Origin of the sequence: Micromonospora andamanensis (genome assembly GCF_016863495.1) — a bacterium.
Classification (GTDB): Bacteria; Actinomycetota; Actinomycetes; order Mycobacteriales; family Micromonosporaceae; genus Micromonospora; species Micromonospora andamanensis.
On the sequence record NZ_BOOZ01000052.1, the window covers coordinates 1 to 41,082 of the forward strand.

Consider the following 41,082-nt stretch of genomic DNA (forward strand, 5'->3'; position numbering starts at 1 on the left):
CCCCAAGCGGCGTGGCGTGGCAACTACTTCATGATCAACCGGTTGGGGGCAAGTGCGACACGCCGAGTGGGCGATAGCGGCGGTGTCGGATGGCGGCAGCGGCGATGATGGCGTTGTGGGGGAGGCGCGGGACGAGAAGGGTGTGGCACCGAGCAGGCGGCGGTCCGCTGGCGGGGCGGGTAAGGCGGCCAGCTCGGTGAAGGCCGCCAGCTCAGCGAAAGCTGCCGGAGCGGTGGATGCGGCTGGCGGTGCGGTGCGAACCGAGGACCCGCCGCGGCCACCCGGGTCAGGTACGGGCAGCGGTGCCACCCGCTCGGCCGGGGCGGGTGCCGTCGGCGTCGGGTCGGACGGTGGCGCGTGGCGGGGGCTGGACGCGGTGGGGTCGCTGGCGGCGCTGCGCGGCCTGCTGTCCCGGCCGCTGGCCTCCTACCACCTGCTGCTGGCCAGTGCCGGGCTGCTGCTGCTGATCGGGCTGACAATGGTCTTCTCGGCCACCAGCGTGCGGGACTACGCCCAGGGCGGCAACGCCTCGGCGTCGCTGACCAAGCAGGCGATCTTCGCGGTGATCGGCATCGTGGCGTTCTGGGCCTGCCAGCGCCTGCCGGCCAGCACCTACCGGACCCTGGGCCGGCCGACCCTGGCGGTCGCGGTGGGCCTGCTGATCGTGCTGAACCTGCTGGTGGCGTACGGGCGGCTGACCGACGGCGACGCGAAGATCGGCCCGCTGGAGGCCAAGCTGCTCTGGCTGTACGTCGGTGAGATCAGCCTGCAACCCTCGGAGCTGGCGAAGTTCGCGCTGGTGCTGTGGGGCGCGCACGTGCTCGCCCGCAAGGGCGCGACGCTGGGGTGGTGGCGGGAATTGGCCACGCCGCTGTTCCCGGTGGTGGGGCTGCTGTTCGTCCTGGTCGGCTACAACGACCTGGGCAGCATGCTCTGCCTGCTGGCCCTGGTGGTGGGGTTGCTCTGGGCGGCCGGGGTGCGGCTGCGGGTCTTCGCCGCACTCAGCACGATCGGGCTGCTCGGCATCGGCCTGCTGGTGGCGGTGGCCTCCCTCGGCGCCGGTTCGGGTGTGCGGGGTGAGGACAACTACCGGCTGGCCCGGCTCACCGTCTTCTTCAACCCGCCGCCGTTGGACGCCTGCAAGGAGCAGCTCTGCTACCAGATGGTCCAGGCCCGGTACGCCATCGCCAACGGCGGCTGGTTCGGCACCGGGCTGGGCCAGGGCCGGACCAAGTGGGCCTGGCTGCCGGCCGCCGAGAACGACTTCATCTTCGCGGTGATTGCCGAGGAACTGGGGGTGGTCGGCTGCGCCGTGATCGTCACTCTCTTCGCCGTGCTCGGCTACACCGGCCTGCGCATCGCCCGCCGGGTCGACGACCCGTTCCGTCGGCTGGCCGCCGCCGGCGCCACCGCCTGGCTGGTCGGGCAGGCGTTCATCAACATCGGCGGGGTGATCGGGCTGCTGCCGCTGACCGGCGTACCTCTGCCCTTCATTTCCGACGGCGGCAGCGCCCTGGTGGTCACCCTCGCGGCGGTCGGCATGCTCGCCTCGTTCGCCCGCGCGGAACCCGATGCGGCCCGGGCCCTGCATGCCCGTCCGCCGGCCCGGTGGGTCCGACTAGTGTGGGCACCGTTGCCGCCGCTTCCTGGCCGGCGACGCCGCGCGGCGTCGCCGTCGACGGCCCGGGGCCCCGTGCCTCAGGCACGCAAGCGGCGCACGGACGACCAGGCCACACCGCGTGGCACCCGGGCTACCCGGGGTCGCGGCGGGACGGCGAGCGAGAGGAGACGTTGATGGGTCCGCTGCGTTCGGTGGTGCTCGCAGGAGGTGGCACCGGGGGGCACATCTACCCGTTGCTCGCCTTCGCCGACTGCCTGCGCCGGCATGACCCTGGCGTCCGGATAACCTGCCTCGGCACACCCAAGGGCCTGGAGAACGAGCTGATTCCGCCGGCCGGGTACGACCTGCGGAACATCCCCGCCTACCAGCTGCCCCGCTCGATAAACATGAACCTGGTCCGTACCCCGGGCCGGATGTGGACCGCCGCCCGCGCCGCGGGCAAGGTCATCGACGAGGTACGCGCCGACGTGGTGGTCGGCTTCGGTGGGTACGTCTCGGTGCCGGCCTACCTGGCCGCCTGGCGACGGGAACTGCCCATCGTGATCCACGAGGTGAACGTGCCGCCGGGGGTGGCCAACCGGCTGGGGATGAAGTTCACGAAGCATGTGGCGGTGGGCTTCCCGCACCAGCCGGCGCAGGCCGAGTCGCTGCGCGACGCCCGGGTGGTGGGCGTACCGCTGCGGCGCAGCATCGCCGGACTGGACCGGGCCGCGATGCGTAACGCCGCACGGGCCCACTTCGGGCTCCGCCCCGACCTGCCGGTGCTCTTCGTCGCCGGTGGGTCGCAGGGTGCCCGGTCGATCAACCTCGCGGTCGCCGGTGCGGCGAAGGAGTTGGCCCGCAACGGCATCCAGGTGCTGCACGTGATAGGCGCCCGCAACGAGCCGGTGTCGGTCCCGACCGACCTGCCGGTGCCGTACGTGACGCTGCCGTACCTGTCCGACATGGACGCCGGGTACGCGGCGGCTGACCTGATGCTGGGCCGCGGCGGGGCGATGACCTGCGCCGAGGTCGCCGCGATCGGGCTGCCGACCATCTACGTGCCCTATCCGCACAGCAACCAGGAACAGAAGCGCAACGCGCTGCCGGTGGTCGAGGCCGGCGGTGGGCTGCTCGTCGACGACGCCGAGGTCACCCCGGACTGGCTCGAACGCACGGTCATCCCGCTGATCCGTGACCCGCAGCGGCTGCACGCGATGGGTACCGCCGCGGCGGCCTACGGCCGGCGCGACGGCGACGAGGCGCTGCTCAACTTCGTCTACGAGGCGGTTAGCCGGTGAGCGCGAGGAGTGAGCCGGTTCTGCGAGCCCCGCAGTCGCGAACGAAAGGTTGGTCCCGATGACCACGTTCAGCCCGGCGGGGACGCTGACGGCCGAGGATCTCGGCCACATCCACCTGATCGGCGTGGGCGGCGTCGGCATGAGCGGGCTGGCCCGGCTCTTCCTCACCCGGGGCCTGCCGGTCTCCGGCAGCGAACTGCGTGAGTGGCCGTCGCTGGCCGGCCTGCGGGCGCTCGGCGGGACCATCCACATGACCCACGAGACGGCGAACCTCGACGGGGTCGACACAGTCGTGTACTCCTCGGCGATCCCCGCGGACCATCTGGAGATGGTGGAGGCGCGCCGGCGCGGGCTGCGGGTGCTGCACCGCTCGGAGGCCCTGGCGGCGGCGATGACCGGTCGCCGGACCGTGGCCGTCGCCGGTACCCACGGCAAGACCACCACCACCTCGATGGTCACCATGGTGCTTCAGCAGGCCGGGGCTGATCCGTCCTTCGTGATCGGCGGGGAGATCTCCGAGGGGGGCTCCGGGGCGCACCACGGCACCGGCGAGTACTTCGTGGTCGAGGCCGACGAGAGTGACCGCTCCTTCCTCATCTACCGTCCGTTCGTCTCGATCGTCACGAACGTCGAGGCGGACCACCTGAACACCTACGGCGACCTGGCCAACCTGGAGGCCACCTTCGCCGAGTTCGCCAGGCTCACCGACCCGGACGGCTTCGTCATCACCTGCGCCGACGACGCGGGTGGCCGGCGGCTGGCGGCGACGCTGCGCACCGAGGGGCGTCGGGTGTACACCTACGGGGAGGCCGAGGACGCCGACCTGCGGCTTACCGACATGGCCTCCTCGGCGCGGGGGGTGCGCTACCTCGCCCACGTCGACGGTCGTTCGCTCGGCGAGTTCCGGCTGCCGGTGCCGGGCCGCCACATGGGACTGAACAGCGCCTCGGCGGTGCTGGCCGCGTACCTGCTGGAGTTGCCGCTGCCGGCGGCGGAGGCCGCGCTCGCGGCCTTCCCCGGGGTGCGCCGACGCTTCGAGCGCAAGGGTGTCGTGGACGGGGTGCTCGTCTACGACGAGTACGCCTACCACCCGACGTCGATGACGCTGGCCCTGCGGACGTTGCGCGAGGTGGCAGGTGACGGCCGGCTGATCGTCGTCTTCCAGCCCTACCGGCTCTACCGGACCCGGGAGTTGCAGGCGGAGATCGCCGAGGCGTTGGCGATCGCCGACGAGTTGGTGCTGCTGGAGGTCTTCGGGCCGGGCGAGCAGCGGGCACCGGGCGAGGGCTCGACGGCGCTCGTCGAGGCGGTGTCGTTGCCGGCGGAGCGGAAGGTCTTTGTCGACGCGTGGGAGGCCGCGCCGGTCGAGGTGGCCCGTCGGGCCCGCCCCGGCGACGTGGTGGTGACGATGGGGGCCCCGCCGATCTCGCTGATGGGCGACGAGCTGCTGGCCGTGTTGGCGGCGCGTACGGCCGGTGGGCAGGAGCTGACCGGCACCGTTGCCGGCGGGTCGACGAGCATCGGGGGCAGTGTGCCCGGCGCCGTCGGGGTGGACGGCGCGGCGCCCGTCGCGGAATGAGTCCCGGTCCGGCCCGTGGGCGTGGCACCGGTGTGGACGGTGGCGCGGGGCGTCGCCCTGTCCGCAGGTGGCAGCTGGTACGCGCCGGCAGCGACGCGGTGCCCGCGTCCACCCGGCGGTTCATGGCCCGGGCCCGGCGTCGTCGGATGCGGGCGGCGCTGCCCTGGGCGGTGGCCGCTGGTCTGCTCGCGGTGGCCGGGCTGGTGGCGTGGACGCTGTTGGGCACCGGCCTGTTCGGGGTGCGTGAGGTGCGGGTGGAGGGCGCCGAGCTGGTGACGGCGGTGCAGGTGCGGGACGCGGCGGGGGTGCCGGACGGTGCCCCGCTGGCCCGGGTCGACCTGACGACGCTGGCCGGGCGGATCGGTGCCCTGCCGCCGGTGGAGCGGGTCACCGTGACCCGGGACTGGCCGGACGCGTTGGTGGTGCGGTTGACCGAGCGCACGGGTGTGGCGGTGGTGCCGCGCGGGGAGCAGTTCGCGGTGGTCGACGCCGCCGGGGTGGTGTTCCGGACGGTGCCGCAGCGTCCGGACGGGCTGCCGCTGGTACGGCTGGCCACGCCCGGTCCGGAGGATCCGGAGACCCAGGCCGGCCTGGAGGTGCTCGGCGCACTCACCCCGGAGCTGCTCGACCAACTGGTCGAGGTCAGTGTCGAGGGGTTGGCGCGGATCAGCCTGAAGTTGCGTGACGACCGTACGGTGTTCTGGGGCGACGCGACCCGGGGCGCGGACAAGGCGCGGGTGGCCACCGCGCTGCTCGACCAGGACGCGGCTCGGATCGACGTGAGCGCGCCGGACGTGGTCACCTTCCGGTGAGCGGCCGGTCAGTGGTGAGCCGTCTCGCTACACCGGCGACACGCCGGAGCGGTCCTTGGCTCATCGCTCGGCTGCGCTTACGTTGCCCGGAAGAGGATCAGTGGTTGACATAACTCTAACCCTCTAGTAGAGGGTGAGGGTTTACCTCTCGACCTCGGTGGTGGTAGCTGCGTCGACCGTCGGTCCGGCCAGGCTGTAGCCGGTCGGGGAGTAGCCGATCTCGAAGGAAAGGACCGGAGATGACACCTCCGCACAACTACCTGGCGGTCATCAAGGTCGTCGGCATCGGGGGTGGCGGCGTCAACGCCGTCAACCGGATGATCGAGGTTGGGCTCAAGGGCGTCGAGTTCATCGCGATCAACACGGACGCGCAGGCGCTGCTGATGAGCGACGCCGACGTCAAGCTCGACGTCGGTCGCGAGCTCACCCGTGGCCTGGGCGCCGGCGCCAATCCGGACGTCGGCAAGAATGCCGCCGAGGACCACCGCGACGAGATCGAGGAGGTACTCAAGGGGGCCGACATGGTCTTCGTGACCTGCGGTGAGGGTGGCGGCACCGGCACCGGTGGCGCGCCGGTGGTGGCGAACATCGCTCGGAAGCTCGGCGCGCTGACCATCGGTGTGGTCACCCGGCCGTTCTCCTTCGAGGGCAAGCGTCGCCAGGTGCAGGCCGAGGCCGGCATCGACGAGTTGCGCAACCAGTGCGACACCCTGATCGTCATTCCCAACGACCGGCTGCTGGCGCTCGGTGATCGCAACATCAGCATGATGGACGCCTTCCGGACCGCCGACCAGGTGCTCCTCTCCGGTGTCCAGGGCATCACCGACCTGATCACCACGCCGGGTCTGATCAACCTGGACTTCGCCGACGTCAAGAGCGTGATGAGCGGCGCGGGCAGCGCGCTGATGGGCATCGGCAGCGCCCGGGGCGAGAACCGTGCGGTCGAGGCCGCCGAGGCCGCCATCTCCAGCCCGCTGCTCGAGCAGAGCATGGACGGTGCCCGAGGCGTGCTGCTCTCCATCGCCGGTGGTTCCGATCTCGGCCTGTTCGAGATCAACGACGCGGCCCAACTGGTCACCGACGCCGCCCACCCGGACGCGAACATCATCTTCGGCGCGGTGATCGACGACGCGCTCGGCGACGAGGTGCGGGTCACCGTGATCGCGGCGGGCTTCGACGGCGGCACTCCGGCGTACAAGGCGGCCGAGCCGACCCGGAAGACAAATCAGAACCAGCCGGCTCAGCCGAGCACGCCGGTCGTGCCGTCGCCGGCTGCTCCGGCCACGCCGCAGTCGCCGCGCCGGGTGCTCTTCGACGACGTGGACGTGCCGGACTTCCTGAAGAACGGGTCCTGAACGCCGCCGATGACCGACAGTCACACCACTGCGGAAGCCGACCGGCGCGCGGAGATCGCCGCCGGGCTGGCCCGCGTACGCTCCCGTATCGCCGACGCCTGCGCCGCCGCGGGCCGGGACCGGGCCGAGGTGACCATGATCGCGGTCACCAAGACCTACCCGGCGGCGGACGTGGTGACGTTGGTCGCCCTCGGGGTGACAGACGTCGGGGAGAACCGCGACCAGGAGGCGGCGGCCAAGGCGGCGCAGGTAGCTGCCGCCGGAGTCACCCCGCGCTGGCACTTCGTCGGCCGCTTGCAGCGCAACAAGGTCAGGTCGGTGCTGCGGTACGCGGACGTGGTCCAGTCCGTCGACAGCGTCAGGTTGGCGTCCGCCTTGGACGCGGGTGTCACGTCCATTGGCCGGGACCGGCCGTTGGACGTGTTGGTGCAGGTCAGCATCGACGGTGACACGGCGCGGGGCGGTGCCGTGCCGGACTCGGCCGATCCGGATGTGGGTCTCGGCCCGGTCACCGATGCGGTCGCCGCCGCCGCTGGGCTGCGACTGGCCGGTCTGATGGCGGTGGCGCCGCTGGGCTGGGAGCCGGAGCGCGCGTTCGCCCGGCTGGCCACTGTCGCGGCGCTGGTGCGGGCGGACCATCCACAGGCCACGGAGCTGTCCGCCGGGATGAGCGGTGACCTGGAGGCGGCAATCGGTCACGGCGCGACACATGTCCGCGTCGGCAGTGCGTTGCTCGGAATGCGTCCCACGCTGCGGTAGCCTGGCCGCGAGGGAAGCAAATTACATAAGTGTTGTTTGTGGGAACGGCCTTCCCGGCGACCGGGGGGCGTGACGTGCAACGCGAATTGCGCGTCATGGGATTGCCGTTCCGGTCCGGTGGGCAGGGATGGTCCACTCGCGACAGGCGACACGGCGGGGGCGTGTGCCGCACGGCGGACGGGAAGGGCGCGGGGATGGGTGCACTGCGCAAGGCGGGGGTCTGGCTCGGACTTGTCGAAGAGGACGACGAGCGGGCCTACGACGACGGTGGCTACGACAAGGGTGGCTACCGGGAGTCGCGTTACCGGCAGAGCCGGTACGCCGAGGAGTTCGCCGACGAGGAGGACGAGGCGGAGGAGCCGCCGGCGCCCCGGCCACGGCTGGGCGAGCGTGGCCGCCTGAGTGAGCGTCCGGGCCGGCTGGGCGAGGCCGAGCGGCTGGAGTCCGAGCGCGCCGAGCGTCCGGACCGGGCCGAGCGGTCCAGCGTCCGGTCGATCACCCGGTCCACCGGCGACTCGTCAGGCGCGCTGACGTACCACACCCGGGACAACCTCGCCCTGGCGCCGCAGGCGCAGCCACGCGAGCGCCAGTTGGTGCCGGAGGAGGAGCAGCGTTACCAGATCACCACGCTGCACCCGACCACCTACCGGGAGGCGCGCACGATCGGCGAGCACTTCCGCGACGGGGTGCCGGTGATCATCAACCTCACCGAGATGGATGAGGCGGATGCCCGCCGTCTGGTGGACTTCGCCGCCGGGTTGGCCTTCGGGCTGCGCGGTACGATCGAGCGCGTGACCAACCGGGTGTTCCTGCTCTCACCGGCCAATGTCCAGGTCACCGCGGAGGACAAGGCCAAGATCGCTGAGGGCGGGTTCTTCAGCCTGAGTTGACCCGCCCGACCTGAGGGACGTCGCCTGCCGTGTTGTCGATCTTGTTACAGGTTCTCTACCTGGCCACGTACATCTTCCTGATCGTTCTTTTGGCCCGTTTCGTGCTGAGCGCGGTGTTGCAGTACGGCCGGCGCTGGCAGCCCGGTCGGGGAGCGTCAGCCGGACTGGAATCCGTGTGGAGCGTCACTGATCCCCCGCTCCGGGCGTTGAGGCGTGTGATCCCTCCGCTGCGAATTGGTACCGTGAGCATCGACCTGGCCTCCCTTGTGCTCCTGGTTATCCTGTTCGTGCTGATGAGGTTTGTGTTAGAGCCGGCGATCATCAGGACCGCCTGATGACCGACGCGCTATCGCGGCCGCAACTGACCCGAGGAGTTTCGATGCCGCTGACCCCGGCCGACGTCCACAACGTCGCCTTCAAGAAGCCGCCGATCGGCAAGCGGGGCTACGACGAGGAGGAGGTCGACGCCTTCCTGGACGAGGTCGAGCGCGAACTCGCCCGTCTGATCGAGGAGAACAACGAGCTGCGCGCCCAGGTGGAGCGCGGTGGGCGGGGCGGTGCCCCGGCCGGCCCCGGCGGCGACGCCCGCCTGGCGGCCGAGCTGAACGACGTCAAGGCCCAGCTCGACCGGGTGCAGCGCGACAAGGCCGCCGCCGAGCAGGCCGCCCGCGCCATGCAGGCCGAGCTGGAGCAGGTCCGCTCCGTCGGCGTCGGTGGCGCCGTGGCCGGCCCGGACGGCGAGCAGCAGGCGCTGCGGGTGCTCATGATGGCCCAGCGCACCGCCGACGACCACGTCTCCGACGCTCGTCGCGAGGCCGACCAGTTGCTCTCCGAGGCCCGTTCCAAGGCCGAGGAGGTCACCCGCGAGGCCCGCGCCAAGGCCGACGCGCTGGAGCGCGACGCCCGGCAGCGGCACCAGGAGGCCATGGGCGGCCTGGACGCCAAGCGCACCGCGTTGCAGAAGCACATCGAGGAGCTCAAGCAGTTCGAGCGGGAGTACCGCACCCGGCTCAAGGCGTACCTGGAGAGCCAGCTGCGTGACCTCGACGGCCGTGGCCAGGGCCTGGAGGCCGAGATGACCCGGGGCGAGGGTGCCCGGGCCGCCGGCAACGGGCTCGCTGCTGCGGGTCTCGCGGGGTCCTACGGCGGGGGCCGCTCCGGCGCGCTTGAGGCCGGTCGCTGAACCGGGTCGGTGACTGCCGCCAGCGCGGCGATCACCCGCCCTGCCTGATCGGTACGACACGGCGAGGGTGAGCAATGATAGTCATCAGTCTCGCGCTCATCCTCGTCGCGGTGGTGCTGCTGGTCTTCGGCCTGGCCGGTGGCTCCAGCCCGCTGCTCGTCGTCTCGATCGGGGCCAGCCTGCTGGCCGCCGTGGCGCTTGTCGCCGGTGCCCGCCAGGCGGCCGGCCGCGCTTCGGCTCCCAGCGGCACCCAGGCGGGTCGCGACGGCGACCGGCGTGAGCCGGGCATTCCGACTCAGCAGACTTCGGCGGACGTGGACACCGGCGGTTCCGGGTGGCGGCAACCACCCGGTTCGCCGGTGTCCGAGCCGCGTGAGCGGCCCGGCTTCGCCGACGGGTACGACGACGAGCCCGGGGCCGAGGAGATCACCGCCGAGCAGGCGGCCCGGGTGGCCCGTCTGACGGACGAGGTGCGGGTCGTCGACGGTCGGCCGCGCTACCACCTCGGCGAGTGTCCGCATCTGGTCGGCCGGGAGCATGAGCCGCTGCCCGTGTCGGAGGCGGTCGAACTCGGCTTCACCCCCTGCGCGCACTGCACCCCGGACACGGTGCTGTTGTCTGAATCCGGACGCCGCTGAGTCGGTTCGATGGACGATGCGCTCACCGTCGCCGTGCGGGTGAAACCGGGTGCCTCCCGGGCGCGCGTGGGTGGCCGGTTCGACGGCCCGCACGGGCCCGCTCTGGTCATCGCGGTGCATCCGCCGGCGGCTGACGGTAGGGCCACCGAGGCTGCGCGGCGCGCGTTGGCCGCCGCGCTGGGCGTCCGGCCGGCCGCCGTGTCGCTGCGTACCGGCGCGGCGAGCCGGGACAAGCTCTTCCTGGTCACCCCGTCCGGGCCGGATCTGGCCGGCAGGCTGAGCCGGCTACGGGACGGCGCGGAACGGGCCGGCTGAGTGGCGATGATCTGCTAGCGTTCCCTTTGCCCCGAAATGGCAGTAACCGGGGTGGAGCGGGCGTTTCGGTGCGGCACGTTGTCGGACGCCTTTACGTTCCGTATCCTTGCCAACCTCCGGAGTGCGCGGCCCCGTCGCCGCGCGCCCGTTTTGTACCTGGGGCGGCCGATGCTGGCGGCCCCTGTCGAGGTGTCGCGGACTTACCGCGGCTCCGTGGCCGAGGGAGCGACGATGGCCAAGCCAGCCGAGACCAGGACCGCCGGCCGCAAGCCTGCGGTGAAGTCCACCCGCAGTGCCGCGGAGACCGAGAAGATCCGAGCCGCGCTGGCGGCGCGGCACGAGGAACTGCGAGCCGAGTACGATCAGACGCTGAGCGAGATCACCGAGCTGCAGCGCGACCGCCTCACCGACTCGGCCGGGGACGACCAGGCCGACACCGGCACCAAGACGTTCGAGCGGGAGCAGGAGATCTCCCTCGCCAACAGCATCCTGGAACGGATCACGCAGGTCGAGCGCGCCCTGGAGCGTCTCGACGAGGGTGGCTACGGCTGGTGCGAGCGGTGCGGCAACCCCATCCCGGTGGAGCGGCTGGCCGCCTTCCCGTCCGCCACCCTCTGCGTGACCTGCAAGCAGCTGGAGGAGCGGCGCTGACGGCACGCTCCCCGGCGTCCGTGCGCGGCGGTGCGACGGCACCGCCGCGATTGTCGATGGGGAGCAGATGAGCGCAGCACCGCCCGCTGGATCCGGCACCACCGGGTCGGACACCGCCACGAGATCGCGGCGCCGGTCCGTCACGATCCTCCTCTCGCTTGCGGTGTTCGCGCTGGCCGTCGACCTGTTGACCAAGCACCTGTCGCTCCAGGAACTGAGCGACCGCGAGCCGGTACGGCTGCTGGGTGGGGCTCTCTACCTGTCGCTGACCCGCAACAGCGGGGCCGCGTGGAGTCTCGGCAAGGACTACACTTTCATCTTTCCGATCATCGCGATCGGGGTGCTGGGCTGGATCGCCTGGATGGCGCGGACCCTGCGCTCGGTTCCGTGGGCGATCTCGCTGGGCCTGGTGGTGGGCGGCGTGGTCGGCAACCTGATCGACCGGATCTTCCGGGCCCCGGGCTGGTTCGTCGGTCACGTGGTCGACATGTTCAGCGTCTTCGACCCGTACGGTCGGGTCTTCCCGATCTTCAACGTCGCCGACAGCGCCCTGGTCTGCGGCGTGCTGCTCGCCGTCGGGTTGGAGTTCACCGGCCGCCAACGCGACGGCACCCGGGCGCTGGCCGAGGACCGGCGCAGTGACGCTGGTCGGGACGACGCGGCGGCGGGCGGTGACCCCGCCGACCGGCGGACGGTCGACGCAGGCGGACAGAGCCCCACCGACAGCGACGGCGGACAGCGGGAGCGGGCATGACGGCCACCTTCGCCGCCGGCGGCGACCAACGCAGCCTGCCGGTACCCGATGGACTCGACGGGATGCGGCTGGACCAGGCCGTGGCCCGACTGTTCGGCCTCTCCCGTACCACCGCCGCCGCGCTCGTCGACGCCGGAGAGGCGCTTGTGGACGGTGCGGTACGACCCAACTCGCACAAGGTGCGGGCGGGTTCCTGGCTGGAGGTGACGTTGCCCGCGCCGGCCGCGGCACCTGTGGTGGTGCCCCAGGCGGTGCCCGGCCTGCGCGTGGTGTACGCCGACGACGACATCGTGGTGATCGACAAGCCGGTCGGCGTGGCCGCGCATCCGAGCCCGGGGTGGACCGGTCCGACGGTGATCGGTGGGCTCGCCGCGATCGGGCACACGATCGCCACCAGCGGCGCGGCCGAGCGTCAGGGCGTCGTGCACCGGCTCGACGTCGGCACCACGGGCGTCATGGTGGTGGCCAAGAGCGAGCAGGCGTACAGCGTGCTGAAGCGGGCCTTCAAGTACCGGGAGGTGGAGAAGCGTTACCACGCGGTGGTGCAGGGGCACCTGGACCCGTTGCGCGGCACCATCGACGCCCCGATCGATCGGCACCCGCACCACGACTACCGCTGGGCGGTGGTCTCCGGCGGCAAGCCGAGCATCACCCACTACGACACCATCGAGGCGTTCCCGTCCGCGAGCCTTGTCGACGTACGGCTGGAGACCGGCCGGACCCACCAGATCCGGGTGCACTTCTCGACGCTGCGGCATCCGTGCGTGGGTGACCTCACGTACGGCGCCGATCCGACACTCGCCGCCCGGCTCAAACTGGACCGGCAGTGGTTGCACGCCAGAGAGTTGAGCTTCGAGCACCCCCGTACGGGGGACGAGGTCCGCTTCGTCAGCGACTACCCTGACGATCTGGGACGCGCGCTGGACATCCTCCGCGACTGACGCGCCCCGCCCGTTCCGACCGACCGACGAGGGGACCGCCCGTGCGCGCCGGCGATCTGCTGCGGAAGTTGGACCAGCGACTGCTGCCCCGCCTCGCGGCCACGGTGACCCGGCTGGGCCACGGTCCGAGCCGTACTCCGCTGCTCGGCTGGGTGGCGATGCTGTCGTGCGCCACGGTGCTGGCCACGGCGGTGCTCGCCACAGGTGGCCCTCCCGTGCCGGACCGCACGGTCGGTGAGGTGACCCGGGTGGGCGTGGTCGAGGGCGACTCCATCCCCCGTTACGAAGCGGCAGCCGCCGCCGACCTGGCCGCGTTGGCCGGCCGGCCGCTCGGCGACGGCACGTACGCTCTGGTCTCGCTCAACGAGTACCTCACCCCGGCCCGGCTCGCCGCGGTGGTCGGTGACGTGGGGGTCGCTGTCGTGTTCGGCCGGGTGCCGCTGCCGGAGCGGCAGACCGAGATCGTCCGCATTCCGGCCCAGCGGGTGCCGGAGGACGTGACGGCCGGGATGGTCAAGCTCGCCGAGCGTAAGGAGCGGGAGGCCGCCGACTACCGCGCCCGGGCCACCGCGTTGGGCGGCGGTGGGCCACCGGAACGCGAGCTGCGCGAGCTGTACCTCAGCGGCGCCCAGGTGGCGGCGGCGGAGGCAGCCGCGTACCGGTCCGAGTGCGCCTGTCTGTACGCGCTAGTGGTACGCGCCGAACCGACGAAGCTACGCGGCGTGGCGGCCCGGTCCGGGGTGCGGGTGGTGGATCCGGCTCCGGAGGTCCGGCGGTTGGAGCGGACGGTGTTCACCCCACCGCTGCCCGAGCAGCGGGACGTGGTCCGTCCGCCGGTGGACCGGACGGCCACCCCGGCGCCAACCGTGAGCCCCACCGCCGCCGCCACCGCCGGCCCGCCCACGCCGGCACCGACAGTGGCGGACCGCTCGCCAGTGCCGGAGGTGACGGATTCGTCACCGTCACCGGCACCGCCGTCGCCCGCCCTCTCGACGTCGACCTGGACGCCGTCCACCTCGGCGGACATGGTCGAGGATGATGATCCAGAGCCGACACCGTGACGGTTGTCGACACATCCGGTTGCCGCCCGGTGTGGCCTCAATAGGCTTTCGTTCGTAGCCTGTCAGACGGAGACCGTAGCGCTGGGGAGGCGATCCGTGGAGGGCAGCGAGACCGGTTGGGGACGACCCGCCGAACCGGCACGGCGGTGGCGGGCGCTGCTCGACCGAGCCCGCCTCGGCGGTCGCAACGCGGAGCCGCCCGCCACCGAGCGGCGGGCCGAGGAGCCGCCACCAGGGCCACCGTCGCCCGAGCCGTTGCCGCGACGGGGGCCCGGCACCGGCTACGCGGGGCGGGTACCAGCCGTCGGGCAGCCGGCGGACCGGTCGTACGGCGAGGAGCCCGTCTACCGCGCCGAACCGGCCTACCGGGCCGAACCCGCGTACCGGGCCGAACCCGCGTACCGAGTCGACCCGGCACGTCCCGCCCAGCCGTACCCGGGACAGCCGGGGCAGCCGCCGTACCCGGCGGTACCGGAACCGCGCCGGCCGGAGCCGGTCGAGTCGCGGTACACCCTGTTGGACAACGGCTACCGGCACGCCGCGCCACCGCTTGAGTCCCGGTACGCCCTGCTGGACAACGGTGGCTATCAGCCACCCGCCGCGGCGGTCGCGCCGCCGGCCGTGGCCCCACCGGCTCCGGCGTCGCCGGCACCGTTGCCGGCGGTGGTGCCTCCGGGGCCGCCACCGGCTGTGGTACCGCCGGCCGTGGCTGGCCGCCCCGGGCGCATCGAGTGGCGGGCGCAGAGCGCCGGCAGCGATCTCGAACGGGCCGCCGCCGTGCTCCGTCGCGATCTGGGTACCCCCCGGGTGATCGCGTTCGCCAACCCCAAGGGCGGCGTGCACAAGACGACGGCCACCGTGCTGGCCGCGGCCACCGTCGGCAGCGTACGCGGCCGGGGTGTGCTGGCCTGGGACGACAACGAGTTGCGCGGCACGCTCGGGCTGCGCGCCGGCAGCGCCCGGCACGCCCGCACGATCCGGCACCTGGTGGCCGATCTCGTTCAGATCGAGATCCGGGAGGGCGCCGAACTGTTGGAGATCCTGGACGACTACCTGCGGCACGCCTCCGACGGGTCGTACGACGTGCTCGCCGGTGAGGAGAGCCCTCGGTTCGCCCAACGACTGGACCAGTTCACCGTCAAACGGGTGCTGGAGCTGCTGCGCCGTACCCACGACGTGATCTGCGTGGACACCGGCAACAACGTGGAGAGCCCGAACTGGCGCACCGTCATGCAGGCCGCCGATCAACTGGTGGTCACCACGGTGCCGCGCGAGGACGCCGCGTTCAGCGCGGACTGGATGCTCGACCTGCTGCACGAGGAGGGCATGGGTGAGCTGGCCGACAACGCCGTCACCCTGATCTCCTGCCCCACCCCCGGACGGTTGCCGTTGCAGAGCGACCTGGAGAAGCACTTCGCCACCCGGACCCGGGCGGTGACAGTGGTGCCGTACGACCCGGCCCTGGAGACCGGATCGTCGATCGAGTACCACCAGCTCCAGGGCGACACGCGGCAGGCCTGGCTGCGGGCTGCCTCGACGATGCTGGAGCCGTTCGGCCGCTGACCGTATCCGGGCGGCCCGCGGCCACCTGGTGCCGCGACACGGTGTACGGCCGATGCGGGGAGCTGCGAGGATCATCAGGTGAGTCCGACCACCCCCGCCGCCGAGCCGCCCGCACGGCCCCCGGCGGCCCTCCCGACCGATCCGACGACAGAGGCCACCGAGCCCGCCGCGTCATCCACCGAGCCCGCCGGGCCGACCACCGATCCCGCCGCGCCCGCCGCGCCTACTGACCCCACCGTGGCGTCCGCCGGGTCCGCCGAGCCGACCACCGATCCCGCCTGGCCGATCACCGGGCGGCCGGAAGGGCGTGGCCGAACAGCAGCGTTCGGGGTGGCGACGGTGCTGGTGATGGGCCTGCTGGGGGCGCCGCTGGGGTGGCTCTGGGCGGCGGTCGCGCCGGCCACACCGGTCGTCAAGAGCGCCGACGGCGCGGTCTACGGCCAGGCGCAGCCGGAGCAGCCGATCGCCGCGGACGGGTGGTTCAGCCTGCTCGGGCTGGCGTTCGGGGTGCTCGGCGCGCTCGCCGTGTGGTTCCTGCTGCGTCGCCACCGGGGACCGGTCGGGCTGGTCGTCGCGGCGGCCGGTGGGCTCGCCGCGGCGCTTGTCGCCTGGCAGGTGGGGCGTCGGGTCGGCCTGGCCGGCTACCAGCGGCTGCTGGAGACCGCCCCGGACGGCACGCGCTTCAGCAAGCCGGCCGACCTGCGGGCCGGCGGGATCGAGCTGTTCCTCGGCGTGCTGCCGGTGCCCTACGGCAACGTGCTGCTGCCGGCGTTCGCCGCCGCGGTGATGTACACCCTGCTCGCCGGCTGGTCGCGGTGGCCGTCGCTGCGGCCGGAGCCGGAGCCGGACCTGGCCTGGCTCGCCGCGCAGCCGCCAGCGGCTCCGGAGCCGGTGGGACCGGAGCCGGACGGGGCCTGGCGCGGGCCGCAGCCGCCGCCCATCCCGGGACCGGCGGAAGAGGTCAGTTCGGGGCCGGCGGGGGTGTCGCCAGCTCCGCCAGCGGCACCGGAACCGCCCGCACCTGGCGCAGCAGAGCCGCCTCGCGGTTGAGCAGGTGCAGCTCGGCGCGGAGTCGGGCCGCTGTGCTGTCGATGGCGAGCAGTCGCTGACGGTCGGCCACCGTCAACGCCGCGGTCGCGGCGACCAGATGGGACAGCACCGTCGGGTCCTCGGGCAACTGCTCGGTCAGCTGACCGGCCTCGGCCCGGATCAGGCCCAGGTACTGCCGGAAGACGGCGATCACCCGGGCGGCCAGCAGGTCGGCGGTCTCGTCCGGGCCGTCCGGCTCGGGCAGCCACTGCACCTCGGCGGTCAGGTACGGCGCGGAGTCACTGTCGACATCACCCAGCCGGAACCGTCGCCGCCCCACTGTGACGATGTCGTAGCCCCCGTCCTCCAACTCGGTGACCTGCCGCAGCTCGGCCGTGCAGCCGACCTCGTGCAAGGTGACAGCCGCCGCACCTGACACGTTGGCACCGGCGGCGACCTCCCAGCCGCTGCGGATGGCCACCACCCCGAACTCGCGGGGTGCGCCCTCGGGCAGCGCCATCAGATGCCGGACCAGCGCGCGGTACCGCTCCTCGAAGATGTGCAGCGGCAGTACCAGCCCCGGGAAGAGCACCGTGGCGAGCGGGAACACCGGTAGCCGTGCGGTCACGTGATCAAGCGTAGCCCGATCGGCGGGCGCGGGCGTGTCCCGGCTCACCGTCCCGGACAACGGGCGGCGACGGTCGGCCCGGCGGACGGCCGCCTAGACTCGCAGGCGTGTTGAACCGGATCGACCTGCGCGGTGGCGCGCGTGACCCGCGCCACCTGCTGCCTCGCGCCCAGCTCGACGTCTCGGTGGCGGTCGAGCGCATCCGCCCGATCGTCGCGGCGGTGCGCGAGCATGGATATCCGGCGGTCCGCGAGGCCAGTGAGCGGTTCGACGGGGTCGCCCCGGAGACGCTGCGGGTGCCCGCGGCGGCCATCGCGGCGGCGGAGGGCACGCTGGACGGCCAGGTCCGGGCGGCGTTGCTGGAGTCGATCGCCCGGGCCCGGCGGGTGCACGCCGATCAACGACGGGTCGACCACACCACCCAGGTGGTGCCGGGCGGCACTGTCACCGAGCGGTGGATCCCGGTCGACCGGGTCGGTCTCTACGTGCCCGGTGGGCTGGCGATGTACCCGTCGACAGTGGTGATGAACGTGGTGCCCGCCCAGGCGGCAGGCGTCCGGTCGCTGGTGGTGGCCAGCCCGCCGCAGAAGGACAACGGCGGCCTGCCCGACGCCCGGGTGCTCGCCGCCTGCGCGTTGCTCGGTGTCGACGAGGTGTACGCCGTCGGCGGTGCCCAGGCGGTGGCGATGCTGGCGTACGGCTGCGCCGTCGACGCCGCCGGCAGCGCGCACTGCGCCCCGGTCGACATGATCACCGGCCCGGGCAACATCTGGGTCACCGCCGCTAAGCGGCTGCTGCGCGGGGTGGTCGGCATCGACGCGGAGGCCGGCCCGACCGAGATCGCGATCCTGGCCGACGACACCGCCGACCCGGTGCACGTCGCCGCCGACCTGATCAGCCAGGCCGAGCACGACCCCCTCGCGGCCAGCGTGCTTGTCACCCCGTCGGTCGCGCTGGCCGACGCGGTGGACCGGGAACTGGCCCGACTGGTGCCGGCTACCAAGCACGCCGAGCGGGTCGGCACCGCGTTGGGCGGCGAGCAGAGTGGTGTGGTCCTTGTCGACGACCTGGCGGCGGGGCTGCGGGTGGTCGACGCGTACGCGGCGGAGCACCTGGAGATCCAGACCGTCGACGCCCGTCAGTGGGCGATGCGGGTACGCAACGCCGGTGCGGTATTCGTGGGCGCGTACTCGCCGGTGTCGCTCGGCGACTACTGCGCCGGCTCCAACCACGTGCTGCCCACCGGGGGGTGCGCCCGGCACTCGTCCGGGCTGTCGGTGCAGTCGTTCCTGCGCGGCGTGCACGTGGTGGAGTACACCGAGCAGGCGCTGCGGGAGGTCGCCGGCCACGTGGTGACGCTGGCGAACGTGGAGGACCTGCCGGCGCACGGCCAGGCGGTCACCGCCCGGTTCGGGGCCACCCCATGATCGGGTTGGCCGACCTGCCGATCCGTGACGAGCTGCGGGGGCTGTCGCCGTACGGCGCGCCGCAGCTGGACGTGCCGGTGCGGTTGAACACGAACGAGAACTCCCACCCGCTGCCGGAGGCGGTGGCCGAGGCGATCGGCAAGGCCCTCGCCGCGGAGCTGCGCGACCTCAACCGCTACCCCGACCGGGACGCGGTGGCGTTGCGGGCCGACCTGGCCGGGTATCTCGGCCACGGGCTCACCGTCGACGGGGTGTGGGCGGCCAACGGCTCCAACGAGGTCCAGCAGCAGCTGCTCCAGGCATTCGCCGGGCCGGGACGCAGCGCGCTCGGGTTCACCCCGGCGTACTCGATGCACCCGCTGCTGGCGCTCGGCACCGGCACCCGGTGGGAGCCGGCCCGCCGGGGGGCCGACTTCGCGCTGACCGCCGACGAGGCGGTCGCGCAGGTTCGCGAGCACCGGCCGGACGTGGTCTTCCTCTGCTCGCCGAACAATCCCACAGGCACCGCGCTCGACCCCGCGGTGATCGCCGCGGTGCTCGACGTGGCGCCCGGCATGGTGGTGGTCGACGAGGCGTACGCGGAGTTCGCCCGGCCGGGCACGGTCAGCGCCCTGGCGGTGCTGCCCGGGCACCCACGGCTGGTGGTGACCCGGACGATGAGCAAGGCGTTCGGGTTCGCCGGTGGCCGGCTGGGCTACCTCGCCGCCGATCCGGCGGTGGTGGCGGCGGTGCAGCTGGTCCGGCTGCCGTACCACCTCTCCGCGCTCACCCAGGCCGCCGCGCGGGCCGCGCTGGCGCATCGCGACGCCCTGCTCGGCACGGTCGCCGAGGTCGCCGAACAGCGCGACCGCATCGTCACCGAGCTGCGCCGCCGTGGCCTACGGGTCGCCGACAGCGACGCGAATTTCGTGTTGTACGAGGTGGGTGGCGACCAGGCGGTCGCCTGGCGGGCGCTGCTGGCGCACGGCGTGCTGGTACGCGACGTGGGCCTGCCCGGCTGGCTTCGGGTCACCGCGGGCACCCGCGCCGAGACCGACGCCTTCCTCGCCGCCCTGGACAGCACTCGACGCGAGGCTTCCATCGCCCCGCAGCCGCGACCGACGAAAGGCACATCATGAGCCGGACCGCCCGGGTGGAGCGGATCACCAAGGAGACCAAGGTCCTGGTCGAGGTCGACCTCGACGGCACCGGAGTGGCCGAGATCAGCACCGGGGTCGGTTTCTACGACCACATGCTGCACCAGATCGCCCGGCACGGTGGTTTCGACCTGACCGTGCGTACCGTCGGTGACCTGGAGATCGACGCGCACCACACGATGGAGGACACCGCGCTGGCCCTCGGTGCCGCGTTCGACCAGGCGCTGGGCGACAAGGCGGGCATCCGCCGGTACGGTTCGGCCACCGTGCCGATGGACGAGGTGCTGGTCCGGGCGGCCGTCGACCTCTCCGGCCGGCCGTACGTGGTGCACGACGAACCGCCCCTGGCGCCGTACATCGGCCCGGTGTACCCGACAAGCATGACCCGGCACATCTGGGAGTCGTTCGGCCAGGCGGCCCGGATCACCCTGCACGTGGACGTGCTGCGGGCGGCCCGGCCGGGTGGCAATCCGGACGCCCACCACGTGGTCGAGGCGCAGTTCAAGGCGGTGTCCCGGGCGCTGCGCGAGGCCACCGCCGTGGACCCGACGGCCGGCGGGGCGATTCCCAGCACCAAGGGGGCGTTGTGACGGGCCGGGGTACGGGGCGGCGGAGGTGTCGCCGATGAGCGGCATCCTGCCCACCCTGCTGCTGATCCTGGCCGGCGTGCTCGTCGGTGGGGCGCTGTCGCTGCACCGGCAGGGGGCGCCGCGGGGCGCGGTGGTCGTTACCGCGTTGCTGGCCGTGCTGGCCACCGTCGCGGGCGTGCTCTGGCTGCTGCCGGGAGACGGGTCATGACCGGCCGTGCCGGCGGCGGGGCCCGGCCCGGTGGGCGGCGACGGGTGGTGGTGCTCGACTACGGCTCCGGCAACCTGCGCTCCGCCGAGCGGGCGCTGGCCGCGGCCGGAGCCGACGTGCTGGTCACCGGTGATCTCGCCGCCGCCGCCGACGCCGACGGTCTGGTGGTTCCCGGAGTCGGGGCCTTCGCCGCCTGCGTGGCCGGCATCGAGGCGATCGGCGCGGGTCCGGTGATCGCCGGGCGGGTCGCTGCGGGCCGTCCGGTGCTGGGCATCTGCGTGGGTATGCAGATCCTCTTCGAGTCCGGCGACGAGCACGGGGTGGTCACCAAGGGGCTGGGCCTGCTGCCCGGCACGGTCACCCGGCTCGCCGCCGCCCGGCTGCCGCACATGGGCTGGAACACCGTGCAGGCACCTGTCGGCTCGACGCTCTTCGCCGGGCTGCCGGCCGACAGCCGGTTCTACTTCGTCCACTCGTACGCCGTCGGCGACGCCGCCGCGCTCACCGCGTCCGGGGCGCGGGTGACCACCGCCCACCATGACTGTGACTTCGTCGCGGCGGTGGAGCGAGGCGCGTTGTCGGCCGCCCAGTTCCACCCCGAGAAGTCCGCCGACACCGGCGCCGCGTTGCTGCGCAACTGGCTGGCCACGGTGCCCGCCGGTGGCTGAGCCGGTGGGTGCCCCCCGTAGGGAGCGATGGTGAGCAGGGAACGGGCCCAGCGTCGGGCGGCCCGCGAGGCCGAGGCGGCCCGGCAGCGGGTGCTGCGCGAGCGCGCCACCGCCCGCCGGGCACGTCGTCGGGCGCTGGTCCGCCGGGTGGTGCCGACGGTGCGCCGGGGCCGGACGGGCCGACTGCCCCGATACTCCCGGGGCGAGCGGGCCGCCATCGTGGCGCTCACCCTGGCCGCGATCACCCTCATCTGGGTGCTCGTGCCCGACCTGGCGTTGCGCGTCGGGCTGATCCTGCTGTTGCTACTCGTCCTGCCGGTGATCGTGGTGATCGCCCTGGACCGTCGTTGACCATGCGAGAGGGACACGTCACATGAGCCTCACCCTGTTGCCCGCCGTGGATGTCGTCGACGGCCAGGCCGTCCGCCTCGTGCAGGGCGCCGCCGGCAGCGAGACCGCCTACGGCGACCCGCTGGAGGCCGCGCTGGCGTGGCAGCGGGACGGTGCCGAGTGGCTCCACCTGGTCGACCTCGATGCCGCGTTCGGTCGGGGCAGCAACGCCGAGCTGCTCGCCGAGGTGGTCCGCCGCCTCGACGTCCGGGTGGAACTGTCCGGCGGCATCCGGGACGACGCCTCGCTGCGCGCGGCGTTGGCCACCGGCGCCGAGCGGGTGAACATCGGCACTGCCGCGCTCGAGGATCCGCAGTGGTGCGACCGGATCTGCGCGGAGTACGGCGACCGGGTCGCGATCGGGCTCGACGTGCGCGGTCGGACCCTGGCGGCCCGGGGCTGGACCCGCGACGGCGGCGACCTGTACGAGGTGTTGGAGCGGCTCGACAAGGCGGGCGCCTCGCGGTACGTGGTCACCGACATCACCAAGGACGGCACCATGCGGGGGCCGAACCTGGACCTGCTGCGCGAGGTGTGCGCCCGTACCGACGCTCCGGTGATCGCGTCCGGTGGTGTCTCCACCCTGGACGACCTGCGGGCGTTGGCCACCCTGGAGTCGGTGGGGGTGGAGGGGGTCATCGCCGGCAAGGCGCTCTACGCGGAGGCGTTCACCGTGGCCGAGGCCCTGGCGGTCCTCGCCAACCCGTGATCCGGCTCCGGTCCGGCCGCGTCATCGTCCCGACGGCAGAGGAAGGACACTCCCGTGCCCACCAACCGTGAGATTCAGCTGGCCTCGCGTCCGCAGGGCTGGCCCACCGAGGACAATTTCCGGCTCGTCACCGCCGAGGTGCCCACGCCGGGCCCGGGGCAGCTGCTGGTGCGCAACAAGTACATGTCGGTGGACCCGTACATGCGTGGGCGGATGAACGACATGCGGTCCTACGTACCGCCGTTCGCCCTGGACGCACCGTTGGACGGCGGGGCGGTGGGTGAGGTGGTCGGCGGCGAGGTCGACGGGTTCGCCCCGGGCGACATCGTGCTGCACGGCCTCGGCTGGCGGGACTACGCGCTCGTCGAGGCGAAGGCCGCCCGGAAGGTCGAGCCGGGTCTCGCGCCGGTGACCGCGTACCTCGGTGTGCTCGGCATGACCGGGTTGACCGCGTACGCCGGGCTGCTGGAGGTGGCCGCGATGCGCGAGGGCGAGACGGTCTTCGTCTCCGGCGCGGCCGGCGCGGTCGGCAGCATGGTCGGCCAGATCGCCCGGCTGCGCGGTGCGGGCCGGGTGGTCGGCAGCGCCGGGTCGGCGGCGAAGGTCGAGCGACTGCTGGCGCTCGGCTTCGACGCCGCGTTCGACTACCACGACGGCCCGGTACGGGACAGCCTGCGGGCCGCCGCCCCGGACGGCGTCGACGTCTACTTCGACAACGTCGGCGGCGAGCATCTGGAGGCGGCGATCGCGTCGATGAACCTGCACGGTCGGGCGGCGATCTGCGGCATGATCGCGCAGTACAACGACACCGAGGCGCCGGCCGCGCCGCGCAACCTGGCGCAGGTCATCGGCAAGCGGCTGACCCTGCGCGGTTTCCTGGTCAGCGATCACAACCACCTGCGGGATGAGTTCGTCCGGGAGGTCTCCGGCTGGCTGCGGGAGGGCACGCTGTCCTACGACGAGACGATCGTCGACGGGCTGGAGAACGCCCCGGCGGCTTTCCTCGGCCTGCTTCGGGGGGAGAACCTCGGCAAGATGCTGGTGCGCCTGTGACCGGCGGCGCACCCCGTCGAGGTGGTCGGGTCGGCGCAGGTCGTCCGGGCGGCGATAGGCTCGTCCCATGACGGTGGCGGTGCGGGTGATCCCCTGTCTCGACGTGGACGCCGGACGGGTGGTCAAGGGCGTCAACTTCGTCGACCTGCGGGACGCGGGCGATCCTGTGGAACTGGCCGCCGCGTACGACCGGGCGGGCGCCGACGAGTTGACCTTCCTCGACGTCACCGCCTCCAGCAGTGACCGGGGCACGATGCTCGACGTGGTCCGGCGTACCGCTGAGTCGGTCTTCATCCCGCTTACCGTCGGCGGTGGGGTGCGGACGGTGGCGGACGTGGACACCCTGCTACGCGCCGGTGCCGACAAGATCGGGGTGAACACGGCAGCGATCGCCCGGCCGGAGCTGCTCGCGGAGATCGCGGAGCGGTTCGGCCGGCAGGTGCTGGTGCTCTCGCTCGACGTGCGGCGGGCACCTGTCGGCACCACCCCCAGCGGCTTCGAGGTGACCACCCACGGCGGCCGGCGCGGCACCGGGCTGGACGCCGTGCAGTGGGCGCGGCGCGGTGCGGAGCTGGGGGCCGGCGAGATCCTGCTCAACTCGATGGACGCCGACGGCACGAAGGCCGGCTTCGATCTCGAACTCATCGGCGCGGTCCGCCGGGTCGTCGACGTTCCGGTGGTGGCCAGCGGCGGTGCGGGTGCGGCGGCCCACTTCCCTCCGGCGATCGGTGCCGGCGCGGACGCGGTGCTCGCGGCCAGCGTGTTCCACTTCGGGGAGCTGACCGTGGCGGAGGTCAAGGACGTGCTGCGCGGCGCCGGTCACCCCGTCCGCTGAGGCCAGCGGGGGCGCTGCCACCTGTGGGTCCGGTCGAGGCCGACCGGTGCGGCGTTCAGCCGCGGCCGGAGTGCCCCTCGGGCGAGCGTCGGGGCATCGGGATGAACCGGACCAGGTACTCCTGCACGGCGGCGGCGTGCTCCTGCTCGTCGAGGTGCCAGTCCGCGGTGCCTGGCGCGTGTCGGCGACTGAGCACGCCCTGCACCGTGTCGACGGTGGTGGCCAGCCCGGCGCTGGGTCGCGAGCGCCACAGGTGCTCGCCGTCGGGGGTGAGCCGGAACCAGCCGTCGGAGACGTCGACCAGCCCGGCACCGAGCAACCGGCGGATCGCCTCCTCGATGTCGTGCCGCTCGGGAATGCTCTGGTCGAGATGGTCGGCCGTGGAGAGCACGTCGGCGAGGCGTACCCCCTCGGGGCGGCGGGTGGTCGTGGACCGTCGGTGGCGTCCGGCGCCGCTGGCGATCACCAGCGATACGAAGATCCATGCGTCGGTGCGACGCCAGGCGTTGTCCCCCATGCGGAGATTCTGCCGGGAGACCCGGCTTCAGGAAAACACCGATCGTCGCACTGCGACAGTGAGTGGCGTCATGAATGCCGACAGTCGATGCGGCTGGACGGGGCGCACCGGATCCGGTATGGGTCGGTGGCGCTGGGTGGTCGTCAGGTGGCCGGGGCCGGCGTGATCCGTTCCGGTGCCGGGGGGTTCGGTTCGGCGACGTCGAACAGCGGTAGGAAGAGCTGGGCCAGCGGCCCGATGCTCAGCGCGTAGGCGATGGTGCCGATGCCGACGGTACCGCCGAGCACCGCTCCCACGGCCAGCACGCCGATCTCGATGACGGTGCGGACCAGGCGGAGCGACCGGCCGGGGTGGCGGGCGACCAGGCCGGTCATCAGCCCGTCCCGGGGGCCCGGTCCGAGTCGGGCGCCGAGGTAGAGCGCGGTGGCCGCGCCGTTGCCGACGATCCCGGTGACCAGCAGGACGATCCGCAGCGGCAGTGGCCCCCCGGGTGGCAGCAGGGCCAGGGTCGCGTCGACCGCCAGGCCGATCACCACGACGTTGGCGACGGTGCCGAGGCCGGGACGTTGGCGCAGCGGGATCCAGGCCAGTAGCACGAGCGCGCCCACCGCGATGACCACGGTGCCCATGCTCAGGCCGGTGAGCCGGGACAACCCCTGGTGGAAGACACCCCACGGGTTCAGCCCGAGCCCGGACCGGATCATCAGCGCCATGCTGGAGCCGTAGAGGACGAGGCCGACGAAAAGGTGCGTCAGCCGTCGGACCGGCCGGTGCTCGAGGTTGCCAATCATTGCCACGCATGCCACTGTAGGTGCCAATTATGCTCCCGATAGAGCCAATATGGGGAGAGTGGCCATGGTGAGTCAGGTGCGCGGGGTCCAATTGGCCCGGCTGCTCGGGCAGTGGCACGCCCTGCCCGGTCGGCGACGTAGCCCCGACTACGCGGCCCTGGCCGGCGCGGTGCGCGGTCTGCTCGCCGATGGGCGGCTACCTCTCGGCGTGCGCCTACCTGCCGAACGGGACCTGGCCGAGGCGCTGCGGATCAGCCGCACCACGGTCACGGCCGCCTACCGCGAGCTGCGCGACAGCGGGCATCTGGCCAGCCGCCGAGGCGCCGGAAGCTGGACGATGCTGCCGGGGACGCATCGGGTGGCGCCCAACGGACTCTGGATCCCGCTGGACGACCGGGACATGCTCGACCTCGGGGTGGCGGCGCTGGCGGCCCCGCCTGAACTGCTGCCGGCGGCCCGCGCGGCGGCGGAGGACCTGCCCCGCTATCTCAACGGCGCCGGGTACCACCCGATCGGGATCATCGAGCTGAGGGAGGCTGTCGCCCAGCGGTACACCGAGCGGGGCCTACCCACCTCGCCCGACCAGATCATGGTCACCAACGGCACGCAGCACGCCCTGGACCTGGTGCTGCGGCTGGCCCTCGCCCCGGGTGGCGGGGTGCTCGTCGAGTCGCCGAGCTACCCAAACGCGCTCGCGGCGCTCGCCGCCCGCCGGGCCCGGATCACCACGCACGGCCTGGCCGCCGATGCCGACGGGTGGGACGCGGACCTGCTGCTGGGCACCCTGCGGCAGGTGCGCCCCCGGGTCGGGTACCTGATCCCCGACTTCCAGAACCCGACCGGGCACCTGATGCCGGCGGAGCTGCGGGAGCGGCTGGTGGCCACCGCGCACGCGGTCGGCACCGATCTCGTCATCGACGAGTCGTTCGTCGACCTGCCGCTGGACGGGACCGACCTGCCGCCGCCGACGGCCAGCTTCGACAGGCACTCCCGGGTGGTGAGCATCGGCGGCATGAGCAAACCGTTCTGGGGTGGGCTGCGGATCGGCTGGATCCGCAGCTCGGCGCCGCAGGTGCAGCGGCTGGCCGCGGCCCGGGTGGGCGTCGACATGTCCAGCCCGGTGCTGGACCAGCTGGTCGCGGTGCACCTGCTGGACGTCGCGCCGGCAATCGTGGCCGCCCGGCGGGCACAGTTGGCCGTGCAGCGGGACGCGTTGCTCGGCGCGCTGGCCGCCCGGCTGCCCGAGTGGCGGGTCACCATGCCGCGTGGCGGCGTGACGCTCTGGGCCGAGCTGGACGGCCCGATCTCCAGCGCGCTGGCGCGGGCCGCCGAGGAGGTGGGCGTACGGCTGGCGCCCGGGCCGCGCTTCGGCCTGGACGGCACGCTCGAGCGTTTCCTGCGGTTGCCGTTCACCCTGCCCGTCGCCGACCTGGTCGAGGCCGTCGGGCGGATCGCGGCGGTCCGCTACGACCTGGACCGGGCGGGGCAGCCCCGCTGGCGGGAGCCGAGCGTCATCGCCTGAGCAGGTGCCTCGCCGCTGCCCGTGGCACGACACGGATCGGCCCCGCACCCGGGGGAGGGACGGGTGCGGGGCCGAAGCGGTGAGGCTGTCAGATCTCGGCGACGGTGCCGACGTACATCTTGTCGATCTCGTCGGAGAAGTTGTTCTCCACGCCACGACGCTTGATCTTCAGCGACGGCGTGATCTCGCCGTCCTCGATGGTCAGGTCACGCGGCAGGATGGTGACCTTCTTGATGGTCTCCCAGCGGTTCAGCTTCTGGTTGAGCTGGGCGACGTACTCCTCCACCATGGCCTGGGCCTCGGGCGAGGCGACGATCTCGGCGTACGGGCGACCCTCCAGCGGGGTGCCGGCGGCCCAGCCGGTGATGGCGTCCGGGTCCAGCGTCACGAGCATCGTGCAGTAGTTGCGGGCCTGGCCGATCACCACTGCCTGCGAGGTGTACGGGCAGGTGGCCTTGAACATGCCCTCGATGTGCGACGGTGCGACGTACTTGCCGCCTGAGGTCTTGACCAGGTCCTTCTTGCGGTCGGTGATGCGCAGGTAACCGTCGTCGTCGAGGCTGCCGATGTCGCCGGTACGGAAGAAGCCGTCCTCGGTGAAGGCGGCGGCGGTCTCCTCGGGCAGGTTGTGGTAGCCGCGCATCACCGGCCGGCCCTTGATCAGGATCTCGCCGTCGGTGTCGATCCGGCACTCGAGGTCGCCCATGGCCTTGCCGACGGTGCCGATCCGCAGCCCGTCGGGCGGGTTGACGAAGTTGCCGGCGCTGCTCTCGGTGAGCCCGTAGCCCTCGGAGATCGGCAGGTTCGCCGCGGCGAAGAAGGTGGCGATCTCCGGGCTGAGCGGGGCGGCGCCGGAGACCAGCACCCGGATCCGGCCACCGAGCCGGGCCTGGAGCTTGCTGAAGACCAGCTTCTCCGCCACCGTGTACTTGAGCTTCAGCCCGCCCGGCACCGGCTTGCCGGCCTGCTCCAGGGCGACCTTCTCCTTGCCGACGCCGACCGCCCAGGCGAAGATCTTGGCCTTCGCCCCGCCGGCGTCCTGCGCGGTCGTGACCGACTTGTTGTAGACCTTCTCGTAGACCCGGGGCGCGCCGCACATCAGCGTCGGGCGCACCACCGAGAGCAGTTCGACGAGCTTGTCGACCCGGCCGTCCACGTACGTGGGCAGGCCGACGTGGGTGGCGCCGCAGAGCAGCGTCTTGCCGAACGAGTGGGACAACGGCAACCAGAGGTACTGCAGATCGTCCTCGCGGAGCAACCCGACCGCCTCCTGGGCCACGCCCTCCCAGCACCAGCCGCCGTGCAGCAGCTCGACGCCCTTGGGACGGCCGGTGGTGCCGGAGGTGTAGATCAGCGTGGCCAGGTGGTCCGGGCCGATGTCGGCGACCAGGCGCTCGATCAGCTCCGGGTCCTCGGCGAGCCGCTGGGCCCCCTGCTCCTCCAGTTGGGCGAGGGTCAGTTGGGGCACGGCCGCGGCCGGGTCGGGGGCACCGTCGAAGAGGACGACGTGGGTCAACGCGGGCAGTTGAGCTCCGGCGATCTTCGCCGCCTGGTCCGGGTTCTCCGCGAACAACACCTTGGAACCGGAGTCGGAGATGATGTAGGTGGCGTCCTCGGGCTCCGTGGTCGGGTAGACCGTGGTCGTGGCGCCGCTGGCGCACATGATGCCGAAGTCGGCGATCACCCATTCGAGCCGGGTGTTCGCCAGGATCGCGACCCGGTCCTCCTGACCGACGCCCAGGCCGTGCAGGCCGGCGGCGATCGCCTTGGCCCGCTGGGAGACCTGTTCCCAGGTCAGCCAGACCGGTCCGGCCGAGCCGGGGTGGGCGAAAGCGTGGCGGTCGGGGGTCGCCGCCACGCGCTTGAGGAACATGTCAGGAATGGAGCTGTACGGTACATCGAGAGCCATCGCTGTAGCCGCCTTCGGGGGTGGAGGCGTGACGGTCGTCACGGTCGGTGTTCGTTACCGAAGGGTATTGCCTGTCCCCGGGCGTCGGCTAGCCCTGACGATCATCGACCAGCCCGTTCCCGGTAAATGGCACCTTCGGCTCAGGTGTAGCGCGCTGCGGACCGTGACCAGTCGTAGGTGGCCCGGATCCAGTTCCGCCGGGTGTCCAGCGCCGGGCGTACCGCCTCGCCGTGGCTCGCCAGCAGCTTGCTCTCGGCCGCCAGGTACGCGCCGAGTCGGTCGTTGAACCGGTCGGCGGCGACCCGCAACGCCACCGACTCGTCGCCGGTCTCCCTGGTCAGGACCGTGATCAGGTTGTGCGCGTCCGGCCCGCCGTGGTGCTCCTTGCGGTAGGAGAAGACGTCGTTGCACCAGCAGATCAGGTCGGCGGCGAGCATCTCCAGGGCGGCCCAGCCGGGGTCGGCCCGGCGTACGGCCGGCGGAAAGCCGTCCAGGGCCAGGTCGGTCAGGGTCAGACTGGGGTACACGGCACCCGTGTGCCGGCGCATCTGGACGTACTCGTCGACCGACGGGACCCGTTCGTGTTCCCGGTTCGCCGCCTCCCACAGCAACGCGAGCAGGTACTCGCGCATCCCGGCGACGAACCGCAGCAGCACCGCCGGACGTCGGTGGCCGCGTACCCGCTGGCACAGGTCGGCCAGGCCGAGCGCCAGCGTCCCGGCGGGGCCGGGCGGCACCGGGCCCGACGCGCCCTGGCGGTCCAGCACGTCCAGCAGCGCGGCCACGGTCGGCGCGAGCCGGGTCGGCTCGGCGCCCAGTCCGTCCTCGTCGCAGGCGTCGTCCATGACGAAGAGCCAGGAGATCAGGTCGGTGAGCAGGCGTAGGCGTTCCAGCGGGGCCTGCGGGCAGGCCCGTCCCGCGAGACCCGCGGCATCCGCCCGATGTAGCCGTTGCCCGTTACTGATCAGGCCAAGCTCCTGCGCCCAGTCGGCGCTCTCCCGGGCCACGCGCTCGGTGTCATCGTGCCGGACTCCGGTGAACGGGGGCTCGCGCAGGGCCGAGACCACAAAGCTTCGCATCGCGCTCCCTGTCGCCGCCCCCCCACGAGGCGGCGCGCGTCAGCGTACGGGAGCACCGATGGTGGCCGGTCGATGAACCGAGTAACGTTTCGGATTTCCCCGTGACCGGTTCCGCACAGACGGTTAGAAGCCCAGGTTGGCGGCGCGGAGCCGGTCGGCTGACGCCGGGGTGCCGTCGAGTTGCACCCGCGCCGCGCGCTGCCGGCCGGACAGGAACAAGGCCAGCTCGCCGGGCGTGCCGACCAGCCGCAGCGGTTCGCCGCCACGGCCGGTGGCCACCTCGCCGTGGTGGGGAGCCTGGACCAGCAGCTGGGCGGGAAAGCGGCGCAGGGCCAGCCGGCCGAGGGCCGACACCCGTCGCCACAGCGCCCGCTCCAACCCCACCGGCAACTCGCGGGGCTGCCAGCCGGCCCGGGCCCGCCGGACGTCCTCGTGATGGATGAAGAACTCGAGCGTGTTGGCCAGCTCGTCGGTGACCGGGTTGCTCACCGGGCTCCACAGCGGAGGACGGCGCACCTGGCCGAGCAGCTCGGTCCAGTCGAGGGCGGCGACCTGGCGCCGGACCCGTTCGGCGTACCCGCTCAGCGGTGGCAGGAAGATGCCTGTCGCGGCGTCCGGGCGGCGCTCCCGGACCACCAGGTGTGCGGCGAGGTCACGGGTCGTCCAACCCTCGTTGAGGGTCGGGGCGTCGGGGCCCAGGGTGGACATCAGCTCGGTGAGCGCCTCGCGCTCCGATCGGGCGTACCGCGGCATGACAGTGATCGTAGGCCGGTGCGGACGAGGTCGCGTCCCGAGCGGGGCGAGCGGGGCGATCCGGCCCGCTGGTGACGTCGGACATATTGCCGCGGGTCGGCGTACCGGGCGCGTAGCGGTAAGGATGAGGGAGGATTATGGCGGCTTACGGCGGGGGAGAATGTGGCGAGCGGGACTAGTCGGGACGTGCTCGGTCGTGGGCTGACCGTCCTCGGGCGGGCCATCCGGGAACAACCGAGGATCTTCGCGGTCGCCGTGACCGGCAGCGTGCTGTTCGGCCTGATGGTGGTCGCCAGCGCGTTCGTGGTCGGCGCGGTGGTCGGTGAGGTGGTGGTGCCGGCCGTCGAGAGCGGTTCGGTGGCGGTGGGCGCGCTGGCGCTGGCCGCCGTGGCGCTGCTCGGGCTGAGCGTGCTGCGGGTGGTCGGCATCTTCGGCCGACGGCTCGGTGCCGGCTACATGCAGTTCCGCCTCCAGGCCGCCTACCGCCGCCGGGTCACCCGCCGGTACCTGGAACTGCCGCTGTCCTGGCACCACCGCAACGCCACAGGCACGCTGCTGTCAAACGCCAACTCCGACGTCGAGGCAGCCTGGCAGCCGATCGCGCCACTACCCTTCGCGGTGGGCACGCTCGTGATGCTCATCGGTGCCGTGGCGTCGCTGTTTGCCGTGGACTGGGCGCTGGCGCTTGTCGGGATGGCCGTGTTCCCGGCGCTGTTCGCGCTCAACGTGGCGTACTCCCGTCGGATGGCCCCCCGCCAGGCGCGGGCGCAGCGGCTGCGCGCCGAGGTCAGCGGTATCGCGCACGAGAGCTTCGACGGCGCCCTGGTGGTCAAGACGATGGGCCGGGAGGCCCAGGAGACCGCCCGCTTCGCGGCCCGGGCCGGCGAGTTGCGGGACGCGTTGATTTCGGTCGGTCGGCTACGGGGCGTGTTCGACCCGATGCTGGAGACGCTGCCCAGTCTCGGCACCCTCGCGGTGCTCGTGGTCGGTGCGTACCGGCTGCGACAGGGCGCGATCGAGGTGTCCGAGCTGGTGAGCGTGGCCTTCCTGTTCACCGTGCTGGCCTTCCCGGTGCGGGCCATCGGCTGGGTGCTCGCCGAACTGCCGCGCAGCGTCGCCGGCTGGGACCGGATCCGCCGGGTGCTCGACGCCACCGGCGAGATGCCGTACGGCGACATCCGGCCGGACCCGGCAGTGACGACGCCGGCCACGCTCACCTTCGCCGACGTGGGGTTCGCCTACGAGCCCGCCGAGGCGCACCTGCCCGGCGCCGAGGTGCTGGGCGAGGTCTCCTTCACCGTGCCAGCCGGAAAGACTGTCGCCCTGGTCGGGCCGACAGGTTCCGGCAAGTCCACGGTCACCGCGCTGGCGGTCCGGCTCGTCGATCCGCACTCGGGCACGGTCAGCATCGACGGCGTGGACGTCCGGGACCTGGCCGCGGACGTGCTCGCCGGCACCGCCGCGCTCGTCGCCCAGGTGCCGTTCGTCTTCGACGACACCGTGCGGGCCAACGTCTCGCTGGACCGGCCCGGCGTCGACGACGAGGCGGTCTGGGCCGCGCTGCGGCTGGCCGAGGCCGACGGGTTCGTCGCCGCGCTGCCCGACGGGCTGGACACCATGGTCGGCGAACGGGGCACCTCGCTATCCGGCGGTCAGCGGCAGCGCCTCACCCTGGCCCGGGCGTTGGCGGGCCGCCCCCGCCTGCTGGTGCTCGACGACGCGACAAGCGCTGTCGACCCCCGGGTGGAGGCCGCCATCCTGGCCGGGCTGCGCTCGTCGGCCGGCGGCGGTCCGGGCGCGTCGATCCTGGTGGTGGCCTACCGGCGGGCGACCATCGCCCTCGCCGACGAGGTCATCTACCTGGAGCAGGGGCGGGTGGTGGCGCGGGGCACGCACACCGCGCTGCTGGCCACCGTGCCGGGCTACGCCGATCTCGTCACCGCCTACGAGCAGGCCGAGGTCGACCCTGACCGGCAGCGCACGTACGACGAGGTCACCCCGATGACCTCCGGACTGGAGGTGGACCGGTGAGCGCGAGGAGTGAGCTTGCGAGCCCCGCAGTCGCGAACGGAAGGCGGATTCGGTGAGCGCGAGGAGTGAGCTTGCGAGCCCCGCAGTCGCGAACGGAAGGTTGGACAGGTGAGTGTGGGCTCGGTACGGGTCGACGAGGCGTCCGAGCGGGCCGAGTCGACGTGGCGGACGCTGCGTCGGGGGCTGGCGCTCTCCCCGGAGCTGCGGGTCGGGCTGGCCGGCACGCTCGGCCTGGCGCTCGTGTACATGGTCGGCCGGGTGGCCGTGCCGGTGGCGGTGCAGCAGGGCATCGACCGGGGCATCGCCGGCGGGCTGAACCTGGACGCGTTGTTCGTGGTGGTGTCGGTCACCGCGGCGGTGCTTGTGGTGACCACGACCTGCGGTTACCTGATGATGCGTCGACTGTTCACGGTCAGCGAGACGGCGCTGGCGGGGGTGCGGGTACGCGCCTTCCGGCACGTGCACGACCTGTCGATGCTGCACCAGCAGTCGGAGCGGCGGGGTTCACTCGTCTCCCGGGTGACGAGCGATGTCGACCAGATCACCCAGTTCCTCCAGTGGGGCGGGGTGATCCTGCTCGTCAACCTGGGCCAGTTGGCCGTCACCACGGCCGTGATGTTGGCGTACTCGTGGCAGTTGACGCTCGTGGTCTTCGCCGCCTTCGGGCCGGCGGTGCTGGTGATCCGGCTGCTCCAGCGACGGCTCGCCGCGGCGTACGGCGTGGTCCGGCAGCGCACCGGCGCCCTGCTGGGTGCGGTCGGGGAGAGCGTGGTCGGCGCACCGGTGATCCGGGCGTACGGCATCGCGGGGCGGACCGCCCGACGGTTGGACGAGGCGATCGACGGTCAGCGGCGGGCCCAGCAGAAGGCGATCCGGATCAGCATCCTCGGCAGTTCGGTAGGTGAGTTGGCCGCCGGGCTGGCGTTGGCCGGGGTGGTGGTGCTCGGGGTGTTCCTCGGCGCCGACCGGACGCTGAGCATCGGTGAGGTCACCGCGTTCCTGTTCCTGGTGACGCTGTTCATCCAGCCGGTGCAGATCGCCACCGAGGTGCTCAACGAGGCGCAGAACGCGATAGCCGGCTGGCGTCGGGTGCTCGACGTGCTGGACGTCGAACCGGATGTGGCGGATCCGGGAGCGCAGGGACGCGAGCTGCCCACCGGGCCGTTGGACATCCGCTTCGGCGGGGTGCGTTTCGCCTATCCCGGCGGGCCGACCGTGCTGCACGACATCAGCCTGGAGATTCCGGCGAAGAGCCGGGTGGCGGTGGTCGGCGAGACGGGTAGCGGCAAGACCACCTTCGCCAAGCTGGTGACCCGGCTGATGGACCCGACGGCCGGCGCGGTGCTGTTGTCGGGGGTGCCACTCACCGACGTGCGTTTCGACTCGCTGCGGTCCCGGGTGGTGATGGTTCCGCAGGACGGTTTCCTGTTCGACGCCACGGTGGCCGACAACGTCCGCTTCGCCCGTCCGGAGTTGACCGATGAGCAGCTCACCGCCGCGTTCACCGAGCTGGGTCTGGCCGACTGGCTGGACGGGCTGCCCGCCGGGCTGGCGACCGGGGTGGGTGAGCGTGGCGAGGCGCTGAGCGTGGGGGAGCGCCAGTTGGTGGCGCTGGCCCGGGCGTACGTGGCGGACCCGGACCTGCTGGTGCTGGACGAGGCGACAAGTGCCGTGGACCCGGCCACCGAGGTGCGGTTGCAGCGGACGTTGGACGCGGTGACCCGGGGCCGGACCACCCTGGCGATCGCGCACCGGCTCTCGACCGCGCAGAACGCCGACGAGGTGATCGTGGTGGACCGGGGGCGGGTCGTGCAGCGTGGCTCGCACGACGAGCTGATCCGGGAGCCGGATTCGGTGTACGGCCTGCTCTACGCCTCGTGGCTTGAGCAGACCCGGTAGACGACGCGGGGCCGATGCCATACCCTCCGAGTTAGGTAAGCCTAACCTCAAAGGAGGTCGTGTCATGCGGCCCAGCCCCGCTGAGATCGTCCGGACCCTGGTGGCGGGTCGGTTGCCCGGCCTCGTCCACCTGGCCTGCCGGCCCGGTCTGCACCACGTGCGTCACGCCACCGACCCCGAGGGGCGGGTGCTGCTGCTGGTGCCGGTGGTAAGCGATCTCGCGGCGGCGCTGCGTCCCGGCACCGACGACCGGCCCGTCGCGGTGGTGCTCGACGTGCTCGACCTGCCGCCCGCCGCCGGGGCGCCGTCACTCGGCCGGGCCCTGGTCTCCGGTTGGGCGCGTCGGTTGGCCGGCGACGAGGCGCGGGCCGCCGCCGTGGACTTCGCCGCGGTCGAGCCCACCGGCGACCTGCTCGACGTGGGCACCCGTTTCCAGCTGTACCGGTTCGAGGTGGCCGAGGCGCGCTGGCACCGGGCCGGCGACCTGCGCCGGATCGACCCCCAGGCGTACGCGGAGGCCGAGCCGGATCCGTTGCACCCGGTCGAGGCGGGGCTGCTCACCCACCTGGGCGAGAACCACGCCCAGCGGATGACGGACTACCTGCGCCGGCAGCTCGGCCTGGCCGCCGGTCCGGCCGAGCACGCGCCGCGCGTCGAGCGGATCGACAGGTACGGGATGCTCGTGACCTTCGGCCGACCGGGCGCCCGGCGACGGGCCCGGCTCGCCTTCGGGCGACGGCTGGCCGACCAGGCGGAGCTGACCCGGCTGCTGCACCCGGTGTTCTGCGCGGGCTGACCCACCGTCCCGCAGGTCTCCGGTCTCTGCGGTCGTCGGGACTGCGCCGGGTCAACCGGCGAGGTCGCCGGTGAGATAGCGGTGCACGGTCGGGCCGACCGTGGCGATCAGGGTGTCCGGCGCGACGGAGGCGACCGGCTCCAGCCGGATCACGTAGCGCATCAGCGCCAGCCCGACGAGCTGGCTGGCCACCAGCGACCCGCGCAGCGGCACCTCGGCCGGGTCGACGTCGAGCTGGTCGAGGACCCGGCGCAGCACCTGGGTGGTGAGGAACTCGCGCAGCAGCCGGGCGGTCCACTCGCTGCTGACCGCGGAGCGCAGCAGGGCCACCCCGGCGGCCCCGGCCGGCGAGTCCCACACCGTGACGAACATGCGTACCAGTCGCTCGCCGAGGCCGTCACGGTCACCGGCGAGCACCTTCGGCAGCAGTTCCCGGGGGTCCACCGGAAACCGCATGGCGGCCAGGAAGAGCTGCTCCTTGGTGCCGAAGTAGTGGTGCACCAGGGCCGGGTCGACCCCGGCGGCGGCGGCGATGGCCCGGATGGTGCTGGCGTCGAAGCCGCGTTCGGCGAAGGTGGACCGGGCCGCCTCCAGGATCGTGTCCCGGGTGCCGGGGTTACCGGGTCGCCGACCGCTACGCCGTACCATCGCTCTCCCTCGCTCCGTTCCGACGGCTGGGCCTGTCCGGCGGCGGGTGCGGCCCGCGCGGCCGGACAGGCCCGCTGTCGTCAGCCGCTACGCCGGCGCAGGGTGGCCGCGGCGAGCACCAGCGCCAGCACCGCCGCGGCGGCGACGATGGCCACGTCGCGCCACATCGTCCCGGTCGGCTCGGCGTGCGCGCCGACCTCCTGCAGGGCCTCGACGGCGTACGACAGGGGCAGTACGTCACTTGTCGCCTGCAACCAGCCGGCCATCTCGTCGCGCGGCACGAACAGCCCGCAGAGCAGCAGTTGCGGCGCGACCACGACCGGCATGAACTGTACGGCCTGGAACTCGGTGCGGGCGAAGGCGCTGCACAGCAACCCGAGCGCGACGGCGAGCACCGCGTTCAGCGCGGCGATCAGGATGACCAGAGCGCTGCTGCCGGCCGTCTCCAGACCGAAGACCCAGTACGCGACGGCCGAGGCGATGACGGCCTGCACCGCGCCGGCCAGCCCGAAGGCGATCCCGTACCCGAAGAGCAGGTCGGTCTTGCCCAGCGGGGTGGTGAGCAGCCGTTCCAGGGTGCCGGTGGTCCGCTCGCGCAGCATCGCGATGCTTGTCACCAGGAACATGATGATGAACGGGAAGAAGCCGAGCATCACAAGTGCGATCCGGTCGAAGGCCGACGGCTGCCCGGGCGGCGCGGGCTGGTCGGCGTACATGTAGTAGACCAGGGTGAGCAGCACGGTGGGCACCGCCACCAGCAGCGCGACGGTTCGCCTGTCGTGGCGCAGCTGCCGCAGGATGCGCGCCACGGTGGCGGACAGGATGCGCGGGTTCATCACGCCTCCCCGGACTGGTCGGACTGACTGGCTCTGATCAGCCGGAGGAACGCCTCGTCGAGATCGTCCACCCCGGCGGTGGCCCGGACGGCGTCCGGGGTGTCGTCGGCGATGAGCCGTCCCTCGCGGATGAGCAGCAGGCGGTCACACCGGGCGGCCTCGTCCATCACGTGACTCGACACCAGCAGGGTCGTCCCGGTCGCCGCAAGGGCGTGGAACCGGGCCCAGAGGTCCGCCCGCAGCACCGGATCCTGACCGACGGTGGGCTCGTCGAGCACGATCAGCTCAGGCTCGCCGACAAGCGCGCAGGCCAGCGACGCCCGGCTGCGCTGCCCGCCGGAGAGGGTGCCCACCAGTTGGCCAGCGGCCGGGGCCAGCCCGACGTCGGCAACCGCGCGGTCGGCCTCAGCCCGGTCACGGCCGTGCAGCGCGGCGAAGTAGCGGGCGTTCTCCCGCACCGTCAGGTCGGCGTAGACGCTCGGCGCCTGGGTCAGGTAACCGACCCGGTGGCGCAGCGGCGGTGAGCCGGCCGGGGCCCCGAGCACCGTCACCGTGCCGGCGCTGACCACCTGCACGCCGACGATCGCGCGCATGAGCGTGGTCTTGCCGCTGCCGCTGGGCCCGAGCAGGCCGGTGACCGAGCCGCGCGGCACCGTGGCGTCGATCCCGTGCAGCACCCGCCGTCCGCCCCGGTCCACGACCAGGCCCCGAACGGCGATCGCGTCCGCCATCGCCCACCTCCCTAATTCATCGTCCGATGAAATCAACGGTAGATGAAATACCGTCGGTTCGGCAAGGCGCGGCCCGGGGTCGCGCCGGGCCGGCTGTTGCTGGGACCCTCGAACGATGGACATCGGTACGCGGGAGCCGACCTTCACCGTCAGCGAGGCGGCCCACCAGGTGGGCCTGACCACCCACACCTTGCGGTGGTACGAGCAGGAGGGGCTGGTGGCCCCGGTGGGCCGGGACTCCGCCGGCCGGCGTCGCTACACCAGGCAGGACGTCGACTGGTTGCTGCTGTTGACCCGGCTGCGGCGCACCGGCATGCCGGTGCGCGACATGCGTCGCTACGTCGAGCTGGCCCGACAGGGTGACGGCACACTCGGTGCCCGTCGGGCACTGTTCGAGGAGCACCGGGTCCGGGTGCTGCACCGGATGGCCGAGTTGGAGGAGGACCTCAAGGTGCTCGACTTCAAGATCGACCATTACCGGCGGGCGGAGCTGGGCGAGCTCGACTGACCGATGCGTGGAATCCGACGAAACCCCCTCTGGGGCAGCAACTGCTATAGCACGGTCAGCGAAACACAGATCGGACGGCAGGTCCGTCACCGGTCATTGCGCCCCGATCGGGCGTGCGGCACGATGGCGCAGTGGATCACGCTCCGTCACCGGACAGTGGATTCTTCGACGACTGGGCCGCACGGCTGCGGGAGCGCGCTGACCGGCCCGTGGTGGGCATCCTGCTGCGCGGTAGCCACGCCCGCCGGGCCGCCACCGCGCACAGCGACGTCGACCTCGACGTGCTGCTCGGTGGCGCTCCGTACGCGGCCCGTCAGGCGTACCTCGCCGAGCACTCCGGCCGGCTGACCCACGTGTCAGTGGCGGCCCGGGACATCCGCTCCTGGGTGAGCCGGCTCGGCGAACCGGCCGACTGGGCGTTCGGGCTGCCGGTGACGGCCCCCACCCGGCTGCTCTGGGCCGACCCGTACTGGCGGCACCGCATCGACCTGCCGGTGCTCTGCCAGCCGGCGGACGAGCCACGACTTGAGGAACTGATCGCCACGCTCGGCAAGGTCGCCGCGGCCCGGGACGACGAGGATTCGCTTGGCGCCCGGCTGGCCGCCGCCGACCTGGCCCGGCTCTGTCCGTCGGTGCTGCGGCTGGCGAACCCGTCGGTACGGGTGGTCTCCCGGCGGTCGGCCTTCGCCGCCGCGCTCGACCTGCCGGTGGCACCCGCCGGCTACCGCGAGGACATGCTGCGCTGTCTCGGTCTGCGGCCCGGCTCGATCGGCCAGGTGTGGGCGGCGGCGGCCCGGCTGGTGACCGGCACCCTGCCGCTGATCCGCCGGTACGCCGCCGAGGTGACCCAGGCGGCCGGGCCGGACTTCTCCGACGCCCTGCTGGACGGTCGCCTGGATCGCTACGTGGCCCAGTTGGGCCGCCCCGGTGGCGGCACGCCGTCCGTCAGCCGGGAGCCCGCTGGGGTACCCGCGCCGCGTGCGGGACAATGGGTCACTGTGCCCGTACCTGACGCGCCGGTGACCGGCGCCCACCCTGACCAGCCGGAGCCGCCGGGCGGTTCGCAGTGGCCGTCGCGGCTCGACCCGGAGATCGCCGGCCGCCTGCGCCGTACCCCCGACGGCCTGGTCGCCGCCGTGGTCCGTCAGCACGACAGCGGTGAGGTGCTGATGATGGCCTGGATGGACGACGAGGCCCTGCACCGCACGCTGACCACAGGTCGGGCCACCTACTGGTCCCGCAGCCGCCGCGAGTACTGGGTCAAGGGCGCCACCTCCGGCCACCACCAGTACGTCCGTTCCGTGGCACTCGACTGCGACGGCGACGCGGTGCTGGTAAGCGTCGATCAGGTCGGTGCCGCCTGCCACACCGGGCAGCGCACCTGCTTCTTCACCGAACTCCCGGTCACCGGCCAGGTGGCCTCGTGAGCGAGCGGAGCGACGGTCGGGTGAGCCCGGACGCGGCCACCTTCACCGAGTTGGCCGCCCGGTGGCGGGTGGTGCCGGTCACCCGTCGGCTGCTCGCCGACGCGGAGACTCCGGTCGGCGTCTACCGCAAGCTCGCCGGTGGCCCTGGGACGTTTCTGCTGGAGTCCGCCGAACAGGGGGTCGGCTCGTCCGGGCTGGCCTGGGCCCGGTATTCCTTCGTCGGGGTGCGCAGCAGCGCCACCCTGGTCGAACGCGACGGCACCGCCGCCTGGCTCGGCGTGCCACCGGTCGGGTTGCCGACCACGGGGGACCCGGTCGAGGTGCTCCGCGCGACGGTGGCGGCACTGGCCGGCCCGTCCGGCGCGCCGGGTGACGGGACGCCGCCGTTGACCGGCGGCATGGTCGGCTATCTCGGCTACGACCTGATCCGCCGTTTCGAACGGCTGCCCGCGATCACCGAGGACGATCTGCGCCTGCCTGAGCTGGGCATGATGCTCGCCGCCGACCTGGTGGTGCTCGACCACTTCGACGGTTCGGCGATCCTGGTCGCCAACGCCATCCTGCCGCCGCTGGACGAGCCGGGCCGTGACGAGCGGGTCAACGCCGCCTACCACCACGCGGTGGGCCGGCTGGACGCGATGACCACGGCGCTGTCGCGGCCCATCCCGCCGATGGTCGCCACGGTCGCCCGCCCGCCGGCCGGCGAGGTGCGCAGCCGTACCCCGGAGGGCGGGTACCCGAAGGCGGTGGAGGCGGCGAAGGAGGCGATCCGGGCCGGCGAGTGTTTCCAGATCGTGCTCGCCCAGCGGTTCGAGCGGGACACCGACGCCGACCCGTTGGACGTCTACCGGGTGCTGCGCACCACGAACCCCAGCCCCTACATGTACCTGCTGCGCTTCGACGACTTCGACATCGTCGGTTCGTCGCCCGAGGCGCATCTCAAGGTGACTGGTGAGGTGGACGGCGAGCGACGGGCGTTGCTGCATCCGATCGCCGGCACCCGCCCGCGCGGCGCGACCCCGGACGCCGACGCCCGGCTCGCCGCCGAACTGCTCGCCGATCCGAAGGAGCGGGCCGAGCACGTGATGCTTGTCGACCTGGGGCGTAACGATCTGGGGCGGGTGTGCCGGCCCGGCACTGTCGAGGTGCCGGAGTTCGCCACCATCGAGCGGTACAGCCACGTGATGCACATCGTCTCCACGGTGGTCGGCACTCTCCGGGCGGACCGCACCGCCTTCGACGCGCTGGCCGCGACCTTCCCGGCGGGCACCCTCTCCGGCGCGCCGAAGGTGCGGGCCATGGAGATCATCGAGGAGTTGGAGCCGGTCCGTCGGGGCCTGTACGGCGGCACGGTCGGGTACTTCGGCTTCGCCGGCGATCTCGACATGGCCATCGCGATCCGGACCGCGCTGATCCGCGCCGGCCGGGCGTACGTGCAGGCCGGTGCCGGTGTGGTGGCCGATTCCGATCCGGCCGCCGAGGACCAGGAGACCAGGAACAAGGCGGCAGCGGTGCTGGCGGCCATCGCCGCCGCGGAAACGCTCAGGCCGGCCCGGTGAG

General features: G+C 72.6%; 42 protein-coding genes and 1 pseudogene. 34 read left to right on the forward strand and 9 right to left on the reverse strand.

The window, feature by feature from the left end:
• The first annotated feature begins 385 nt into the window (after positions 1–385).
• The 17 genes from Van01_RS28280 (at position 386) to Van01_RS28360 (ending at position 16,452) form a co-directional block, all read left to right on the forward strand.
• On the forward strand, positions 386–1,795 hold the full coding sequence (locus Van01_RS28280; protein WP_204014055.1) for an FtsW/RodA/SpoVE family cell cycle protein: 1,410 nt from the start codon (positions 386–388) through the stop codon (positions 1,793–1,795).
• Complete coding sequence (gene murG / locus Van01_RS28285) at positions 1,795–2,901, forward strand: undecaprenyldiphospho-muramoylpentapeptide beta-N-acetylglucosaminyltransferase (protein ID WP_204013967.1); 1,107 nt, start codon at positions 1,795–1,797, stop codon at positions 2,899–2,901. Before Van01_RS28280 ends, murG begins: the two co-directional genes overlap by 1 nt.
• Positions 2,902–2,959: 58 nt before the next feature.
• The gene (gene murC / locus Van01_RS28290; protein WP_204013970.1) at positions 2,960–4,480 is read left to right on the forward strand and encodes a UDP-N-acetylmuramate--L-alanine ligase; all 1,521 of its coding nucleotides are present in this window, start codon (positions 2,960–2,962) and stop codon (positions 4,478–4,480) included.
• A gap of 32 nt (positions 4,481–4,512) precedes the next feature.
• Positions 4,513–5,292, forward strand: a complete 780-nt coding sequence (locus Van01_RS28295; RefSeq protein ID WP_204014059.1) for a cell division protein FtsQ/DivIB — start codon at positions 4,513–4,515, stop codon at positions 5,290–5,292.
• A gap of 239 nt (positions 5,293–5,531) precedes the next feature.
• Positions 5,532–6,647, forward strand: a complete 1,116-nt coding sequence (gene ftsZ, locus Van01_RS28300) for a cell division protein FtsZ (protein WP_204013973.1) — start codon at positions 5,532–5,534, stop codon at positions 6,645–6,647.
• 9 nt (positions 6,648–6,656) lie between these two features.
• On the forward strand, positions 6,657–7,406 hold the full coding sequence (locus tag Van01_RS28305; protein WP_204013977.1) for a YggS family pyridoxal phosphate-dependent enzyme: 750 nt from the start codon (positions 6,657–6,659) through the stop codon (positions 7,404–7,406).
• A 194-nt stretch (positions 7,407–7,600) separates the two neighbouring features.
• On the forward strand, positions 7,601–8,296 hold the full coding sequence (locus Van01_RS28310) for a cell division protein SepF (protein ID WP_204013980.1): 696 nt from the start codon (positions 7,601–7,603) through the stop codon (positions 8,294–8,296).
• Positions 8,297–8,325: 29 nt separating this feature from the next.
• Entirely contained in the window at positions 8,326–8,631 is a 306-nt protein-coding gene (locus tag Van01_RS28315) for a YggT family protein (RefSeq protein ID WP_099844721.1), read from the forward strand.
• A 44-nt stretch (positions 8,632–8,675) separates the two neighbouring features.
• The gene (locus tag Van01_RS28320) at positions 8,676–9,479 is read left to right on the forward strand and encodes a DivIVA domain-containing protein (RefSeq protein WP_093401139.1); all 804 of its coding nucleotides are present in this window, start codon (positions 8,676–8,678) and stop codon (positions 9,477–9,479) included.
• Positions 9,480–9,553: 74 nt separating this feature from the next.
• Complete coding sequence (locus tag Van01_RS28325; RefSeq protein WP_204013983.1) at positions 9,554–10,117, forward strand: hypothetical protein; 564 nt, start codon at positions 9,554–9,556, stop codon at positions 10,115–10,117.
• 9 nt (positions 10,118–10,126) lie between these two features.
• Positions 10,127–10,432, forward strand: a complete 306-nt coding sequence (locus tag Van01_RS28330) for a DUF167 domain-containing protein (protein WP_099844724.1) — start codon at positions 10,127–10,129, stop codon at positions 10,430–10,432.
• Between the two features lie 231 nt (positions 10,433–10,663).
• Positions 10,664–11,083 carry a TraR/DksA family transcriptional regulator gene (locus tag Van01_RS28335; protein WP_099844725.1) on the forward strand — a complete coding sequence of 140 codons (420 nt, stop codon included), beginning with the start codon at positions 10,664–10,666 and terminating at the stop codon, positions 11,081–11,083.
• 67 nt (positions 11,084–11,150) lie between these two features.
• Positions 11,151–11,837, forward strand: a complete 687-nt coding sequence (gene lspA, locus Van01_RS28340) for a signal peptidase II (RefSeq protein ID WP_204013986.1) — start codon at positions 11,151–11,153, stop codon at positions 11,835–11,837.
• A complete protein-coding gene (locus Van01_RS28345) occupies positions 11,834–12,778 on the forward strand; it encodes an RluA family pseudouridine synthase (protein ID WP_204013989.1) in 945 nt (314 codons plus the stop codon). The genes lspA and Van01_RS28345 overlap by 4 nt, the downstream gene beginning before the upstream one ends.
• Positions 12,779–12,819: 41 nt before the next feature.
• Entirely contained in the window at positions 12,820–13,839 is a 1,020-nt protein-coding gene (locus tag Van01_RS28350) for a hypothetical protein (protein WP_204013991.1), read from the forward strand.
• Positions 13,840–13,935: 96 nt separating this feature from the next.
• Positions 13,936–15,402 (forward strand): MinD/ParA family ATP-binding protein, encoded by a 1,467-nt coding sequence (locus Van01_RS28355; RefSeq protein ID WP_204013993.1) that lies wholly within the window; start codon positions 13,936–13,938, stop codon positions 15,400–15,402.
• Positions 15,403–15,480: 78 nt separating this feature from the next.
• Positions 15,481–16,452 (forward strand): DUF2567 domain-containing protein, encoded by a 972-nt coding sequence (locus Van01_RS28360; protein ID WP_308442430.1) that lies wholly within the window; start codon positions 15,481–15,483, stop codon positions 16,450–16,452.
• Here the strand turns inward: Van01_RS28360 and Van01_RS28365 are convergent.
• Complete coding sequence (locus Van01_RS28365; RefSeq protein ID WP_204013995.1) at positions 16,364–17,059, reverse strand: LON peptidase substrate-binding domain-containing protein; 696 nt, start codon at positions 17,057–17,059, stop codon at positions 16,364–16,366. The genes Van01_RS28360 and Van01_RS28365 overlap by 89 nt on opposite strands.
• A 107-nt stretch (positions 17,060–17,166) precedes the next feature.
• Here Van01_RS28365 and hisD point away from each other — a divergent pair, with 107 nt between their 5' ends.
• From hisD to hisF, 9 genes are all read left to right on the forward strand, one after another.
• Positions 17,167–18,486 (forward strand): histidinol dehydrogenase, encoded by a 1,320-nt coding sequence (gene hisD, locus Van01_RS28370; protein ID WP_204013997.1) that lies wholly within the window; start codon positions 17,167–17,169, stop codon positions 18,484–18,486.
• On the forward strand, positions 18,483–19,604 hold the full coding sequence (locus Van01_RS28375) for a histidinol-phosphate transaminase (protein WP_204013999.1): 1,122 nt from the start codon (positions 18,483–18,485) through the stop codon (positions 19,602–19,604). The genes hisD and Van01_RS28375 overlap by 4 nt, the downstream gene beginning before the upstream one ends.
• Positions 19,601–20,212 (forward strand): imidazoleglycerol-phosphate dehydratase HisB, encoded by a 612-nt coding sequence (hisB, locus tag Van01_RS28380; protein WP_155219117.1) that lies wholly within the window; start codon positions 19,601–19,603, stop codon positions 20,210–20,212. Before Van01_RS28375 ends, hisB begins: the two co-directional genes overlap by 4 nt.
• Positions 20,213–20,246: 34 nt before the next feature.
• On the forward strand, positions 20,247–20,420 hold the full coding sequence (locus tag Van01_RS28385) for a CG2302 family histidine operon protein (protein WP_204014001.1): 174 nt from the start codon (positions 20,247–20,249) through the stop codon (positions 20,418–20,420).
• Positions 20,417–21,088: an imidazole glycerol phosphate synthase subunit HisH gene (hisH, locus tag Van01_RS28390; RefSeq protein ID WP_204014005.1), complete on the forward strand. Its 672-nt coding sequence runs from the start codon at positions 20,417–20,419 to the stop codon at positions 21,086–21,088. The genes Van01_RS28385 and hisH overlap by 4 nt, the downstream gene beginning before the upstream one ends.
• Before the next feature lie 30 nt (positions 21,089–21,118).
• The gene (locus Van01_RS28395) at positions 21,119–21,439 is read left to right on the forward strand and encodes a hypothetical protein (protein WP_099851021.1); all 321 of its coding nucleotides are present in this window, start codon (positions 21,119–21,121) and stop codon (positions 21,437–21,439) included.
• Positions 21,440–21,461: 22 nt separating this feature from the next.
• The gene (gene priA / locus Van01_RS28400) at positions 21,462–22,187 is read left to right on the forward strand and encodes a bifunctional 1-(5-phosphoribosyl)-5-((5-phosphoribosylamino)methylideneamino)imidazole-4-carboxamide isomerase/phosphoribosylanthranilate isomerase PriA (RefSeq protein ID WP_204014008.1); all 726 of its coding nucleotides are present in this window, start codon (positions 21,462–21,464) and stop codon (positions 22,185–22,187) included.
• 54 nt (positions 22,188–22,241) lie between these two features.
• On the forward strand, positions 22,242–23,240 hold the full coding sequence (locus Van01_RS28405) for an NADP-dependent oxidoreductase (RefSeq protein ID WP_204014011.1): 999 nt from the start codon (positions 22,242–22,244) through the stop codon (positions 23,238–23,240).
• A gap of 67 nt (positions 23,241–23,307) precedes the next feature.
• Positions 23,308–24,075, forward strand: a complete 768-nt coding sequence (hisF, locus tag Van01_RS28410) for an imidazole glycerol phosphate synthase subunit HisF (RefSeq protein WP_099844737.1) — start codon at positions 23,308–23,310, stop codon at positions 24,073–24,075.
• A gap of 55 nt (positions 24,076–24,130) precedes the next feature.
• Here the strand turns inward: hisF and Van01_RS28415 are convergent, their stop codons facing one another.
• Both Van01_RS28415 and yczE read right to left on the reverse strand, forming a co-directional pair.
• Positions 24,131–24,592 carry a hypothetical protein gene (locus Van01_RS28415; RefSeq protein WP_099844738.1) on the reverse strand — a complete coding sequence of 154 codons (462 nt, stop codon included), beginning with the start codon at positions 24,590–24,592 and terminating at the stop codon, positions 24,131–24,133.
• Between the two features lie 143 nt (positions 24,593–24,735).
• Entirely contained in the window at positions 24,736–25,389 is a 654-nt protein-coding gene (gene yczE, locus Van01_RS28420) for a membrane protein YczE (RefSeq protein ID WP_204014014.1), read from the reverse strand.
• Positions 25,390–25,447: 58 nt separating this feature from the next.
• Between yczE and yczR the strand changes: the two genes are divergently transcribed.
• Complete coding sequence (yczR, locus tag Van01_RS28425) at positions 25,448–26,905, forward strand: MocR-like transcription factor YczR (protein WP_204014017.1); 1,458 nt, start codon at positions 25,448–25,450, stop codon at positions 26,903–26,905.
• Positions 26,906–26,993: 88 nt separating this feature from the next.
• Here the strand turns inward: yczR and Van01_RS28430 are convergent, their stop codons facing one another.
• The 3 genes from Van01_RS28430 to Van01_RS28440 all read right to left on the reverse strand — a co-directional run bounded on the left by Van01_RS28430 (position 26,994) and on the right by Van01_RS28440 (position 30,646).
• Positions 26,994–28,814, reverse strand: coding sequence for an AMP-dependent synthetase/ligase (locus Van01_RS28430; protein WP_204014020.1), 1,821 nt, complete (start codon positions 28,812–28,814; stop codon positions 26,994–26,996).
• Positions 28,815–28,954: 140 nt separating this feature from the next.
• On the reverse strand, positions 28,955–29,893 hold the full coding sequence (locus Van01_RS28435; protein WP_204014023.1) for a terpene synthase family protein: 939 nt from the start codon (positions 29,891–29,893) through the stop codon (positions 28,955–28,957).
• A gap of 123 nt (positions 29,894–30,016) precedes the next feature.
• Positions 30,017–30,646: a TIGR03085 family metal-binding protein gene (locus tag Van01_RS28440; RefSeq protein ID WP_204014026.1), complete on the reverse strand. Its 630-nt coding sequence runs from the start codon at positions 30,644–30,646 to the stop codon at positions 30,017–30,019.
• Positions 30,647–30,808: 162 nt separating this feature from the next.
• Between Van01_RS28440 and Van01_RS28445 the strand changes: the two genes are divergently transcribed.
• The 3 genes from Van01_RS28445 to Van01_RS28455 all read left to right on the forward strand — a co-directional run bounded on the left by Van01_RS28445 (position 30,809) and on the right by Van01_RS28455 (position 35,372).
• On the forward strand, positions 30,809–32,677 hold the full coding sequence (locus Van01_RS28445) for an ABC transporter ATP-binding protein (RefSeq protein ID WP_204014029.1): 1,869 nt from the start codon (positions 30,809–30,811) through the stop codon (positions 32,675–32,677).
• A 114-nt stretch (positions 32,678–32,791) separates the two neighbouring features.
• Positions 32,792–34,576, forward strand: a complete 1,785-nt coding sequence (locus tag Van01_RS28450) for an ABC transporter ATP-binding protein (protein ID WP_204014065.1) — start codon at positions 32,792–32,794, stop codon at positions 34,574–34,576.
• Between the two features lie 64 nt (positions 34,577–34,640).
• Positions 34,641–35,372 (forward strand): DUF2470 domain-containing protein, encoded by a 732-nt coding sequence (locus Van01_RS28455; protein WP_204014032.1) that lies wholly within the window; start codon positions 34,641–34,643, stop codon positions 35,370–35,372.
• A gap of 51 nt (positions 35,373–35,423) precedes the next feature.
• Here the strand turns inward: Van01_RS28455 and Van01_RS28460 are convergent, their stop codons facing one another.
• From Van01_RS28460 to Van01_RS28470, 3 genes are all read right to left on the reverse strand, one after another.
• The gene (locus Van01_RS28460; protein WP_204014035.1) at positions 35,424–36,020 is read right to left on the reverse strand and encodes a TetR/AcrR family transcriptional regulator; all 597 of its coding nucleotides are present in this window, start codon (positions 36,018–36,020) and stop codon (positions 35,424–35,426) included.
• Positions 36,021–36,100: 80 nt separating this feature from the next.
• Entirely contained in the window at positions 36,101–36,856 is a 756-nt protein-coding gene (locus Van01_RS28465; protein ID WP_204014038.1) for an ABC transporter permease, read from the reverse strand.
• Entirely contained in the window at positions 36,856–37,587 is a 732-nt protein-coding gene (locus Van01_RS28470) for an ABC transporter ATP-binding protein (RefSeq protein WP_204014042.1), read from the reverse strand. The genes Van01_RS28465 and Van01_RS28470 overlap by 1 nt, the downstream gene beginning before the upstream one ends.
• 115 nt (positions 37,588–37,702) lie before the next feature.
• On the opposite strand from Van01_RS28470, the gene Van01_RS28475 reads away from it, so the two are divergent.
• The 4 genes and pseudogenes from Van01_RS28475 to Van01_RS28485 all read left to right on the forward strand — a co-directional run bounded on the left by Van01_RS28475 (position 37,703) and on the right by Van01_RS28485 (position 41,081).
• Positions 37,703–38,095, forward strand: coding sequence for a MerR family transcriptional regulator (locus Van01_RS28475; protein WP_204014046.1), 393 nt, complete (start codon positions 37,703–37,705; stop codon positions 38,093–38,095).
• Positions 38,096–38,589: 494 nt separating this feature from the next.
• A pseudogene (locus Van01_RS33305) lies at positions 38,590–38,907 on the forward strand (phosphoribosyl-AMP cyclohydrolase); the annotation flags it as partial.
• Between the two features lie 186 nt (positions 38,908–39,093).
• Positions 39,094–39,522: a phosphoribosyl-AMP cyclohydrolase gene (hisI, locus tag Van01_RS33310; RefSeq protein ID WP_239099363.1), complete on the forward strand. Its 429-nt coding sequence runs from the start codon at positions 39,094–39,096 to the stop codon at positions 39,520–39,522.
• Positions 39,519–41,081 (forward strand): anthranilate synthase component I, encoded by a 1,563-nt coding sequence (locus Van01_RS28485; RefSeq protein WP_204014052.1) that lies wholly within the window; start codon positions 39,519–39,521, stop codon positions 41,079–41,081. The genes hisI and Van01_RS28485 overlap by 4 nt, the downstream gene beginning before the upstream one ends.
• Position 41,082 lies beyond the last annotated feature (1 nt).

Coding starts and splice junctions, on each gene's coding strand:
- Van01_RS28310 (WP_204013980.1), top strand. CDS start 7,601: ATGGGTGCACTGCGCAAGGCGGGGGTCTGGCTCGGACTTGTCGAAGAG.
- hisF (WP_099844737.1), top strand. CDS start 23,308: ATGACGGTGGCGGTGCGGGTGATCCCCTGTCTCGACGTGGACGCCGGA.
- hisB (WP_155219117.1), top strand. CDS start 19,601: ATGAGCCGGACCGCCCGGGTGGAGCGGATCACCAAGGAGACCAAGGTC.
- Van01_RS28460 (WP_204014035.1), bottom strand. CDS start 36,020: ATGGTACGGCGTAGCGGTCGGCGACCCGGTAACCCCGGCACCCGGGAC.
- murC (WP_204013970.1), top strand. CDS start 2,960: ATGACCACGTTCAGCCCGGCGGGGACGCTGACGGCCGAGGATCTCGGC.
- Van01_RS28455 (WP_204014032.1), top strand. CDS start 34,641: ATGCGGCCCAGCCCCGCTGAGATCGTCCGGACCCTGGTGGCGGGTCGG.
- Van01_RS28470 (WP_204014042.1), bottom strand. CDS start 37,587: ATGGCGGACGCGATCGCCGTTCGGGGCCTGGTCGTGGACCGGGGCGGA.
- Van01_RS28335 (WP_099844725.1), top strand. CDS start 10,664: ATGGCCAAGCCAGCCGAGACCAGGACCGCCGGCCGCAAGCCTGCGGTG.
- murG (WP_204013967.1), top strand. CDS start 1,795: ATGGGTCCGCTGCGTTCGGTGGTGCTCGCAGGAGGTGGCACCGGGGGG.
- Van01_RS28330 (WP_099844724.1), top strand. CDS start 10,127: ATGGACGATGCGCTCACCGTCGCCGTGCGGGTGAAACCGGGTGCCTCC.
- Van01_RS28305 (WP_204013977.1), top strand. CDS start 6,657: ATGACCGACAGTCACACCACTGCGGAAGCCGACCGGCGCGCGGAGATC.
- Van01_RS28320 (WP_093401139.1), top strand. CDS start 8,676: ATGCCGCTGACCCCGGCCGACGTCCACAACGTCGCCTTCAAGAAGCCG.
- Van01_RS28385 (WP_204014001.1), top strand. CDS start 20,247: ATGAGCGGCATCCTGCCCACCCTGCTGCTGATCCTGGCCGGCGTGCTC.
- ftsZ (WP_204013973.1), top strand. CDS start 5,532: ATGACACCTCCGCACAACTACCTGGCGGTCATCAAGGTCGTCGGCATC.
- Van01_RS28325 (WP_204013983.1), top strand. CDS start 9,554: ATGATAGTCATCAGTCTCGCGCTCATCCTCGTCGCGGTGGTGCTGCTG.
- Van01_RS28430 (WP_204014020.1), bottom strand. CDS start 28,814: ATGGCTCTCGATGTACCGTACAGCTCCATTCCTGACATGTTCCTCAAG.
- priA (WP_204014008.1), top strand. CDS start 21,462: ATGAGCCTCACCCTGTTGCCCGCCGTGGATGTCGTCGACGGCCAGGCC.
- Van01_RS28440 (WP_204014026.1), bottom strand. CDS start 30,646: ATGCCGCGGTACGCCCGATCGGAGCGCGAGGCGCTCACCGAGCTGATG.
- Van01_RS28415 (WP_099844738.1), bottom strand. CDS start 24,592: ATGGGGGACAACGCCTGGCGTCGCACCGACGCATGGATCTTCGTATCG.
- Van01_RS28435 (WP_204014023.1), bottom strand. CDS start 29,893: ATGCGAAGCTTTGTGGTCTCGGCCCTGCGCGAGCCCCCGTTCACCGGA.
- yczR (WP_204014017.1), top strand. CDS start 25,448: ATGGTGAGTCAGGTGCGCGGGGTCCAATTGGCCCGGCTGCTCGGGCAG.
- Van01_RS28475 (WP_204014046.1), top strand. CDS start 37,703: ATGGACATCGGTACGCGGGAGCCGACCTTCACCGTCAGCGAGGCGGCC.
- Van01_RS28345 (WP_204013989.1), top strand. CDS start 11,834: ATGACGGCCACCTTCGCCGCCGGCGGCGACCAACGCAGCCTGCCGGTA.
- lspA (WP_204013986.1), top strand. CDS start 11,151: ATGAGCGCAGCACCGCCCGCTGGATCCGGCACCACCGGGTCGGACACC.
- Van01_RS28375 (WP_204013999.1), top strand. CDS start 18,483: ATGATCGGGTTGGCCGACCTGCCGATCCGTGACGAGCTGCGGGGGCTG.
- Van01_RS28465 (WP_204014038.1), bottom strand. CDS start 36,856: ATGAACCCGCGCATCCTGTCCGCCACCGTGGCGCGCATCCTGCGGCAG.
- hisH (WP_204014005.1), top strand. CDS start 20,417: ATGACCGGCCGTGCCGGCGGCGGGGCCCGGCCCGGTGGGCGGCGACGG.